The organism is Streptomyces sp. NPDC047014 (genome assembly GCF_040644195.1).
Taxonomy (GTDB): Bacteria; Actinomycetota; Actinomycetes; order Streptomycetales; family Streptomycetaceae; genus Streptomyces.
Genome location: NZ_JBEYVX010000011.1, coordinates 1 through 55397, shown reverse-complemented (window position 1 = coordinate 55397; position 55397 = coordinate 1). Strand labels below are relative to the sequence as shown.

The following is a 55397-nucleotide window of genomic DNA, read 5'->3' as shown; positions in this document are numbered from 1 at the left end:
GAAGAGCGCCGTCGCCCCGGACCACCAGAGAGCCAGGCCGGGCGGCGAGAGGGCCCCGAGCGACCGGTGGGGGCCGGACAGCTGGCCGCCGATCACGCCGGCGGTCATCCCGAGGGCGCCGACCAGCAGGGCCGCCTTGCTGTCCGCCCGGGCGACCTCGACGCGCAGGTCGGCGAGGAGCCTGGCCGCGGCCTCGTCGGCCCCGGTCACCGGAGTTCCCCGGGCGCGGCGGGCGGTTTCGGCGGTACGGCCGGCTGCCATGCGGAGACCTCCGCCGCCGGTGACGGGGCGGGCACCGACGGGGTGGCCGGCTCCGTACGGCTCCGGGGCTCCTGAGGTACCTCCGGTTCCCCGGGAACCTCGTCGCTCGGCACATGCTGGCCGAAGACGGCACGGAAGGCGTCGATCGCGAGGCGCCGGGGCCCTTCCAGCTCGAAGGGCTCGGTGCCCGCCTTCGTCAGCATCTCCTTGATCAGGTGCATCTGGGCCCGCAGGCGCTCGCGCTGATCGTCCCGGAGCGTGCTCAGCGCCTTGGCCGAGTCCTCCGGGTTCCGGACGAGGTGCATGGCCCAGGCGTCGATACCGCCGCGAGTCAGGTATTCGCGGTAGAAGTCGATCCGCAGTGCCTCGTACTCCTGGAGCTCCAGGCTCTGCTGCTGCTGGGCCTGGGCGCGCCTGGCCCGCTCCTGGTCGGCCCGGGCGCCGCCCTGCTCGGTCAGGACCTCCTCCGTGGTGGCGTGCTCGATCGCCTGGAGGCGGCGGGCATGGGCGATGCTGTCCTCGTCGCGGCGCAGCCGGATCGTCCAGTGGACGCGCAGGCCCGCTTCCTCACCCAGGGCCGGGCCCTTCTGGATCACGGCCAGGACGTCGGCCTCGGCGGCCGCGCTGGCGTCCATCGGAAATCTGCGGCTGACCGGGCGGGCCGCCTGTTCCAGTTCGCCCAGGAGCAGCCGGGGGACGTCGCGGTGCCCGCTGCGGACGAACCGGGCGGGATCGGTGACCTGCCATTCCAGTGCGACGCTTACGTCGAACTCGTGGGCGTCGTCGCTGCTGGGCAGCCGGACCTGGCTCCGTACGGGGTGCACTCCCATGTCCACCTCGTAGACCGCGGTGTAGCGCCGGGGAATCCGCCGGGGGCGGTCGGGCGGCAGGTAGGGCTCGAAGCCGCCACGCCGCGTCGTGTAGACGAGCGCGTGGTCGATGCGGGTGGGCGGGCCGCCGGGCAGGCCCAGGCGGCCCAGCTGGCGCACGGTGACGACGGGGTCCTTGAGCAGGGTGTGCCGGTCGGCACGCTGGTCGAAGTCGGTGTGGTGGTACATCGGGGTGGCCATGGCGGACCTCCGGTCAGGCGTGGGTGAGGGAGCGGGTGACGAGCGCGCGCATCCGGTCCGCGGCCGCGGGCCGGGGCCGGCCGTCCAGGCCCTGCACGGTGTCGAGCAGATGCTGGAGCCGGGCCGCGTCGCGGGGGCCCGCCGCGACCTCGGGGAGCAGTTCTTCCAGGGCGCGCGCCGTGCCGGGGCTGTCGTCGGCGGACCGGACCCAGTTCCGCAGCAGGTCCTCGGCGCGCTCGTTGGCCGTACGGTCGTTGAGCGCGGCCCGTAGCAGCTGGGCGCAGCCGGCCAGCGTGGACGGGGACCGGAGCGCCAGGTCCAGCAGGGGCGGCCGGCCGGTGGGGCCGGTCCGTTCGCCGGCGGTGAGGAAACCGTCCAGGGCGAGGGCCCGCGCGGAGTGGTGGCCGTCCAGGAAGGGCAGCAGGGCACCGAGGGCCGGTTCGCCGGCGGGGGAGATCAGCAGGAGGGCGACGGACTGGGGAAGCTCCTCGGCGATCTGCTGGTCCCCGGCCCCGGCAGTGGACCGCTCCCGCTTCTTGTCGTGCTGCTGCCGGGCCTGTGCCTGGAGGACGGCCAGGGTTTCCGCCGGCCGCTCGGGGCCGATCAGGCCCAGGGCCCGGACACCCACCCAGCAGCGCTTCGGGGTCTGGCCGTCCAGGCTCCAGGCGTCGACGATCCGCGGGATGTTCGGGGCGCCGATCCGGTGGGCCAGGGTGAGGGCGCTGACCGCCGTCAGCTGGCGCCGGGCCTCGCGCGCCCCCGCCCACCGTTCGACGATGAGCGCCATGGAGGAGGGGAGGTCGGTGTACGCCAGGACGGCCACGGTGGCTGCCGCACGGGTGCGGACGAAGGGCCGCCCGTCCGTCGAGAGCTTGTTGAGCCATGTGATCAGTGCGGGCCGGGCGGCCGGATGGCCGGTCCAGACCTCGCGGAGCACGATCGGTGCGACGCGCTCGTCGTGGAAGTGCGCCGTGACCTGGGTGACCGGCCCCCACTCGGTCATCTCCTCGGCGGTGGACCGCCGTGCGCGGGCGTTCTGCAGCCTTTTGCCGATGTGGGTCCCGAAGACCGGGATCGGCTCCTGTTCCGTGTCGCCACCCGATCTGCGCAGCTCCGCGTACAGTGCGTCGCTCAGCTCCGCGATCAGGGCGTAGGGGCCTTTGTCGAAGGCGGCCAGGGCGATCAGGAACGCCCTCTCCCGCAGCTGCACCGGGGTCTCGGCCTCTTCGAACCATTCCTGTACCTGCTGCTCCAGGGTGTTCTGCGAGTACTGGTCGATCTCCTCCTCGTCGGCCCGTGCGAGTACGTCCGCGTACTGCACGACCTCGCGGATCTGGAGCGGGTGCGAGAGGAACTCGGCGACCGCGGGCAGGGCCAGCAGCCGCAGCGCCTCGGCGGGGTCCGTCCGCCTGGGCAGCAGCTCCGCGAGGACGGCCGCCGGTTCGGGCGGTTCCCAGGCGGCGAGGCCGACGGTGTCCTCGACGTAGGGGCTGCGGCTCGTCGTGATCACCAGGTATCCGTTCAGCTCCCGCATCCTGCCGCGCAGCGCCAGGAGGTGGGCCTCCCGCAGCGGATGCCGACGGGAGATGTCCAGATCGCAGAGCACATGGCCGGCGTCGCGCTCGGCCGAGGCCAGCCGCCGGCTCAGCTCGCCCGGCCGCACGTCCCGGTCCAGGGCGTGGACCGGTGTGGCGCCCAGGTGGTGCAGCAGCATGAGGGCGGCGGTGCGGCGGCCGGTGAAGGGGGCACCGGTCAGGACGATCACGCGTTCCTCGCGCAGCCGCTCCAGCAGTTCCCCGAACGACGTGCCGTGCGCCACGAAGTCCTCGGCGAGCTTCTCCAGGACCGCTGCCGGGATCTCACCGGAGACCTGACCGCTGTCGAGGCCACCGAAGTTGTAGTGGTGGTTCTCGACCTTGCCGCCCGTGATGATGTCGCCGATGACGCGTCGTGCCGTGACACCGTGGTTGATGCCGTGGAAGGCGAGCCCCATCGAGCTCGGCGCGTGGGCGTCGAGGTCCCGGCGGGCCGCCCAGGGCTCCTGAGCGGGCAGCTCCGCCTCGGCCTGGTCCCCGCCTTCGGTGTGCGCGCCCTCGGGCGCCCCGGGAACCTTCCGCTGCTCCTGCTCGCTCACCGGCGCTCACCCGGGCCGCCGAAGGTGATGTCGCCCTGTACCTGGTTCGCGACGAGCCCGTGGTTGGTGCCCCGGAAGTCCAGACCCGCCGGAGCGGGAGGGGCGGCGGGAGCGGTCGCGCCGCCGTGGGCGGCGGGCCGCGACCGGGGCAGGGGGCCGTGGAGCCAGGCACCCATCGGACCGTTCTTGGTCGGGACGGTGATCGCGTGGAACTCGTCCTTGGGGATGCCCAGATGACCGTGGGTGACGATGCCCGTGTGCACGGATTCCGAGACGCACAGGGCGTAGTCGTCCGGCCGTTCCCGCAGGGCGGCCCGCAGCGGGTCCCCGTCGAGGAGGCGGCAGGCGTTGTTCAGGTCCGTGCCCACCCAGCCGTCGAACTCGTCGATGTGGACGAATCCCGTGGCCAGGACGGCACGCAGCCGCAGCTGCGCGGAGCTGGCGGCGAGCCGGTTCACGGCGTGCAGTTCGCCGGGTGCGTCTTTCAGCAGGGCGCGCAGCAGGTCGGTGAGGGGGACGGACGGGTCGATCAGCTCCATCACCGCGTCACCGCGGTCGGCCCGCTGGCGCAGGCTGGGGTCGGCGCCGGCCGAGAGCAGGACGCGGTCGACGATGCCGAAGAGCATGCGTCGGAGGTAGCCCTGCTGGACGTCGTCGCGGTCGCTGAACCGCTCGGTGTCGATGAGGAGCAGGGTCCGGAACAGGGGCTGTGGCTGGGTCATGCGAGCAGCGTCGGGCAGCCGCCCCCGGTGCCGTGAGGGAGGATGACGCACCGGAGTGTGACCGTGTGCACTGAAGCGGGCGGGGCCCGGACTCTCAGACGGCGGGCGGCGCGGCCTGGGCGATGCGGTGCAGGACGTCCGGCCGCATGATCACCAGCGTGCGCCGTCCCGTACTGATCACACCGCGGTCCCGCAGGCTCTTCAACTCCCGCTGGACCATCTCCCGCGAAGCGCTCACCGCGCCGGCCAGCTCCTGCTTGGTGAGCGGGACGGCGACCTCCCATCCCAGCGTGGTGCGCTTCCCGTGGATCCGGGCCAGGTCCAGCAGGAGTACGGCAAGCCGCTCCCGGACGGGCATCGACGCGAACTGCAGCGTGCGCCGGTCCGCCGCCCGCGTCCGGTCGGAGGACAGGGCCAGCAGCTGGAGCGCGGCATCCGGGAAGCGGCTGAGGAAGCCCCGGAAGCGTTCGTGCTCGATGACGACCGCGCGAACCCTTTCGAGTGCCGTCACGGTCGCGGACCGGGGGCGGTGCGTGAGGGCCGCGGACTCGCCGATGATGTCGCCGGGTCCGCGCAGGGCGAGGAGGGCCTGGTAGCCGTTCGGGTGCGCGGCCGTCACCTTGGTCCAGCCGGTCAGTACGAGGAGGGCGTGGGTGGTGGGCTCGTCCTGGTGGAGCAGGGTGCTGCGCGGCTGGTAGATCACCTCGCGGCCGAGCTCCCGTAACGCCGCGCCGTCGGCCTCTTCGAGCCGGGCGAGGAAGGGGACCAGGTCATCCAGGCCGCCGGTGGTGCCGCCGGCCCGGTCCGCGCTCTCGTTCATCCGCTGTCGCCCCCGCACCCGATGACCAGGGCGGTCAATGTACTCAACAACGGCTTGTACGGGGGCCCGAACAGCGGGATTACCCCGTGGGCGACCGGCGGCGCCGCAGGCGCCTTGACAGGGGGGCTGATACGAGGGTCAGGAGGGACAGGGCGGCGGCTGTCAGGCCCGCGTGGAGGCCGCGGGGGGTGTAGGTGCAGGTGAGGGTGGTGGTGTTCGGGGGGAGGGTGGTGGCCAGGAGGCCGTGGTGGGGGGTGGTGGGGGAGGAGCAGGTCCAGCCCGGGGTGGCCGTGGTGGCGATGACCGCGGTGCCCGTGGTGCCGGGCGGGAAGGTGGCCCGCAGGGTGTGGCCCTCCGGGGTGACGGTCGTGGCGCCCGTGGCGGTGAGGCGGGCGATGGCCGCGTCCAGGGACGGGCGGTCCAGGCAGGCGATCGGGTGGGGTCCCGGGGTGGCCTTCCCGTCGGCGCGCAGGGTTGCGGACAGGGTGCCCGACGGGGGGACCGGGCCCAGGGGGAGGACTCCCGTGCGGGCCTCCTCCAGGGGCAGTTCGGGGCCCTCGCCCGCGGTGACGGTGCCGTACACGGCGGGGGAGTACCAGTAGGCCGCGGAGCCGGGGGCGCAGCGGGCCGTGTACGTGCGCTCGGTGGCGGTGCCGCCGGGCACGGCCTCCGGGACGGCGTAGACGGTCGCGCCCAGGACGTTCTCCTGGCGGGCCCAGACGCTGTCCGCCGGGTTCGGGGAGGTGTACGGGCCGCTGCGGACGGTGACCAGCGGGGGCGCCGGGAAGGTCTCCGCCGTCCAGCTGCCCTCGGCGGCCCCCGGGCGGACCCGCGCGCCGATCGAGAAGATCGCGTCCAGCACCGGGTTGTCCGCGCCGAAGAAGGTCCGGCCGTCGTTCTTGAAGCCGTACCCCAGGGGCTCCAGGGCCTGGTAAGTGGCCTCCGGGAGGTAGCTGCTGTAGTACTGCGGGCCCTCCGCGCGCAGCGCCAGGGCGTCGTTGTACGCGGTCTGCGGCGCGCCCGAGTCGGTGCGGTGGGCGGGCCAGCCCGCGGCCCCCCGGACCGCCTCGAAGTGCTCGGTGATCGACCGGCTGGAGGTGGCGACCGGCTTCGCCCAGCGCTCCCGGGCCCGCCGGGCGTCCGCCCCGGACGCCGCCGCCGTGGACTCGGCCAGGACCACGCCGATCATCAGTACGGCCGCCACCGGCACCAGCAGCCGGCGCTTCTCCCCGAGCCGCAGCAGCACCAGCGCCAGCAGCGAGACACCGCCGCCGCCGAGCACCGCGTACCAGGTCCAGCCGCCGAAGTCGTCCGTGTGCCGCAGGGCGAAGGCGGCCGCGACCAGCGCCGCCAGCCCGGCCGCCAGGTGCACCGGGCGCGGCCGGTGGGCCAGCGCCAGCCAGGCCACGACCACCACCATCCCGCTGAACACGAACGCCTCGCGGTACGGATTGCCGTTCGGCACCGCCAGCCCGTGCCAGACGTACTGGGTGGGCGGGAACTGGAAGGAGGCCGCCACCAGCACGATCGCGCCGGCCCACACCAGCCGGGTCCGGCGGGCGATCCGGCCGTTCAGCACGAAGGCCGCGGCCAGGATCAGGCCGAGGGAGGCCACGTACAGCCGGGGGCGGCCGCCCCACAGGTGGGTGGCCGGGAGCATGCCCGCGAGGAAGACGTCGAGCCCGACGGGCTGGAAGGCCGCGGCCCGGGTCGGCTGCGCGGCCCCGCTGGAGAGGAACGAGGGCAGCAGCAGCGGCAGCGTGAGCAGGATGCCCGTCCCGGCGGCGCTCGCCGCCCGCCACAGGGCGGTGAGCCGCTCCCGGGCGGACATCTCCCGGGTGGCCATGCGGACGGCCAGCAGCACGCAGGCGGCCATCGTGGCCATCATCGCGGTGTAGAAGTTCCCGAACCAGGCGAGCGCGACGAGCAGCGCCGCGCCCGGCCAGCGCCGCCCCTCCAGGCACCACTCGACGGCGATGCCGAGCATCGGCAGGGCCACCAGGCCCCAGAGCCACATCGGGATGTACGAGGCGTCGCTGAGCGCCCAGCCGCACAGCCCGTACGTCGCCCCGAGCACGCCTCGCTGCCACCACGGGCCGGGATGCAGCTTGCCCAGGTAGACCGTCATCACGGCGGCGGCGGTGCCCATCGTCAGGGGGGTGACGGCGAACACCGCGAGGTCGACGTGGGCGCGCGGGACGAGCACGGCCAGCCAGGAGAAGGGGTTGCCGAGGTAGGTGTGGAAGTCGGACAGGAACTGCTGTCCGAAGCCGCCGCGCCAGGTGAAGAGCAGGTCGCCGGCGGCCTGCCCGTGCACCAGGTCCCACAGCGCGCGGTGGAAGGGCACGTACTGGTTGGCCTGGTCGTTGATCGCCCGGCCGGTGTTCCCGAAGGGGAAGGTGCCGCGGGCCGCCCAGGCGGCGCAGAAGGCGGCCGCGGTGAGCAGGAAGGCGAGCAGCGGGCCGCGCGGGCGGGCCGCGCGGCGGGAGACCCCGCGGGTGACGCCGCGGGCCGCTCTGCGGACGGCCGAGCCCTGGCCGGGGGCGGGGAGCCCGGGGTCGACTGTGGTCGGCTCGGGTGCCACGGTCCCCAATGTGCTGCTCCCTGCTGATCGACTCGCGGGCGCCCAGCGCCCGGGCAAGGTGTCAGTTTAGGCGGCGGGGGCGGGCCGCCCGGCCGAAGAGGCCGCGCCCCGCTTGCGCGCGGCGGGTTTTCGTGCTGGGCATTTGTTTTGACCTATCTCAGTGAGGTAGGTACGCTCTCATCTTGTGCCTGGGGTGTGCCCTGGGCTCCCGCGTGCGCTTAGACCCGCGGTGAGCCGAGAAGACCACACCGCGAACCCGCGCCTCCCTCACCTCGGTGAAGGTGCGCAGGATCCGACACACCCGACCGCGTGGGTCGGCAAAGTTCCAGGTTAGCTTCACTACACGGCACACAGAAACCGGAGAAGTAGTGCCTACGATCCAGCAGCTGGTCCGTAAGGGCCGGCAGGACAAGGTCGAGAAGACAAAGACTCCCGCGCTCGAGGCTTCGCCCCAGCGTCGTGGTGTCTGCACGCGTGTGTTCACGACCACCCCGAAGAAGCCGAACTCGGCGCTCCGTAAGGTCGCGCGTGTGCGTCTGACCTCCGGCATCGAGGTCACCGCTTACATTCCGGGTGAGGGACACAACCTGCAGGAGCACTCCATCGTGCTCGTGCGTGGTGGCCGTGTGAAGGACCTGCCGGGTGTTCGTTACAAGATCATCCGCGGTGCGCTTGACACCCAGGCTGTCAAGAACCGCAAGCAGGCCCGCAGCCGCTACGGCGCCAAGAAGGAGAAGTAAGAATGCCTCGTAAGGGCCCCGCCCCGAAGCGCCCGGTCATCATCGACCCGGTCTACGCCTCTCCTCTGGTGACCTCGCTCATCAACAAGATCCTCCTGAACGGCAAGCGCTCCACCGCCGAGCGCATCGTCTACGGCGCCATGGAGGGCCTCCGCGAGAAGACCGGCAACGACCCGGTCATCACGCTGAAGCGCGCGCTGGAGAACGTCAAGCCGTCCCTCGAGGTCAAGTCCCGCCGTGTCGGTGGCGCGACCTACCAGGTCCCCGTCGAGGTCAAGCCGGGTCGCCAGTCGACCCTGGCGCTCCGCTGGCTCGTGGGTTACTCCCGCGCCCGCCGTGAGAAGACCATGACCGAGCGCCTCATGAACGAGCTGCTCGACGCCTCCAACGGTCTTGGCGCTGCTGTCAAGAAGCGCGAGGACACCCACAAGATGGCCGAGTCCAACAAGGCCTTCGCGCACTACCGCTGGTAGTCCCAACCCACATCGAGACCGAGAGAAGACTGAGCCGACATGGCTACCACTTCGCTTGACCTGGCCAAGGTGCGCAACATCGGCATCATGGCCCACATCGACGCGGGCAAGACGACCACCACCGAGCGCATCCTGTTCTACACCGGTGTCTCTTACAAGATCGGTGAAGTCCACGACGGCGCTGCCACGATGGACTGGATGGAGCAGGAGCAGGAGCGCGGCATCACCATCACGTCCGCCGCGACGACCTGCCACTGGCCGCTCGAGGACGTCGACCACACCATCAACATCATCGACACCCCGGGTCACGTGGACTTCACGGTCGAGGTGGAGCGTTCGCTCCGCGTCCTCGACGGTGCCGTCACCGTGTTCGACGGTGTCGCCGGTGTGGAGCCGCAGTCCGAGACCGTTTGGCGTCAGGCGGACCGCTACGGCGTCCCGCGCATCTGCTTCGTCAACAAGCTCGACCGCACGGGTGCCGAGTTCCACCGCTGCGTCGACATGATCAAGGACCGCCTCGGCGCCGTCCCGATCGTCATGCAGCTCCCCATCGGTGCCGAGGCCGACTTCCAGGGTGTCGTCGACCTCGTCCGCATGAAGGCGCTCGTCTGGTCCGCCGAGGCCACCAAGGGCGAGATGTACGACGTCGTCGACATCCCGGCCACCCACACCGAGGCCGCCGAGGAATGGCGCGCCAAGCTCGTGGAGACGGTCGCCGAGAACGACGAGGCGATGATGGAGCTCTTCCTCGAGGGCGAAGAGCCCACCGAGGAGCAGCTGCACGCGGCCGTGCGCCGCATCATCCTCGGCTCCGGCAAGGGCAAGGGCGAGCCCACGATCACCGCGGTGTTCTGTGGTACGGCGTTCAAGAACAAGGGCGTCCAGCCCCTGCTCGACGCTGTCGTCCGCTACCTGCCGTCGCCCCTGGACATCGAGGCCATCGAGGGCCACGACGTCAAGGACGCGGAGATCGCCGTGAAGCGCAAGCCGTCGGACGAGGAGCCCCTCGCCGCGCTCGCGTTCAAGATCATGAGCGACCCGCACCTCGGCAAGCTCACCTTCGTCCGGGTGTACTCGGGCCGCCTGGAGGCCGGCACTGCGGTGCTGAACTCCGTCAAGGGCAAGAAGGAGCGCATCGGCAAGATCTACCGCATGCACGCGAACAAGCGTGAGGAGATCGCCTCGGTGGGCGCCGGCGACATCGTCGCCGTCATGGGCCTCAAGCAGACCACCACCGGTGAGACGCTGTGCGACGACAAGCAGCCGGTCATCCTGGAGTCCATGGACTTCCCGGCGCCGGTCATCCAGGTCGCCATCGAGCCCAAGTCCAAGGGTGACCAGGAGAAGCTGGGTGTCGCCATCCAGCGTCTCGCGGAGGAGGACCCCTCCTTCCACGTTCACTCGGACGAGGAGACGGGCCAGACCATCCTCGGCGGTATGGGCGAGCTGCACCTCGAGGTGCTGGTCGACCGTATGAAGCGCGAGTTCAAGGTCGAGGCCAACGTCGGCAAGCCGCAGGTCGCGTACCGTGAGACGATCCGCAAGGCCGTCGAGCGTCACGACTACACCCACAAGAAGCAGACCGGTGGTACCGGTCAGTTCGCCAAGGTGCAGATCGCGATCGAGCCCATCACCGAGGCCGACGGCCCGGCGTACGAGTTCGTGAACAAGGTCACCGGCGGTCGTGTGCCGAAGGAGTACATCCCTTCGGTGGACGCGGGTGCGCAGGAGGCCATGCAGTTCGGCATCCTGGCCGGCTACGAGATGACGGGCGTCCGCGTCACGCTTCTCGACGGTGGCTACCACGAGGTCGACTCCTCCGAGCTCGCCTTCAAGATCGCCGGTTCGCAGGCGTTCAAGGAGGCCGCGCGCAAGGCTTCTCCCGTGCTCCTCGAGCCGATGATGGCCGTCGAGGTCACCACGCCGGAGGAGTCCATGGGTGACGTCATCGGCGACATCAACTCCCGCCGTGGCCAGATCCAGGCCATGGAGGACCGTCACGGAGCCAAGATCGTCAAGGGCCTCGTGCCCCTTTCGGAGATGTTCGGCTACGTCGGAGACCTCCGCAGCAAGACCTCGGGTCGCGCCAGCTACTCGATGCAGTTCGACTCCTACGCCGAGGTTCCCCGGAACGTCGCCGAGGAGATCATCGCGAAGGCCAAGGGCGAGTAACTCTTCCGAGTACACGCTTTAGGCTTGTCACCGGAGCCTCTGGGGCAACGGGAGTAACCCTCCGTTGCCCCGGAGGGACCGGCTTTCCAGCAAAGATCACCTGGCGCCGATGAGTAAGGCGTACAGAACCACTCTCCAGGAGGACCCCGTGGCGAAGGCGAAGTTCGAGCGGACTAAGCCGCACGTCAACATCGGCACCATCGGTCACATTGACCACGGTAAGACGACCCTCACGGCCGCCATTACCAAGGTGCTGCACGACGCGTACCCGGACCTGAACGAGGCCTCGGCCTTCGACCAGATCGACAAGGCTCCTGAGGAGCGCCAGCGCGGTATCACCATCTCGATCGCGCACGTCGAGTACCAGACCGAGGCGCGTCACTACGCCCACGTCGACTGCCCGGGTCACGCTGACTACATCAAGAACATGATCACGGGTGCCGCGCAGATGGACGGCGCCATCCTCGTGGTCGCCGCCACCGACGGCCCGATGCCGCAGACCAAGGAGCACGTGCTCCTGGCCCGCCAGGTCGGCGTTCCCTACATCGTTGTCGCCCTGAACAAGGCCGACATGGTGGACGACGAGGAGATCCTGGAGCTCGTCGAGCTCGAGGTCCGTGAGCTGCTCTCCGAGTACGAGTTCCCGGGCGACGACCTGCCGGTCGTCCGCGTCTCCGCGCTGAAGGCCCTCGAGGGCGACAAGGAGTGGGGCGAGAAGCTTCTCGGCCTCATGTCCGCCGTCGACGAGGCCATCCCGACCCCGCCGCGTGACACCGAGAAGCCGTTCCTCATGCCCGTCGAGGACGTCTTCACGATCACCGGTCGCGGTACGGTCGTCACCGGCCGTATCGAGCGTGGTGTCCTGAAGGTCAACGAGACCGTCGACATCATCGGTATCAAGGAAGAGAAGACCACCACCACGGTCACCGGTATCGAGATGTTCCGCAAGCTGCTCGACGAGGGCCAGGCCGGTGAGAACGTCGGTCTGCTCCTCCGTGGCATCAAGCGCGAGGACGTCGAGCGCGGCCAGGTCATCATCAAGCCCGGTTCGGTCACCCCGCACACCGAGTTCGAGGCCCAGGCGTACATCCTGTCGAAGGACGAGGGTGGCCGTCACACCCCGTTCTTCAACAACTACCGCCCGCAGTTCTACTTCCGTACCACGGACGTCACGGGTGTCGTCACCCTGCCGGCCGGTACGGAGATGGTCATGCCGGGCGACAACACCGAGATGTCGGTCGCGCTGATCCAGCCGGTCGCCATGGAGGAGGGCCTCAAGTTCGCCATCCGTGAGGGTGGTCGTACCGTGGGCGCCGGCCAGGTCACCAAGATCACGAAGTAATTCGTGTTCTGACCCGGTAGCTCGTTCCGCGAGCACCTGTTTGTACCGGAGGGCCCCGGCCCATCGCTTCGGCGGTGGGGCGGGGCCCTCTCGCGTGCCCGGCGCCTCCCGGATACGCGAGAAGGGCCGCACCCCCGGGCGGGGGGTGCGGCCCTTCTCGTACGGCGGCGGGGGCGGGTCAGCTCACGCGCAGGGACTCGGTGAACTCCACGCAGGCGGCGTAGGACGGCAGCAGACCGGTCGCCAGGGCGTCGGCCAGCGAGGGCGCGGCCTCGTCGCGGGCGGACAGCTGCGGCACCTCGGCCGGCCACTCGATGCCGAGGTCGGGGTCGAGCGGGTGGACGGAGTGCTCACCGGTCGGGTTGTACGTCTCCGAGCAGAGGTACGACAGCGTCGCGTCGTCCGTCAGCGCGCAGAAGCCGTGGCCCATGCCCTCGGGGATGTAGACCGCGCGGCGGTCGACGTCGTCCAGGCGGACGCCCTCCCACCGGCCGAAGGTGGGGGAGCCGGTCCGCAGGTCGACGATGACGTCGAGGACGGCGCCGCGTACGCAGGTCACGTACTTGGCCTGGCCGCGCGGGACGTCGGCGAAGTGGATGCCGCGGACCACGCCGGCGGCGGAGACGGAGAGGTTGGCCTGCGCCAGGTTCAGCGGGTGGCCGACGACCTCGGCGAGCCGGTCGAAGCGGTACCACTCGGTGAACAGGCCGCGCGGGTCGCCGTGCAGCTGCGGGGTGACCTCGAAGACGCCCTGGAGGGAGAGCTCGCGGAACTTCACTTGGCCGCCTCCTCGTCGAGGAGGGTCATCAGGTAGGTGCCGTAGCCGCTCTTGACGAGGGGTTCGGCGAGGGCGCGCAGCTGGGCGGAGTCGATCAGGCCGGCCCGCCAGGCCGCCTCCTCGATGCAGCCGATCTTGAAGCCCTGGCGCTCCTCGATGACGCGGACGAACTCGGACGCCTGGACCATCGACACGAAGGTGCCGGTGTCGAGCCAGGCGGTGCCGCGGTCGAGGATGGTGACATTGAGCTCGCCGGCCTGGAGGTAGGCGTCGTTGACGGCGGTGATCTCCAGCTCGCCGCGGGCGCTGGGCTCAAGGCCCTTGGCTATCTCCACGACCTGGTTGTCGTAGAAGTACAGACCGGGCACCGCGTAGCGGGACTTGGGGCTGGCCGGCTTCTCCTCGATGGATATCGCCTGGCCGTTCTCGTCGAACTCCACGACGCCGTAGGCGGTCGGGTCGGCCACGGGGTACGCGAACACGCGGCCGCCCTTGGCTCCGGTGTGCTCGGCGAGACGCGTGCCGAGGCCGCTGCCGTGGAAGATGTTGTCGCCGAGGATGAGCGCGACGGACTCGTCACCGATGAAGTCGGCGCCGAGGACGAACGCCTGGGCGATGCCCTCCGGGCGCTCCTGGACGGCGTACTCCAGCCGCAGGCCGAACTGCGAGCCGTCGCCGAGCAGTCGCTCGAACTGGTCGCGGTCTTCCGGGGTGGTGATGATCAGGATCTCGCTGATACCCGCCATCACCAGGGTGGAGAGGGGGTAGTAGATCATCGGCTTGTCGAAGACGGGCAGCAGTTGCTTCGAGACTGCCCGGGTCAGCGGCCAGAGTCGGGATCCGGTGCCACCGGCCAAGAGGATTCCACGCATGGGGAGAACCCTATGCGAGAGGCCGTGGGGGAGCCGAGCGCAGGGCATGTGACGTTCGGCGGCCCGCTAGACTCTTCGTATTATGCGCATCCTCGTGACCGGCGGCGCCGGCTTCATCGGTTCAGAATTCGTCCGCCAGCAGCTCGGTGCAGATGCCACGGCGCAGATCACTGTCTTCGACAAGCTGACCTACTCGGGCGTCGAGGCGAACCTCGCGCCGGTCGCGAGCCACTCCGGATACACCTTCGTCAAGGGCGACATCTGCGACGCGGACGCCGTCGACCGGGTCATGCCCGGCCACGACGTCGTCGTGCACTTCGCCGCCGAGTCGCACGTGGACCGCTCGATCGCCGGCGCCGGCCCGTTCGTCATGACGAACGTCGTCGGTACGCAGGTGCTGCTGGACGCCGCCCGCAAGCACGGCGTCGGCCGCTTCGTGCACATCTCCACCGACGAGGTCTACGGCTCGATCACCGAGGGCTCCTGGACGGAGGAGTGGCCGCTGGTGCCGAACTCCCCCTACTCCGCCTCCAAGGCATCGTCCGACCTGCTGGCGCTGGCCTACGCCCGCACGCACGGCATGGACGTGGTGGTCACGCGCTGCTCCAACAACTACGGGCACTACCAGTTCCCGGAGAAGGTCATCCCGCTGTTCGTCTCCAACCTGATGGACGGCAGGAAGGTCCCGCTGTACGGCAACGGCGGCAACGTCCGCGACTGGCTGCACGTCTCCGACCACTGCCGCGGCATCGACCTGGCCATGCGCAAGGGCCGGGCCGGCGAGGTCTACAACATCGGCGGCGGCACCGAGCTCACCAACAAGGAGCTGACCGGCGTCCTGCTGGAGGCCGCGGGCCTCGGCTGGGACATGGTCGAGCACGTCGAGGACCGCAAGGGCCACGACCTGCGCTACTCCATCGACATCAGCAAGATCGGCTCCGAGCTGGGCTACGTCCCGCAGGTCACCTTCGAGGACGGCATCAAGGCCACCATCGACTGGTACCGCGAGAACCGCGCCTGGTGGGAGCCGCTCAAGGCGAAGGCGGCGCTGCAGAAGTGAGCACCGACCCGTCCGCCGGACGCTGGCTCGTCACCGGGGCCGCCGGGATGCTCGGCCAGGACGTCCTGGCCGTCCTGGAGCGCGCCGGGATCGAGGCCGCCGGCCTGCGCCGCGCCGACCTCGACATCACGGACCCCGAGGCCGTGCGCGCCGCGGTCGAGGGCGCGGCCGTGGTCGTCAACTGCGCCGCGTGGACCGACGTCGACGGCGCCGAGACCGCCGAGGACGCGGCCACCGCCGTCAACGGCGACGGCGTACGGGTTCTCGCCGCGGCCTGCGCCGGTGCGGGGGCCCGGCTGATCCACGTCTCCACCGACTACGTGCTCCCCGGCGACGCCACCGAGCCGTACGCCGAGGACGCCGCGACCGGCCCGGTCAACGCCTACGGGCGCTCCAAGCTGGCGGGCGAGCGCGCCGTCGCCGAACTGCTCCCGCAGGACGGCTACGTCGTACGGACCGCCTGGCTGTACGGCGAGCACGGGGCGAACTTCGTGGCCACCATGCTCAAGCTCGCCGCCCAGCGCGACACCCTCGACGTCGTCGACGACCAGCACGGCCAGCCCACCTGGTCCCTGGCCCTCGCCCGCCACCTGGTCGCGCTCGGCCTGGCCGCGCTGGCCGGCACCGCGCCCGCCGGGGTCTACCACGGCACCGCGAGCGGCCGGACCACCTGGCGGGGGCTGGCCCAGGAGACCTACCGGCTGAGCGGCCTGGACCCCGAGCGGATCCGCCCCACCACCTCCGAGGCGTTCGTCCGCCCGGCCGCCCGGCCCGCGTTCAGCGTGCTCGCGCACGGCCGCTGGGCCGCGGCGGGCCTCGCCCCGCTCGCCGACTGGCGCGAGCAGCTGGCCGAGGCCGTCGCCACCCCGGGCTTCACGGCCCTGGCCGAGCGGGCCCGGGACGGCCGAGCGGGATGAAGGCCCTGCTGAACAAGGCGAGCGCGGCGCTGCCGCCGGGTACCGTAGCGGTGGCCGGCGGCACCGTCGTGCTGGGCGCGGCCTCGTACGTGCACCTGGGCGTGGCCGGGCACAGCCTGTCCGAGGCGGGCTACGCCAGCGTCTCGGTGCTGTGGACGATCGTGATGTCCCTCGGCATCGGCATCTTCTTCCCCCTGGAGCAGGAGCTCACCCGGCTCGTCTCCGCCCGCGCGGTCCTGGGCCAGGGCGCCGCCCCGGTGCTGCGCCGGGCCACGCTGCTCACCGCGGGCGTCCTCGGCACCACCCTGCTGGTGCTGGTGGCCGCCGCCGGGCCGATCGCGGACCTGCTCTTCCAGGGCGACCGCGGCCTGGTCGCCGCGCTCGGCGGTGCCTTCACCGGCATGGCCGTCTGCTATCTCACCCGCGGGGTGCTGGCCGGCCTGGGCCGGTTCGGCGCGTACGGCACCCAGCTCGCCGTCGACGGCGGGCTGCGCATCGTGCTCGCCTTCGGCTGCGCCGTGGCCGGGCTGCACTCGGCGCTGGCGTTCAGCCTCGTCCTCGCCTTCGCGCCCGTCGTCGCGACCCTGGTCACGCTGCCCGCGCTGCTGCGCGCCGCGGGCCCCGGCGAACCGATCGCCTGGCGGGAGCTGTGCGGCGGGCTCGGCCTGCTGGTCTGCGCCACCCTGCTCTCCCAACTCGTCGTGAACGCGGCCGTGATGAGCACCAAGCTGCTGGCCCCGGCCGACAGCGCGCTGATCGCCGCGCTGATGAGCGCCCTGGTGCTGGCCCGCGTACCGCTGTTCGTCTTCGGCTCGCTCCAGGCATCGCTGCTCAGCGGGCTGACCGCCGCCTTCACCGCCGGGGACCGGGCCGCCTTCTGGGCCATGCTGCGCCGGATCGCCCTGGTCGTCGGCGCGCTCGGCCTGCTCGGCGGGGTGCCGGCCACGGCCCTCGGCCCCTGGCTGATCGAGGTGCTGTTCGGGGTGCAGGACCCGGTGCTGGGCCGCTTCGACTTCTTCCTGATGTCCGCCGGCACGGTGGCGTACATGTTCGCGATGGTCCTCGGCCAGGCGCTGATGGTGTTCGAGCGGCACCATCTGCAACTGCTCAGCTGGGCCGCCGGAACCGCCGTCCTGGTGGGCGTCACCGCGCTGCCGGGCGAGGTGTCCGTGCGTGTGATCGTCGCCTACGCGCTGGGGTCGACCGCAACCGTGCTCGCTATGCTGGCGTCCCTCAGGCTGAGCTTCCCCGGAGCCACGGCCGCGGCCGGCGGAACATCCCGGCAGCCGGCCGTGGCGAGCGGCCCGGGCGTGGGCGCCGTCGGGAAGTGAACATGCCGCCCCAAGACGTCACACCGATCACCGAGCACTCGTACGTGCCACATTCCGCTGGAGCTACCGTGTCCCAATACGACGATGTCTGGCTGGTCATACCGGCCTATAACGAGGGCCAGGTGATCGCCGAGGTGGTCGAGGGGGCCCGCAAGACGTTCCCCAACATCGTCGTCGTCGACGACGGCAGCACCGACGACTCTGCCGCCCACGTCGCGACCACGGGCGCCCACCTGGTCCGCCACCCGGTCAACCTCGGCCAGGGCGCGGCCCTCCAGACCGGTCTCAAGTACGCGCTCGCCCAGCCCGGTTCCCGCTATTTCGCCACCTTCGACGCCGACGGCCAGCACCAGACCAAGGACGTCGAGACGATGGTCGGCGTCCTGCGGCGCGACGAGGCCGACGTGGTGCTCGGCTCGCGCTTCATCGAGCAGAACGGCCAGGTGCCGTGGATCAAGCAGGTCGTGCTGCGCACGGCCGCCGCCGTCAGCCCCACCGCCCGCAAGCTCAAGCTCACCGACGCGCACAACGGTCTGCGCGTGCTGAGCCGCAAGGCCGCCGAGCAGCTGAACATCACCATGAACGGCATGGCGCACGCCTCCGAGCTCGTCGGTTTCCTGGCGGGCTCCGACCTGCGCGTCACCGAGGTCCCGGTGGACATCCTCTACACCGAATACTCGCGCTCCAAGGGCCAGTCCCTCATCAACGGCGTGAACATCATCTTTGACATTTCGCTGCGGGAGCGTGGGCGTCGATGAAGTACTTCTGGATCCAGCTCGTCCTGATCGTCGGCTCCGTGTCGATGGCGCTGGTCTTCATCCGCACGTGGAGCCAGGCGAAGAACCGCGCCTGGAAGCGCATCGCCTTCTCGCTGTTCGTCGTCGTCAACGTGTACGCGGTGCTCCGCCCGACCGACGTCACCTGGCTCGCCCACCAGCTCGGCGTGGGCCGCGGCACCGACCTCGTGCTCTACGTGATGGTCCTCGCGATGGGCTTCCTCACGCTCAACACCTTCCTGCGGTTCCGCTCGCTGGAGAAGAAGATCACCGACCTGGCCCGGACCGTGGCCATCAACGAGGGCGTCCGGCACAACGACGAGCGCCTGAACGCCGAACTCCCGGCCCCCGCCGCGGAGCCCGGGGCGACCACAGACAAGGCGGATGCCGGCTCCGGCTCCGGCTCCGGCTCCGTGAGGGCCTGACCCCCATGGTGACCTTCGACTTCATGCTCCCCTACTACGGGGACGTGCGGCTGATGCAGGACGCGGTCCGCAGCGTACTGGCGCAGACCGACCCGGACTTCCGCCTCGTCGTCATCGACGACGGCAAGGAGCCCGAGGTACCCGGCTGGTTCGAGCAGCTCGGCGACGACCGCGTGCACTACACGCGCAACGAGCGGAACCTCGGCATCACCAAGAACTTCCAGAAGTGCGTGCGGCTCTCCGAGGCCGACCACGTGGTCATCATGGGCTGCGACGACCTGCTGCACCCGCACTACCTGGAGACCGTCCGCGCCCTCGTCGCCGAGCGGCCGGGCATCGGCATGGTCCAGCCCGGGGTCGAGGTCATCGACGGCGCCGGCCAGGTCACGGCCGGCCTCGCCGACAACACCAAGAAGCGGCTCTACGCACCCCAGGTCAAGGGCCGCCGCCTGATGGGCGGGGAGGAGCTGGCCGCCAGCGTGCTGCGCGGCAACTGGCTCTACTTCCCCTCCATCGCCTGGCGCGGCGAGGCACTGCGCGCGGTGAACTTCCGCGACGACTACTCGGTGATCCAGGACCTCGCGCTCGTGGTCGACCTGCTCGAAGCGGGGGAGGAGATGGTCGTCGACAACTCCGCCACCGTCTTCCAGTACCGCCGGCACGCCGTCAGCGAGTCCTCCGTCCAGGCGTTCTCGGGCACCCGCTTCGCCGAGGCCGAGCGGTACTTCTCCGCCGTCGCCGCCCGCATGGACGCCCGCGGCTGGCCCAGGGCGGCCCGCGCGGCCCGCTTCCACAGCGCCTCCCGGCTGCACGCCCTGACGATGCTCCCCGGCGCCCTGCGCAGCGGCAACAAGGCCGGCGCGCGCACCCTGGCGAAGCACGCCTTCACCTCCGGCCAGAACTGACCGACACCGACACCGCCCCACCACGGAACGGACCGAGATGACACACCTGGCCCCCGAGGAGGTCGGCGGGGCCCGCGTCCCGGCGCGGCAGCCCTCCGAACCGGCCCCGGGCACGAACAGCCCGACCGCCGCACGGAGCCGGGGGTGGCTCTCCCGCCGGTGGGTGCGGATCCTGGCCGAGGTCCTGGTCAGCGTGGTGGCGGCCCTCGGGTTCACGCTGCTGAGCCGCCACATCGGGGTCAACCCGATGAACCGCATCGGCCAGGTCAGCGGCCTCGCCCGGCTCCAGCTCTTCGCGGCCCTCCTCGGGCTCCCGCTGCTCGGCCTGCTGCTCTACACCGCCTACCGCGGCCCGGCCCACCGCCACGAGCTGGTCAAGCGGCTGGTCTGCGCCGCCCTCGCGGGCCTGGTCACCGGTGTGGTGGCGGGCGGCGTCGTCGTCGCGCTGCGCGGCACCCCGCACCCGCTCGGCGGGCAGGAGGGCGACCCGAGCGTCCTGGTGGAGATGGCCAACTCCTTCCTGACGGGCGAGGGCGTCTCCGGTATCTACCCGCCCGCCTTCCCGGCCCTGATCGCCCTGTGGGCCAAGGTCCGCTACGACGGCCTCGGCAGCTCCGGCTTCGCCCTGCACGACCTCCAGATCATCTGCAGCGCCCTGGTCGGCCCGATGGCCTACCTGTCCTGGCGGCTGCTGCTGCGGCCCTTCTGGGCGCTGCTGATCGCCGCCCCGGCGGCCGTGCTCTTCCTCGACCCCGTCCGTCCGTACAGCCACGTCGTGATGATCGTGCTGCTGCCGCTGCTCGGGTACTGCTTCCGCGAACTGCGCCGCTCGGCCGGGCGCACCCCGAAGTCCCTGGTGCTGCGCGGGGCGGGCCTCGGCGCCGTCTTCGGCGCCCTCTTCCTCTGGTACTCGGGCTGGTTCGTCTGGGCCGCGCCCGGCGCGGCCGTGCTCTTCCTGTTCCTGTTCCCCTGGCGGGCCGGGGCCCCCGCGGTGAAGCGGGCGGCGCTCTTCGTCGGCTCCGTGCTGGTCACGGCCGGCATCATCGGCGCCCCGCTGCTCTACCAGATGGTGCGGCTCGGCGCGCAGACCCCGGACCGGTACGCCTACCTCGGCGTGTACGCGGACCCGGCCTATGTCCTGGGCTGGCTCTCCGACCGCACGGGCTACATCAAGTACTACCAGTGGCCGGTCTCCGGGGAGATGGCCGGACAGACCGGCTTCGCCCTGCTGCTGATCCTCGGCGTCGGCCTCGGCATCGGCCTCGGGCTGCGCAACCTCATGGTCCGCACCGCCGCGGCGGTCCTCGCGGGCGCCTGGCTGGCCCGCTTCTGGTTCGCCTCGCACATGGAGCACGACAAGGCCGTCCAGCTCTTCCCCCGGACCACCTGGATCATCATGTACGCCCTGATGATCCTGGCCGTCCTCGGCGTGATGATGGCGGTGCAGCGCGGCTCGGGCTGGGCCGAGCGGACCCTGCGCCCGGCCTCCGCGGAGCCCTCGGCGCGGGTCGTTCCGCGCCGGACGGTACGTCAGCTCTCGGCCGGCATGGTGTGCGCGGTCGCGCTGTTCGCGACCATGGGGGCCTCCTGGTCGGCCAACCGCTACATGCCGACGCACGAGGACACCAACCTCATGGGCCTCGACGCCTGGCGCGCCCACAACATCAAGCTGCCCAACGGCACGTGCCCCCGCTACGCGCCGAACAAGGACTGCGACGACCTCCAGGTCAAGCGCTGGAAGCAGTTCAAGGACGACGGCGAGATCTGGTGCGCCAACATCGTGGCCAAGGAATGGCCCGCGATCTGCGGCCGCAAGGCCCCCTTCAAGGACAAGTCGGTGGAATAGCCCCCGGCCCCCCTGCCGCCACGCGATCGCTGTCGTTCCCGGCCAGTAGGATCCCCCTGGCCAGTGGTCGCACCTGGCGTGATGAACACAGGGGTTGGGGAAATCTTGAAGATAGGTCGTGTGCGCGGTACGGCTCTTGCCGCCGCGCTCGGCGTCGTGGCGGTGCTCGGCATCCAGGGTGTCGCGAACGGCACCGGCGCAGCCGACGGGGGCGAGGCGTCGCCGTACAGCGCCCGCGCCCGGGAGAAGGGTCCGGTCGAGGGGGAGCTGCACAAGCTCGCCCTCAAGCCGAAGGGCAGGGGAGAGGCCGTGCTCTCCCAGCAGGGCACCGAGCCGTTCGGGCTGCTCGGCGTCTCCTGGAGCGATCCGGAGGCCGAGGTGAAGGGCCGGATCGAGGCCCGCACCCGGGACGCCGACAGCGGCAAGTGGTCGAAGTGGGTCGTGCTGGAGCAGGCCGAGCCCGGCCTCGACGGCAAGCGCCCCGGCCTGCGCGGCGCCACCGAGCCGGTGTGGGTCGGCCCGTCCGACGGCGCCGAGGTACGCGTCATCGGCGGCGGCGGTGCCGAGCTGCCCGCCGGCATGGAGCTGAACCTCGTCGACCCGGGCGCCGGGGCCGCGAAGGCGAAGAAGAAGAGCGACCTGGGCCTCGGCCCGGCCGCCGTCGCGCTGCCCGCCGCCGACCCCGTGCCGCCGACGCCGGGACCGGCCTCGACGGCCCCGCGGCCGGACGTGGTCTCCCGCGTGCAGTGGGGCGCCGACGAGTCCCTGAACGACGAGGGCCCGGTCTACCTGCCCGCCGGCAAGATCAAGGCCGTGTTCGTGCACCACACGGCGGCCACCGCCCCGTACGAGTGCTCCGAGTCCGCGGCCATCGTCCGCGGTCTGCACGTCTACCACGTGAAGACCAACGGCTGGCGTGACCTCGGCTACAACTTCCTCGTCGACAAGTGCGGCAACCTCTTCGAGGGCCGCCAGGGCGGTATGGACCAGCCCGTCATGGGCGCGCACACCTACGGCTGGAACTCCGAGTCGACCAGCGTCTCCGTCCTCGGCGACTACACCTCCGCGGGCGCCTCGGCCGCGGCCCTGGACGGCATCTCCCGTATCGCGGCGTACAAGCTGGGCCAGTACGACGGCGACCTGGCCGGCACCACCACGCTGACCGCGGGCGACAACCAGACCAACTTCATGGGCAAGAGCTTCACCAAGGGCCAGACCTACGAGTTCAAGCAGCTCTCGGGCCACCGGGACGGCTTCAACACCCAGTGCCCGGGCAACTCGCTGTACCCGCAGCTGGAAGCGCTCCGCGGCACCGGCCCCGCGGCCCAGCTGAAGATCGCCTCGGTGAACGGGGCGCCGGCCGCGCCGGGCGCCACCCTGCCGAGCGGCGCGTACCTGACGGTCGACTGGACCACCAGCACGCCCAGCAACCGGATCAGCAAGTTCGAGCTGATCGTCGACGGCGAGTCCGTGGCCGTCACCGACGGCGCGGCCCGCCGGGCCTCGGCGGCGCTGACCGACGGCGGCCACCAGGTCCAGGTCCGCGCCACCGCCGCGAACGGCAAGGTCTCCACCGCCCTCGCGGTGACCGTGGCCGCGGAGGTCAAGGGCGCGAAGTTCGTCCCGCTGACCCCGAAGCGCCTGATGGACACCCGTACCGGCCTCGGCGTCGCTGCCGGTCCGGTCGGCGCCGGCAAGGTCGTCACCCTCCCGGTGGCCGCCGCCACAGGCGGCACGCCCACCGCGGTCGTGCTGAACGTGACCGCGACCAACCCGACCGAGCCCAGCTTCGTCTCGGTGTACCCGAGCGGCACCACCCGCTCCAGCGCCTCGAACCTGAACTTCACCCCGGGCCGCACCATCCCCAACCTGGTGGTCGTGCCGGTCTTCGACGGGAAGGTCAGCTTCTACAACAACCAGGGCAACGTCGACCTGATCGCCGACATCACCGGCTACTTCACCTCCACCGGTGACGGCGCCACGCAGACCAACTTCGGCCCGAAGCGCCTGATGGACACCCGTACGGGCACCGGCGTCCCGGCCGGCGCGGTCGGTACGGGCGGCGTCGTCACCCTGCCGGTCGCCGGCGTCGACGGCATCCCGGCCACCGGGGTCAAGGCCGTGGTCCTCAACGTGACCGCGACCAACCCGACGCAGCCCAGCTTCGTCTCGGTGTACCCGAGCGGCACCACCCGCTCCAGCGCCTCGAACCTGAACTTCACCCCCGGCCAGACCGTCCCCAACCTGGTGGTCGTCCCGGTCGTGGACGGGAAGGTCAGCTTCTACAACAACCAGGGCAGCGTCGACCTGATCGCCGACATCACCGGCTACTTCTCGGACAGCCCCGAGGGCGCCCTCCAGGCGAACTTCGGCCCGAAGCGCCTGATGGACACCCGCACCGGCCTCGGCGTCCGCCAGGGCCCGGTCACCGGCGGCGGCGTGGTCACCCTGCCCGTGGCGGGCGTCGGCGGCATCCCGGCCACCGGGGTCAAGGCCGTGGTGCTCAACGTGACCGCGACCAACCCGACCGAGTCGAGCTTCGTCTCGGTCTACCCGAGCGGCACCACCCGCACGAGCGCGTCGAACCTGAACTTCACCCGCGGCCTCACGATCCCCAACCTGGTGGTCGTCCCGGTCGTGGACGGCAAGGTCAGCTTCTTCAACAACTCCGGTTCCGTGGATCTCATCGCGGACATCACGGGCTACTTCAGCTCCTGAACCGGTAGCCGTTCCCACAGCCGAGGGGCCCCGCACACGAGGAGTGCGGGGCCTCTCGCGCTCGCGGACGGCGCCTACCGCATCCCCCGCACCCACCGCACCCACGGCATCCACGGCGAACCGAAGGCGAGGACTCGCGATCATGGCGAACGACAGGGACAACAGCGGGCCGGGCATCTCCGACGAGGAGTGGGCCCGGTTCCAGGAGCAGGCCGCGGCCGGAGCCGGCGGGGCGCCGCAGGAGCCCTCCGCGCGGGCCCGGATGGTCACCGAGCGGCTGCACGCCACCCAGGGCCAGGAACCGCCGGGCTGGCGCACCGCTCCCACCGCGCGGCCGCGCCGGGGCCCGGGACGGCTCAAGGCGGTGCTGGCCGTCGCGGCCATCGCGGGGCTGGCGCTGATAGCCGTACGCCCCGAGCTGGTGATCGACCGGATCACCGGGGAGGGGGAGGCCCGCCAGGAGGCCCGGAGCGCGGCGCCGCTGCCCGCCGAGCCCGGGCGGCCGGCCGGGCCCCCGCCCTCCCTGGCCCCCGACCGGCCGACCCTGGCCGAGCCCTTCCGCGGCTCCCCGGCCCTGCAGTGGGCCGACAACGCCGCCGGCATCGAACTGCCCGCGGCGGCGCCCGTCGCCGGGATGTCCGCCGAGCAGGTCGGAGACGCCCTCCAGAAGGCCCGGCAGTACCTGGTCGCGGCCAACCTGGACCCGGCCACCCTGCGCGGGGAGCGGCCCGCGGCGGCGATCGCGCTGCTCGACCCGCGCCAGCCGGACCTGATGAAGGACGTGGACCGGCACCTGAGCACGCCCACCGCCCAGGACACCCCGGTGACCTTCTTCACCCGCTTCGACCCGGCCCGGGTCAGGCCGGTCGGCGGGATCGTCAAGGTGCGCGGCAGCATGCGCGCCGAGCCGGGGGAGGCCGGGGAGCTGCTCGTGGTCGCGGACTACACCTTCGTGCACCCGGTGACCCGGGCCCAGGGCGGCAGCGACGTACAGCGGACCATCGTGCGCCGGCAGGTCACCCTGGCCGTACTGGACCCCGCGCGCTGGGACACCACCCCGGGCCGTCTCCAGCTGCGCGCCCACCACTCCGAATGGTCGAACGTCGAGTGCGAGACGGCCGACGGCTTCCTCCACCCGCAGTTCCCCGCGGACGCCGCCGCGGGCCCGCAGCAGACGGGGCCCGCGGTGGACCCGTACGACCGGAGCCGGGACATCAGCGGCGCGAAGGGCTGCGGAACGGCGACCCGCTCCTGACCGGGGGAGGGCCCCGCCGCGCGCCGCGCGCCGCGGTTTGACCACTCAGCGTGGCGGGGTATTCTCTTCGGCCCGATTGGCCAGGTACGTGCCTCGTATGGCAGACTACTCAAGTTGCTCGGCTGAGTGCCGATGCTGCGCGCCTCCCGCCGGGAGGACCGGAAGCGAGTCCCACAGTACTCGTCGTCCTTAATCTGCCCCTCGGGGCAGCAATGGGGACGGACGTACGGGAATCTTCTGGGAAGTGTCAGCACGGTGCCCACCAGGCACTCGGTGGGTGTTTCTCCCCCGATACGCGGTCTCAGGGACCGCACCCCCTTGGACGAGGGAATTTCCGTATGGGAATTTTCTGTAGAGGGAGTGCGACACGCCCGACCGCGTGGGTCGGAGAGAAGCGGCGGGATCCGTCCCGCGGCCGACCGAGGGCCAGAGCGTTTCCACACAGACAGGACTACGGAGTAGCCATGGCGGGACAGAAGATCCGCATCCGGCTCAAGGCCTACGACCACGAGGTCATCGACTCCTCGGCGAAGAAGATCGTCGAGACGGTGACCCGCACTGGTGCGTCGGTCGCGGGCCCGGTGCCGCTGCCCACTGAGAAGAACGTGTACTGCGTCATCAAGTCGCCGCACAAGTACAAGGACTCGCGCGAGCACTTCGAGATGCGCACGCACAAGCGCCTGATCGACATCCTCGACCCGACGCCCAAGACCGTTGACTCGCTGATGCGCCTGGACCTTCCGGCCGGCGTCGACATCGAGATCAAGCTCTGAGAGGCGTCGAGAAGATGGCAAAGCAGATCAAGGGCGTCCTGGGCGAGAAGCTCGGCATGACCCAGGTCTGGGACGAGAACAACCGTGTCGTCCCGGTCACCGTGGTCAAGGCCGGACCCTGCGTCGTTACCCAGGTCCGTACGAACGACATCGACGGCTACGAGTCGGTCCAGATCGCCTTCGGCGAGATCGACCCGCGCAAGGTGAACAAGCCCCTCAAGGGCCACTTCGCCAAGGCCGACGTCACCCCCCGCCGCCACCTGGTGGAGCTCCGCACCTCCGACGCCAGCGAGTACACGCTCGGCCAGGAGATCACTGCTGAGGTGTTCGAGTCCGGCGTCAAGGTCGACGTCACGGGCAACAGCAAGGGCAAGGGCTTCGCCGGTGTCATGAAGCGGCACAACTTCCGGGGCCTCGGCGCCGGTCACGGTGTGCAGCGCAAGCACCGCTCCCCCGGTTCGATCGGTGGCTGCGCCACCCCTGGGCGTGTCTTCAAGGGCATGCGCATGGCCGGTCGCATGGGTAACGAGCGCGTCACCACCCAGAACCTGACCATCCACGCGGTAGACGCGGAGAAGGGTCTGCTCCTCATCAAGGGCGCAGTTCCCGGTCCGAACGGCGGCCTCGTCCTGGTCCGTACCGCGGCCAAGGGGGCTTGAGGTTAATGAGCACCATTGACATCCTTTCGCCGGCAGGCGACAAGGCCGGTACCGTCGAGCTCCCCGCGGAGATCTTCGACGCGAAGACCAGCGTTCCGCTGATCCACCAGGTCGTCGTCGCCCAGCTGGCCGCTGCCCGTCAGGGCACGCACAAGACCAAGACCCGTGGCGAAGTCCGTGGTGGTGGCAAGAAGCCTTACCGCCAGAAGGGCACCGGCCGCGCCCGTCAGGGTTCGACCCGCGCTCCGCAGTTCGCCGGCGGTGGCGTCGTCCACGGCCCGCAGCCGCGTGACTACTCGCAGCGGACCCCCAAGAAGATGAAGGTCGCCGCCCTCCGCGGTGCCCTCTCGGACCGTGCGCGTCACTCCCGCATCCACGTCGTCACCGGCGTGGTCGAGGGTGCCGCCTCCACGAAGGCCGCCAAGACGCTGTTCGGCAAGATCTCGGAGCGCAAGAACCTGCTCCTGGTCGTCGAGCGTGCCGACGAGGCCGCGTGGCTGTCCGCCCGCAACCTGCCCCAGGTTCACATCCTGGAGCCGGGCCAGCTGAACACGTACGACGTGATCGTCTCTGACGACGTGGTCTTCACCCAGGCCGCGCTCGAGTCCTTCGTGTCTGGCCCCAAGGCCGACGAGACCGAAGGGAGCGACGCCTGATGTCTGAGGCGACCGTTACCAGCAAGACCTTCTCCGACCCGCGCGACCTGCTGATCAAGCCGGTCGTCTCGGAGAAGAGCTACGCGCTGCTGGACGAGAACAAGTACACGTTCATCGTCGCGCCCGGCGCCAACAAGACCCAGATCAAGCAGGCCGTCGAGGCGGTCTTCTCGGTCAAGGTCACCGGGGTCAACACGATCAACCGTCAGGGTAAGCGCAAGCGCACCAAGACCGGTTTCGGCAAGCGCGCCAACACCAAGCGCGCCATCGTGACCCTTGCCGAGGGCAACCGTATCGACATCTTCGGCGGCCAGACCTCCTGACGGAGGTCTAGTCGTCCGGAATCGGACGAGGACTGAGAAATGGGTATCCGCAAGTACAAGCCGACGACCCCGGGCCGTCGCGGCTCCAGCGTCGCCGACTTTGTCGAGATCACGCGGTCCACGCCGGAGAAGTCGCTGGTCCGCCCCCTGCACAGCAAGGGCGGCCGTAACAACACCGGTCGTGTGACCGTTCGCCACCAGGGTGGTGGCCACAAGCGCGCCTACCGCGTGATCGACTTCCGTCGTCACGACAAGGACGGCGTGCCGGCCAAGGTCGCGCACATCGAGTACGACCCCAACCGCACCGCGCGTATCGCGCTGCTGCACTACGCCGACGGCGAGAAGCGCTACATCATCGCGCCGCGCGGCCTGCAGCAGGGTGACCGGATCGAGAACGGCCCCACGGCCGACATCAAGCCGGGCAACAACCTCGCGCTGCGCAACATCCCGGTCGGTACGACCATCCACGCCATCGAGCTGCGTCCCGGCGGCGGTGCGAAGTTCGCCCGCTCCGCGGGTGCCTCCGTGCAGCTGCTCGCGAAGGAGGGCGTCATGGCCCACCTCCGCATGCCGTCCGGCGAGATCCGTCTCGTCGACGCCCGCTGCCGCGCCACGGTCGGCGAGGTCGGCAACGCCGAGCAGTCGAACATCAACTGGGGCAAGGCCGGCCGCATGCGCTGGAAGGGCGTCCGCCCGACCGTCCGCGGTGTCGCGATGAACCCGGTTGACCACCCGCACGGTGGTGGTGAGGGCAAGACCAGTGGTGGTCGCCACCCGGTCTCCCCGTGGGGTCAGAAGGAGGGTCGTACTCGCTCGCCGAAGAAGGCTTCGAGCAAGTACATCGTCCGCCGCCGCAAGACGAACAAGAAGCGCTAGGAGCGGGTTTAGATGCCGCGCAGTCTCAAGAAGGGGCCCTTCGTCGACGACCACCTCGTAAAGAAGGTGGACGTCCAGAACGAAGCCGGCACCAAGAACGTCATCAAGACCTGGTCCCGTCGCTCGATGATCATCCCCAGCATGCTGGGTCACACCATCGCGGTGCACAACGGCAAGACCCACGTCCCGGTGTTCGTCACCGAGTCGATGGTCGGCCACAAGCTCGGCGAGTTCTCGCCGACTCGCACCTTCCGCGGCCACGTCAAGGACGACCGGAAGTCGAAGCGCCGCTAAAGGCGGGGTGGTTACGACTATGACTTACACCGAAGGGACAACCATGGAAGCCAGGGCCCAGGCGCGGTACATCCGCGTCACGCCCATGAAGGCCCGCCGCGTGGTGGACCTCATCCGTGGCATGGATGCCACGGAGGCTCAGGCGGTCCTGCGTTTCGCCCCGCAGGCCGCGAGCGTGCCGGTCGGCAAGGTGCTGGACAGCGCCATTGCCAACGCCGCACACAACTACAACCACCCGGACGCCTCCACGCTGGTCATCAGCGAGGCGTACGTGGACGAGGGCCCGACCCTGAAGCGGTTCCGTCCGCGTGCCCAGGGCCGTGCCTACCGGATCCGCAAGCGGACCAGCCACATCACCGTGGTCGTCAGCAGCAAGGAAGGTTCCCGGTAATGGGCCAGAAGGTAAACCCGCACGGGTTCCGACTCGGCATCACCACCGACTTCAAGTCGCGTTGGTACGCCGACAAGCTGTACAAGGACTACGTCAAGGAAGACGTCGCCATCCGTCGGATGATGACGTCCGGCATGGAGCGCGCCGGCATCTCGAAGGTGGAGATCGAGCGCACCCGTGACCGCGTGCGTGTGGACATCCACACCGCTCGTCCCGGCATCGTCATCGGCCGCCGCGGCGCCGAGGCCGACCGCATCCGCGGTGACCTGGAGAAGCTGACCGGCAAGCAGGTCCAGCTGAACATCCTCGAGGTCAAGAACCCGGAGCTCGACGCTCAGCTGGTGGCCCAGGCCGTCGCCGAGCAGCTCTCCTCCCGCGTCTCCTTCCGCCGTGCCATGCGCAAGAGCATGCAGGGCACCATGAAGGCCGGCGCCAAGGGCATCAAGATCCAGTGCGGTGGCCGTCTCGGCGGCGCCGAGATGTCCCGCTCCGAGTTCTACCGCGAAGGCCGTGTGCCGCTGCACACCCTGCGCGCGAACGTGGACTACGGCTTCTTCGAGGCCAAGACCACCTTCGGCCGGATCGGCGTGAAGGTCTGGATCTACAAGGGCGACGTCAAGAACATCGCCGAGGTTCGCGCCGAGAACGCCGCGGCCCGTGCGGGTAACCGCCCGGCCCGTGGTGCCGGCGCTGGCGACCGTCCCGCCGGCCGTGGTGGCCGTGGTGGCGAGCGCGGCGGCCGCGGTGGCCGCAAGCCGCAGCAGGCTGCTGGTGCCGAGGCCCCCAAGGCCGACGCCCCCGCCGCCGCTCCGGCCGAGAGCACCGGAACGGAGGCCTGACCGACATGCTGATCCCTCGTAGGGTCAAGCACCGCAAGCAGCACCACCCGAAGCGCAGCGGTATGGCCAAGGGCGGTACTGAGGTCTCGTTCGGCGAGTACGGCATCCAGGCGCTCACCCCCGCCTACGTGACGAACCGCCAGATCGAGGCGGCTCGTATCGCGATGACCCGCCACATCAAGCGTGGCGGCAAGGTCTGGATCAACATCTACCCGGACCGCCCGCTGACGAAGAAGCCTGCCGAGACCCGCATGGGTTCCGGTAAGGGTTCCCCGGAGTGGTGGATCGCGAACGTGCACCCGGGCCGGGTCATGTTCGAGCTGTCCTACCCGAATGAAAAGATTGCGCGTGAGGCTCTGACTCGTGCGGCCCACAAGCTGCCGATGAAGTGCCGGATCGTCAAGCGCGAGGCAGGTGAGTCGTGATGGCGACGGGAACCAAGGCGTCCGAGCTCCGCGAGCTCGGCAACGAGGAGCTCGTTGCCAAGCTGCGCGAGGCCAAGGAGGAGCTGTTCAAGCTCCGTTTCCAGGCGGCCACCGGCCAGCTGGAGAACAACGGCCGGCTCAAGTCCGTCCGTAAGGACATCGCTCGCATCTACACCCTGATGCACGAGCGTGAGCTCGGTATCGAGACGGTGGAGAGCGCCTGATGAGCGAGAACAACGTGACTGAGAAGACCGAGCGCGGCTTCCGCAAGACCCGCGAGGGTCTGGTCGTCAGCGACAAGATGGACAAGACCGTCGTCGTCGCCGTCGAGGACCGCGTGAAGCACGCCCTGTACGGCAAGGTCATCCGCCGTACGAACAAGCTCAAGGCGCACGACGAGCAGAACGCTGCCGGCGTCGGCGACCGCGTCCTCATCATGGAGACGCGTCCGCTGTCGGCGAGCAAGCGCTGGCGCATCGTCGAGATCCTCGAGAAGGCCAAGTAAGCACTTGAAGGGGTAACCCTTCAGGTTCGTTCCGCCAGGCTCGGTCGGGGCCCTCGCCCTTCGCGGTGAGGCCCCGGCCGGGAACCGGCAGACAAACAGGAGATAGACGTGATCCAGCAGGAGTCGCGACTGCGTGTCGCCGACAACACTGGTGCCAAGGAGATCCTTTGCATCCGTGTTCTCGGTGGCTCCGGTCGCCGCTACGCGGGCATCGGTGACGTCATCGTCGCCACCGTCAAGGACGCGATCCCCGGCGGCAACGTGAAGAAGGGTGACGTCGTCAAGGCGGTCATCGTTCGCACCGTCAAGGAGCGCCGCCGCCAGGACGGCTCGTACATCCGCTTCGACGAGAACGCCGCCGTCATTCTGAAGAACGACGGCGACCCTCGCGGCACCCGTATCTTCGGCCCCGTCGGCCGTGAGCTGCGCGAGAAGAAGTTCATGAAGATCATCTCGCTCGCGCCGGAGGTGCTGTAAGCATGAAGATCAAGAAGGGCGACCTGGTCCAGGTCATCACCGGTAAGGACAAGGGCAAGCAGGGCAAGGTCATCGTCGCCTTCCCCGCCGAGAACCGTGTCCTGGTCGAGGGTGTCAACCGGGTCAAGAAGCACACCAAGGCCGGCCAGAACCAGGCGGGCGGCATCGTGATCACCGAGGCCCCCGTGCACGTCTCGAACGTGCAGCTGGTCGTGGAGAAGGACGGCAAGAAGGTCGTCACCCGCGTCGGTTACCGCTTCGACGACGAAGGCAACAAGATCCGCGTTGCCAAGCGCACGGGTGAGGACATCTGATGGCTACCACTCCGCGTCTGAAGACGAAGTACCGCGAGGAGATCGCGGGCAAGCTGCGTGAGGAGTTCTCCTACGAGAACGTCATGCAGATCCCCGGCCTCGTCAAGATCGTCGTGAACATGGGTGTCGGCGACGCCGCCCGTGACTCGAAGCTGATCGACGGTGCCATCCGCGACCTGACGACGATCACCGGCCAGAAGCCGGCCGTCACGAAGGCCCGCAAGTCCATCGCGCAGTTCAAGCTGCGTGAGGGTCAGCCGATCGGCTGCCACGTCACCCTCCGCGGTGACCGCATGTGGGAGTTCCTGGACCGTACGCTGTCGCTCGCGCTGCCGCGTATCCGTGACTTCCGCGGTCTGTCGCCGAAGCAGTTCGACGGCCGTGGCAACTACACCTTCGGTCTCACGGAGCAGGTCATGTTCCACGAGATCGACCAGGACAAGATCGACCGTACCCGGGGTATGGACATCACCGTGGTCACCACGGCGACCAACGACGCTGAGGGCCGCGCGCTCCTTCGTCACCTCGGCTTCCCCTTCAAGGAGGCGTAAGCGAGATGGCGAAGAAGGCTCTCATCGCGAAGGCTGCCCGTAAGCCCAAGTTCGGTGTGCGTGCGTACACCCGCTGCCAGCGCTGCGGTCGCCCCCACTCCGTGTACCGCAAGTTCGGCCTCTGCCGCGTGTGCCTCCGTGAGATGGCTCACCGTGGCGAGCTGCCGGGCGTGACCAAGAGCTCCTGGTAGACCCCACGCCCTTTGGGTGTTGAGGTATTCCAGACGCTCTCGGTAAGCATCAGGTCGGCGGACCGCCCTGCCCGCATGCCGTAGGCTTGTGGGGTTGGGCGTCCGCCGCCCTACCGACTTACTACGCCGTAGGTCCCCGTGCCGCACCCGTCCCGCCACTGAGTGGGGAGAGGGATGGCGCATACAGGAAACCCCGGCGAGAGAGGCCGAAGGCCACTTCATGACCATGACTGACCCCATCGCAGACATGCTCACGCGTCTGCGTAACGCTAACTCGGCGTACCACGACACCGTCGTGATGCCGCACAGCAAGATCAAGTCGCACATCGCGGAGATCCTCAAGCAGGAGGGTTTCATCACCGGCTGGAAGGTCGAGGACGCCGAGGTCGGCAAGAACCTCGTCCTCGAGCTGAAGTTCGGGCCGAACCGTGAGCGCTCCATCGCGGGCATCAAGCGGATCTCGAAGCCCGGTCTGCGCGTGTACGCGAAGTCCACCAACCTGCCGAAGGTCCTCGGCGGCCTGGGCGTGGCGATCATCTCCACGTCGCACGGTCTCCTGACCGGTCAGCAGGCAGGCAAGAAGGGCGTAGGTGGGGAAGTCCTCGCCTACGTCTGGTAGTCGGGAACGGAGGAAAAGCAATGTCGCGAATCGGCAAGCTCCCCATCCAGGTTCCCGCCGGTGTGGACGTCACCATCGATGGCCAGACGGTCAACGTGAAGGGCCCCAAGGGTTCCCTCGCGCACACCGTCAAGGCGCCCATCGCAGTTGTCAAGGACGAGGACGGCGTTCTGAACGTCACCCGTCCGAATGACGAGCGTCAGAACAAGGCCCTGCACGGCCTGTCCCGCACGCTGGTGGCGAACATGATCACCGGTGTGACCACGGGATACGTCAAGGCTCTCGAGATCAGCGGTGTCGGCTACCGCGTGGCCGCGAAGGGCTCCGACCTGGAGTTCCAGCTCGGCTACAGCCACCCGATCCTGGTGGAGGCGCCCGAGGGCATCTCCTTCAAGGTCGAGTCGCCGACGAAGTTCTCGGTCGAGGGCATCGACAAGCAGAAGGTCGGCGAGGTCGCCGCCAACATCCGCAAGCTGCGGAAGCCCGACCCGTACAAGGCCAAGGGTGTCAAGTACGCCGGCGAGGTCATCCGCCGCAAGGTCGGAAAGGCTGGTAAGTAGCCATGGCATACGGTGTGAAGATCGCCAAGGGCGACGCGTACAAGCGCGCTGCCAAGGCTCGCCGCCACATCCGCATCCGCAAGAACGTCTCGGGTACGGCGGAGCGTCCGCGCCTCGTCGTGACGCGTTCCAACCGCAACATCGTTGCGCAGGTCATCGACGACCTCCAGGGCCACACCCTGGCGTCCGCGTCGACCCTGGACGCTTCGATCCGCGGTGGCGAAGGCGACAAGAGCGCCCAGGCCCAGGCTGTCGGCGCGCTCGTCGCCGAGCGTGCCAAGGCCGCGGGTGTCGAGACCGTCGTGTTCGACCGCGGTGGCAACCGATACGCCGGGCGCATTGCCGCTCTGGCTGACGCCGCCCGCGAAGCCGGGCTGAAGTTCTAAGCCCCGGTTCCGGGACTCACGGACGTAACAGAGAGAGGTAATCCAATGGCTGGACCCCAGCGCCGCGGAAGCGGTGCCGGTGGCGGCGAGCGGCGGGACCGGAAGGGTCGCGACGGTGGCGCTGCCGCCGAGAAGACCGCTTACGTTGAGCGCGTTGTCGCGATCAACCGTGTCGCCAAGGTTGTCAAGGGTGGTCGTCGCTTCAGCTTCACCGCGCTCGTCGTGGTGGGTGACGGTGACGGCACCGTAGGTGTCGGTTACGGCAAGGCCAAGGAAGTTCCCGCGGCCATCGCCAAGGGCGTCGAGGAAGCCAAGAAGAACTTCTTCAAGGTTCCCCGCATCCAGGGCACCATCCCGCACCCGATCCAGGGCGAGAAGGCGGCCGGCGTTGTCCTGCTGAAGCCTGCTTCCCCCGGTACCGGTGTGATCGCCGGTGGCCCGGTGCGCGCCGTTCTGGAGTGCGCCGGCGTTCACGACATCCTGTCGAAGTCGCTCGGCTCCGACAACGCGATCAACATCGTGCACGCGACCGTGGAGGCCCTCAAGGGCCTGCAGCGTCCCGAGGAGATCGCGGCCCGCCGCGGTCTGCCGCTCGAGGACGTCGCCCCCGCGGCTCTCCTTCGTGCACGTGCCGGGGCGGGTGTCTGATGGCCCGCCTCAAGATCACGCAGACGAAGTCGTACATCGGCAGCAAGCAGAACCACCGCGACACGCTGCGTTCGCTCGGGCTCAAGCGCCTGAACGACGTCGTCGTCAAGGAGGACCGCCCCGAGTTCCGCGGAATGGTGCACACCGTCCGCCACCTCGTGACGGTTGAGGAGGTTGACTAATCATGGCTGAGAACAGCCCGCTGAAGGCTCACAACCTCCGTCCCGCCCCCGGTGCCAAGACCGCGAAGACCCGTGTCGGTCGTGGTGAGGCGTCGAAGGGTAAGACGGCTGGTCGTGGTACCAAGGGTACGAAGGCCCGCTACCAGGTTCCGCAGCGCTTCGAGGGTGGGCAGATGCCCCTCCACATGCGCCTGCCGAAGCTGAAGGGCTTCAAGAACCCGTTCCGCACCGAGTTCCAGGTTGTCAACCTGGACAAGCTCGGTGCCCTCTACCCCGAGGGTGGAGAGGTCACGGTGGCCGACCTGGTCGCCAAGGGCGCGGTTCGCAAGAACAGCCTCGTCAAGGTCCTGGGCCAGGGCGAGATCTCCGTGGCGCTGCAGGTTTCGGTTGACGCCGTCTCCGCCTCCGCCAAGGAGAAGATTGCCGCTGCCGGCGGCTCTGTCACCGAGCTCGTCTAAGACGATTTCTGTGGCTGAATAGCTCGAAACCCGACCGGGGATGCCTCACATATGGGGCATCCCCGGTTGGTCGTTCCACGGGAGGCACACTCGCCGGTAAGGTGGCGTGCACCTTTGCTTTGTCGTATACGTCGATCCCTCAGACCGTCACCTCTGACGCAGTAGCGCGGGGGTCGCAGGAGGCACCGTGCTCACCGCGTTCGCCCGGGCGTTCAAGACGCCCGACCTGCGCAAGAAGCTGCTCTTCACGCTCGGCATCATCGTGCTGTTCCGGCTCGGGTCCCACATCCCGGTACCCGGCGTGAGCTACAAGAACGTCCAGATCTGTGTGGACCAGGCCGGAAGCAGCAATGGGCTCTTCGGTCTCGTCAACATGTTCAGCGGCGGTGCGCTGCTGCAGATCACGATCTTCGCGCTCGGCATCATGCCGTACATCACGGCGAGCATCATCCTGCAGCTGCTGACCGTGGTCATCCCGAAGCTGGAGACCCTCAAGAAAGAGGGCCAGTCCGGCACGGCGAAGATCACGCAGTACACGCGCTATCTGACGGTCGCGCTCGCGATCCTCCAGGGCACCGGCCTCGTCGCCACCGCCCGGACCGGTGCCCTCTTCCAGGGCTGCCAGGTCGCCAGCCAGATCGTCCCCGACCGGTCGATCTTCACCACGGTCGTCATGGTGATCACCATGACCGCCGGTACCTGCGTCGTCATGTGGCTCGGCGAGCTCATCACCGACCGCGGCATCGGCAACGGCATGTCGATCCTCATGTTCATCTCGATCGCCGCCGGCTTCATCGGCGCCCTCTGGCAGATCAAGCTCCAGGGCAAGATCGCGGACGGCTGGGTCGAGTTCGGCGTCGTCATGCTGGTCGGCCTCGCGATGGTGGGCCTCGTGGTCTTCGTCGAGCAGGCGCAGCGCCGCATCCCGGTCCAGTACGCGAAGCGCATGATCGGCCGCCGCGCCTACGGCGGTACGTCGACCTACATCCCGCTCAAGGTGAACCAGGCGGGCATCATCCCCGTCATCTTCGCCTCGTCGCTGCTCTACATCCCGGCGCTGGTCGTGCAGTTCAGCGGGTCCACCGCGGGCTGGGCCACCTGGATCCAGAAGCACTTCGTCAAGGGCGACCACCCGTACTACATCGCGGTCTACTTCCTCCTGATCGTCTTCTTCGCGTTCTTCTACGTGGCGATCTCGTTCAACCCCGAGGAAGTTGCAGACAACATGAAGAAGTATGGTGGGTTCATCCCGGGCATCCGCGCCGGCCGGCCCACCGCCGAGTACCTGAGCTACGTGCTCAACCGGATCACCTGGCCGGGGTCGCTGTACCTGGGTCTCATCGCTCTTGTGCCGACGATGGCGTTGGCCGGCTTCGGAGCGAACCAGAACTTCCCGTTCGGCGGGACGAGCATCCTGATCATCGTGGGTGTGGGTCTGGAAACCGTGAAGCAGATCGAGAGCCAGCTCCAGCAGCGTAATTACGAAGGGTTCCTCCGCTGATGCGAATCGTCCTCGTCGGACCGCCCGGTGCCGGCAAGGGAACGCAGGCCGCGTTCCTCGCCAAGAACCTGTCGATCCCGCACATCTCCACGGGTGACCTGTTCCGGGCCAACATCAGCCAGGGCACCGAGCTGGGCCTGCGCGCCAAGGCGTTCATGGACGCCGGCGACCTCGTCCCCGACGAGATCACCATCGGCATGGCGAAGGACCGGATGGAGCAGCCCGACGCCGCCGGCGGCTTCCTGCTCGACGGCTTCCCGCGCAACGTCTCGCAGGCCGAGGCCCTGGACGTGATGCTCCAGGAGTCGGGCATGAAGCTCGACGCCGTCCTCGACCTGGAGGTCGAGGAGGACGAGGTCGTCAAGCGCATCGCGGGCCGCCGCGTCTGCCGCAACGAGTCCGCGCACGTCTTCCACGTCGTGTACGCCGCCCCCAAGACCGAGGGTGTCTGCGACCAGTGCGGCGGCGAGCTCTACCAGCGCGGTGACGACTCCGAGGCCACGGTCCGCAACCGGCTGGAGGTCTACCACACGCAGACCGAGCCGATCATCGACTACTACAAGGCCCAGGGCCTGCTGGTGACGATCCCCGCCCTCGGCGAGGTCGCGGACGTCACCAAGCGCGCCATGGACGCCCTGCAGAAGTAGCCGGCGGACGCCGGTCCCCAGCAGTACAGGTACGGCCGCGGTGTCCCCAGGGCATCGCGGCCGTACTGTTGAGAAGACCCGCATCAGAGGTGGAAGGCAGTTCCATGGTCCAGATCAAGACCCCCGAGCAGATCGCGAAGATGCGCGAGGCGGGGCTGGTCGTCGCCGCGATCCACGCGGCCACCCGTGAGGCGGCCGTACCGGGCGCCACGACGCGGGACCTGGACATGGTGGCCCGCAAGGTCATCGCGGACGCCGGCGCCAAGTCGAACTTCCTCGGCTACGGCGGCTTCCCCGCGACGATCTGCACCTCCGTGAACGACGTCGTCGTCCACGGCATCCCGGACGACAAGACGGTCCTCAACGACGGGGACATCATCTCGATCGACGCGGGCGCGATCGTGGACGGCTGGCACGGCGACGCCGCGTACACGGCCTTCGTGGGCACCGGTCACGCCCCGGAGCTGGTCGAGCTCTCCCGGGTCACCGAGGAGTCCATGTGGGCCGGTATCGCCGCCATGAAGCTGGGCAACCGGCTGGTGGACATCTCGAAGGCGATCGAGACGTACATCAAGCGCCAGCCGCGTCCCGTGACCGGTGAGCACAGCCGCGGCAAGTTCGGCATCATCGAGGACTACGGAGGCCACGGCATCGGGTCCGAGATGCACATGGACCCGCACCTGCTGAACTACGTCTCGCGCAAGCGGGGCAAGGGGATCAAGCTCGTCCCGGGCCTGTGCCTGGCGATCGAGCCGATGGTCTCCCTGGGCACCGCCCAGACGGAGGTACTCGCGGACGACTGGACGGTCATCACGACGGACGGCACCTGGTCCTCGCACTGGGAGCACTCCATCGCGCTGACCGAGGACGGCCCGATCGTCCTGACCAGCCCGGACTGCGGCAAGGCGAAGCTGGCGGAGTACGGGGTCACGACGGCCCCGGACCCCCTCGGTTAATGATCTAGACTCGTGGGCAAACTTTCCGGATTCGTCTTTCTGGGTGCCCTGACGTAGACTGACTCGTCGGCTCTCGTGCACTTCCATGTCCGCATGGCGCGCGAGGCCGATCAAGGTAGCCGATTCGAAAGGCGAAGCGTGGCCAAGAAGCAAGGTGCCATCGAAATCGAGGGCACCGTGATCGAGTCCCTCCCGAACGCCATGTTCAAGGTGGAACTCCAGAACGGTCACAAGGTCCTCGCGCACATCAGCGGCAAGATGCGTATGCACTACATCCGCATCCTGCCCGATGACCGGGTCGTCGTGGAGCTCTCTCCCTACGACCTGACGCGTGGCCGGATCGTCTACCGATACAAGTAGATCTTGCCCCCGCACCCCGCTCCGGCGCGGGTGGTGGCACTGACCCGGAGAACCTCACCCACATGAAGGTCAAGCCGAGCGTCAAGAAGATCTGCGACAAGTGCAAGGTGATCCGCCGTCACGGCCGGGTCATGGTCATCTGCGACAACCTGCGCCACAAGCAGCGCCAGGGCTGACGCACGCCGACCGACCTGCCTTACCGCAGTTCTTCGCGCGACGTAAGAAAACGTACATACGCAGAACCCGCCCAGCCCAGCGATGGGCCGGCGGCACCTCCGGCGGGGGCCGGGGACCCGGACGTACCACCACTCCATCCGGGGTGGTCGGCGGCCGGGGACGGTTCTGTGGAAGACCCCCGAACACACAGGAGCCATTGAATGGCACGCGTTTCCGGTGTTGACATCCCGCGCGAAAAGCGTGTGGAGATCGCACTCACCTACGTCTTCGGTATCGGGCGCACCCGGTCCAAGGAGATCCTCGCCTCCACCGGCGTGAACCCGAACACCCGCGTTCGTGACCTGGCCGAAGAGGACCTCGTCAAGATCCGCGAGTACGTGGACGCCAACCTCCGTACCGAGGGTGACCTCCGCCGCGAGATCCAGGGCGACATCCGCCGCAAGATCGAGATCCAGTGCTACCAGGGCATCCGCCACCGTCGTGGCCTGCCGGTGCACGGTCAGCGCACCAGCACGAACGCGCGTACCCGCAAGGGCCCGCGTCGCGCGATCGCCGGTAAGAAGAAGCCGGGCAAGAAGTAGTCCTGTTCAGCGGTCTTGCGCTGTAGGACCGACCACCTCCCGTAGGAGTAAGAGATGCCCCCCAAGGGTCGTCAGGGCGCTGCCAAGAAGGTGCGCCGCAAGGAAAAGAAGAACGTCGCTCACGGGCACGCCCACATCAAGAGCACGTTCAACAACACGATCGTCTCGATCACCGACCCCTCGGGCAACGTGATCTCCTGGGCCTCCGCCGGCCACGTCGGCTTCAAGGGCTCGCGCAAGTCCACCCCCTTCGCCGCGCAGATGGCCGCCGAGTCGGCCGCCCGCCGCGCGCAGGAGCACGGCATGCGCAAGGTCGACGTCTTCGTCAAGGGTCCCGGCTCCGGCCGTGAGACCGCGATCCGCTCCCTGCAGGCCACGGGCCTGGAGGTCGGTTCGATCCAGGACGTCACCCCCACCCCGCACAACGGCTGCCGCCCCCCCAAGCGTCGTCGCGTCTGACGCAGCGGGCGCACCTGTGCGTCTCTGAGTGTCCGGGCGGTACGACCCCTCCGGGGGGCGTGCCGCCCGTACCCTTGCAGTACCCAGCAGTGTCCGTCGGGCGTCAAATAGTGGGCGTCCACGACTGAAGGAACACAGACATGCTTATCGCTCAGCGTCCTTCGCTGACCGAAGAGGTCGTCGACGAGTACCGCTCGCGGTTCGTGATCGAGCCGCTGGAGCCGGGCTTCGGTTACACCCTCGGCAACTCCCTGCGCCGTACCCTCCTGTCCTCCATCCCGGGTGCCGCTGTCACCAGCATCCGCGTGGACGGCGTCCTGCACGAGTTCACCACCGTGCCGGGCGTCAAGGAAGACGTCACGGACATCATCCTCAACATCAAGCAGCTGGTCGTCTCCTCGGAGCACGACGAGCCGGTCGTGATGTACCTGCGCAAGCAGGGTCCCGGCCTGGTCACCGCTGCTGACATCGCGCCCCCGGCCGGTGTCGAGGTGCACAACCCGGACCTGGTCCTCGCCACGCTCAACGGCAAGGGCAAGCTGGAGATGGAGCTGACCGTCGAGCGCGGTCGCGGCTACGTCTCCGCCGTCCAGAACAAGCAGCTGGGCCAGGAGATCGGCCGTATCCCGGTCGACTCCATCTACAGCCCGGTCCTCAAGGTCACCTACAAGGTCGAGGCGACCCGAGTCGAGCAGCGCACCGACTTCGACAAGCTGATCGTCGACGTCGAGACCAAGCAGGCCATGCGCCCGCGTGACGCCATGGCGTCCGCCGGCAAGACCCTGGTCGAGCTGTTCGGTCTGGCGCGCGAGCTCAACATCGACGCCGAGGGCATCGACATGGGCCCGTCCCCGACGGACGCCGCCCTGGCCGCCGACCTGGCGCTGCCGATCGAGGAGCTGGAGCTCACCGTTCGGTCGTACAACTGCCTCAAGCGCGAGGGCATCCACTCCGTGGGTGAGCTCGTCGCCCGCTCCGAGGCCGACCTGCTCGACATCCGCAACTTCGGTGCGAAGTCGATCGACGAGGTCAAGGCGAAGCTGGCCGGCATGGGCCTGGCCCTCAAGGACAGCCCGCCCGGATTCGACCCGACCGCCGCTGCCGACGCCTTCGGCGCCGACGACGACGCGGACGCCGGTTTCGTCGAGACCGAGCAGTACTAGCAAGACTTTCCCGGGGCGGCCGCCCCGGGGGAACTGACACCGGTACCTGACACGGCCGGTGCAGATATGAAGGAGTAACACCATGCCGCGTCCCGCAAAGGGTGCCCGTCTGGGCGGCTCCGCCGCGCACGAGAAGCACCTTCTCGCGAACCTCGCGAAGGCGCTCTTCGAGCACGGCCGCATCACCACCACCGAGGCCAAGGCCCGCCGCCTGCGTCCCTACGCCGAGCGTCTGGTCACCAAGGCCAAGAAGGGCGACATCCACAACCGTCGCCTGGTGCTGCAGACGATCACGGACAAGAGCATCGTGCACACGCTGTTCACCGAGATCGCCCCGCGCTACGAGAACCGCCCCGGTGGTTACACGCGCATCACCAAGATCGGCAACCGTCGTGGCGACAACGCCCCGATGGCCGTGATCGAGCTGGTCGAGGCCCTGACCGTGGCCCAGCAGGCCACCGGTGAGGCCGAGGCCGCCACGAAGCGCGCCGCCAAGGACGCCGAGGCCAAGACCGAGGCTCCCGCCGAGACCGAGGCCACCGAGGCGCCCGCCGCCGAGGAGACCAAGGAAGCCTGATCCCGGCGGCCCGGTTCCCCGGGTCACGGATCGAGCTGAACGGCTCTGAACGGGCCCGCCCCTTCCCGGGGGCGGGCCCGTTCCGCATGTGCGACCTTCTGAGAGGATCGGTCACGTGAGTGACGAGGTGGAGCCCGGCCGTGTCCGGGTGCGGCTGGACCTGAGCTACGACGGCAAGGACTTCTCCGGCTGGGCGAAGCAGCGCACGCTGCGCACCGTCCAGGGCGAGCTGGAGAGCGCCCTGCAGACCGTCATGCGGCTCAAGGAGCCCGTCGAGCTGACCGTGGCCGGTCGCACCGACGCCGGCGTGCACGCCCGCGGGCAGGTCGCGCAGTTCGACCTGGCCGAGGAGGTCTGGGCCGAGCACCACGACAAGCTGCTGCGCCGCCTCGCGGGCCGGCTGCCGCACGACGTACGGGTCTGGAAGGTCGCCGAGGCTCCCGAGGGCTTCAACGCGCGCTTCTCCGCGATCTGGCGCCGCTACGCCTACCGCGTCGGCGACCACCAGGGCGGGGTGGACCCGCTGCGCCGCGGGCACGTGCTGTGGCACCAGTGGCCGCTGGACGTGGACGCCATGAACGAAGCCTCGGCCGCGCTGCTCGGCGAGCACGACTTCGCCGCGTACTGCAAGAAGCGCGAGGGCGCCACGACGATCCGTACGCTCCAGCAGCTCAGCTGGCAGCGGGCGGAGGACGGGATCATCACCGCGACCGTCCGCGCCGACGCCTTCTGCCACAACATGGTCCGCTCCCTGGTCGGCGCCCTGCTGCACGTCGGTGACGGACACCGCCCCACCGACTGGCCCGGCACGGTGCTCGCCGCGGCCGTACGGGACTCCTCCGTGCACGTGGTCAAGCCGCACGGGCTGACCCTGGAGGAGGTCGGCTACCCGGCCGACGAGCTGCTGGCCGCCCGCAGCAAGGAGGCGCGCAACCTGCGGACCCTCCCGGCGGCCGGCTGCTGCTGAGCCCGCGCCCGGGAATCCGTTTGGGCGGAACGCGGGCGGGCCGGGACAATGCCCCGCATGGGACATCTCGAAGCCAGCCACCTGGAGTACTACCTTCCCGACGGGCGGGTCCTGCTCCCCGACGTCTCCTTCCGCGTGGGGGAGGGGGCGGTGGTCGCCCTGGTGGGGGCGAACGGGGCCGGCAAGACCACCCTGCTCAAGCTGATCTCCGGCGAGTACCAGCCGCACGGCGGCGCCGTCACCCACAGCGGCGGGCTCGGCGTGATGTCGCAGTTCGTGGGCTCCGTGCGGGACGAGACGACCGTACGGGACCTGCTCGTCTCGGTGGCCCAGCCGCGGATCCGGGCGGCCGCCGCGGCCGTGGACCGCGCCGAGAAGCTGATCATGACGGTGGACGACGAGGCCGCGCAGATGGACTACGCGCAGGCGCTCAGCGACTGGGCCGATGTCCAGGGCTACGAGGCGGAGACCCTGTGGGACGTCTGCACCATGGCCGCGCTGGACATCCCGTACGACCGGGCGCAGTTCCGCGAGGTGCGCACGCTGTCGGGCGGTGAGCAGAAGCGGCTGGTGCTGGAGGCGCTGCTGCGCGGGCCGGACGAGGTGCTGCTGCTCGACGAGCCGGACAACTACCTCGACGTCCCCGGCAAGCGGTGGCTGGAGGAGCAGCTGAAGGCCACCCGCAAGACGGTGCTCTTCGTCTCGCACGACCGGGAGCTGCTGTCCCGGGCCGCCGAGAAGATCATCAGCCTGGAGCCGAGCCCGACGGGTACGGACGTCTGGGTGCACGGCGCCGGCTTCGGCACCTACCACGAGGCCCGCAAGGAGCGCTTCGCCCGCTTCGAGGAGCTGAAACGGCGCTGGGACGAGGAGCACGCCCGCCTCAAGGCCCTGGTGCTGCGGCTGCGCAACCAGGCCGCGAGCAGCCCCGACATGGCCTCCCGCTACCGGGCGATGCAGACCCGCTTCCAGAAGTTCGAGGAGGCCGGCCCGCCGCCGGAGCCGCCGCGCGAGCAGGAGATCCGGATGCGGCTCAAGGGCGGCCGTACGGGGGTGCGCGCGCTCACCGTGGAGAACCTGGAGCTGACGGGGCTGATGAAGCCCTTCTCGCTGGAGGTGTTCTACGGGGAGCGGGTCGCGGTCCTGGGCTCGAACGGCTCCGGCAAGTCGCACTTCCTGCGGCTGCTGGCCGGCGAGGACGTCGGGCACACCGGCACGTGGAAGCTCGGCGCCCGTGTGGTGCCCGGCCACTTCGCGCAGACCCACGCCCACCCGGAGCTGTTCGGCCGCACCCTCGTCGACATCCTGTGGACGGAGGCGGCCAAGCCGCTGGGCGCGGCCATGGCCGTACTGCGCCGCTACGAGCTGGAGCGCCAGGGGGAGCAGAAGTTCGAGAAGCTCTCCGGCGGCCAGCAGGCGCGGTTCCAGATCCTGCTGCTGGAGCTGGCGGGCACCACGGCGCTGCTGCTGGACGAGCCGACGGACAACCTGGACCTGGAGTCGGCGGAAGCCCTCCAGGACGGCCTGGAGACCTACGAGGGCACGGTGCTGTGCGTCACGCACGACCGGTGGTTCGCGCGCACATTTGACCGCTTCCTGGTCTTCGGTTCGGACGGTGTGGTGCGGGAGACTCAGGAGCCCGTCTGGGACGAACGCAGGGTCGAGCGCAAGCGCTGAGGGTTGGGGGAGAGGCACGTGGGCCTGTGGCCTGGCATCTGGCTCGTGAAGCGGCAGGCGTGGCAGGAGCGGGCCCCGGCCGGCGCGGTGGCCGCGTGGCTGCTGCGGCCGGCCTCCCGGCCCTGGCAGGTGCTCTCCCTCGCCGTGCTCCTCGGGATCTGCGTCTCCGCGAGCCTGCGGGAGAACTGGGGCTCCGACAACGCCTTCGTGGTGAAGGCGGCCGACACGCTGCTGGCGGGCGGGTCCCCGTACGAGGACAAGCGGTTCCTCTACCTGCCCAGCGCGGTGCTGATGGCGGTGCCGGAGGCGCTGGTGCCGCGCGGGGTGCTGCGCTGGATCCTGCCGGTGGGGACGGCGGGGCTGCTGGGGGCCGGCTGGCTGGCCGCGCTGCGGCTGTTCTCGGTGCCGGCCCGCTCGCGGTTCGCGGTGGGCGGGATCGCGGTGTTCGCGCTGGCCCACAAGCCCTTCGAGAACCTGGTGCTGATCGGCAACTGGACGGCGATCTCCGCCGCCGCGCTGCCGCTGGCGCTGCTGCTCGCGCACCGCAGGGCGTGGGGGGCGGCCGGGCTGGTGGTGGGGCTGGCCATCGCCTGCAAGCCGATGCTGGTGCCGCTCGGGCTGCTCTTCCTGCTGGCCCGGCGCTGGCGGGCGCTGGCCGCGGCGGTGCTGGTACCGCTGGGGCTCTCGCTGGCGGGGGCGCTGCTGATGCCGAGCCCGACGCTGTTCTTCACCAAGACCCTGCCCTTCCTGCTCCAGGGCCAGGACGCGTACGCCCTGCCCTGGGACGCCTCGCCGATCGCGGTGCTGCCGCGGCTGGGGGTGCCGCAGCCGCTGGCGGTGCTGGTGGCGTTCGCGGGGGCCGGGGCCGGGCTGTGGGCGGCCCTGGTGCGCTGGCGGCGGCCGGATCCGGAGGGCGAGGACGGGGCGCTGCGGCTGGCGGAGACCGCCTGCATGGTGATGCTCGCCGCATTCCTGGTCTCCCGGCCCTCCTTCGACCACTACCTGCTGGTGGTGCTCCCGCTGCTGCTGGCCTCGGCGGTGCGGCCGGGCTCGATGCCCCGTTCCCCCTGGTTCTGGCTGGCCCTGGTGCCGCAGACGGCGCTGGTCCCGTGGCCCTCGGAGCTGGCTCACAAGCGGCGCGCCTTCCGGGACTGCGCCACCCTCTGCGGGCTGGCGTTCCTGCTGGCGCGTCGTGTGCTCCTCTCCGGCCGGGTTACCCTGGAGCCCGTAACAACTGCGGGGTCCCCACCCAGGACCGAACCGGAGTGCGCCGCGACGCCAGCAGAACCGGCATCGCGGACCGCGTTTTGACCCGTACGGGTCTGCTTGGGTATCCTGCTGGTTTGTTATGCGTATTGGCTTTCTCATTCTCACGTGAAAGGGCCTTACGCCGGTCCACCGGACCGATGACCAGCGGTTCACACGGGTTGCGTCCCCGATGTGGACGAGGGCTGTCGTGATCGTCCGTGGTGACCCTGTCAGGACCCTTCCCGAGGGGCTAGCGCCCTCTGGGATGACCCACCACTGAAGAAGCGAAGGCATACGCGTGCGTACGTACAGCCCCAAGCCCGGCGACATCTCGCGCCAGTGGCTCGTCATCGACGCCCAGGACGTCGTCCTCGGCCGTCTGGCGACCCAGGCCGCTGCCCTCCTCCGGGGCAAGCACAAGCCGACCTATGCCCCCCACATGGACATGGGCGACTTCGTCGTCATCATCAACGCCGACAAGGTGCACCTGTCCGGCAACAAGGCTTCCCAGAAGATGGCCTACCGCCACTCCGGTTTCCCGGGCGGTCTGCGCTCCGTGCGTTACGACGACCTCCTGGCGAACAACCCGGAGAAGGCCGTCGAGAAGGCCGTCAAGGGCATGCTCCCCAAGAACACCCTGGGCCGTCAGATGCTCTCGAAGCTGAAGGTCTACTCGGGCGACCAGCACCCCCACGCTGCCCAGCAGCCGGTGCCGTTCGAGATCACCCAGGTCGCGCAGTAGTTCCGGCCACCCCCTAAGACACAGAGAATTCTGAGGAGCATCGTGGCCGAGACCACCGCCGAGACCCCCGTCGACGAGTTCGAGGGCGTCGAGGAGTACACCACCGAGTCCGAGGTCGTCGCCGAGGGCGACTACACCTCCGAGTCCCTTGCCGGTCGCTTCGGTGACCCCCAGCCGGCCGCCGGCCTGGGCCGTCGCAAGAACGCCATCGCCCGCGTCCGGATCGTCCCGGGCACCGGCAAGTGGAAGATCAACGGTCGCACCCTTGAGGACTACTTCCCCAACAAGGTGCACCAGCAGGAAGTCAACGAGCCCTTCAAGCTCCTGGAGCTCGACGGCCGCTACGACGTCATCGCCCGCATCTCGGGTGGCGGCGTCTCCGGTCAGGCCGGCGCCCTGCGCCTCGGTGTGGCCCGCGCGCTGAACGAGGCGGACGTGGACAACAACCGCCCGGCGCTCAAGAAGGCCGGCTTCCTCTCCCGCGACGACCGTGCGGTCGAGCGCAAGAAGGCCGGTCTCAAGAAGGCCCGTAAGGCTCCGCAGTACAGCAAGCGTTAATCTGCGCCTGCTGTTCTGCAACGAAACCGCCCCGGCAGCACTCTCTGTGCTGCCGGGGCGGTTCGTTTACCGCCACAAGCGGCACATACCTCACACAAGCGGTCACACGCGAAGCGCACACTCGGGAGGACAACAGTGGGACGACTCTTCGGGACGGACGGTGTACGCGGCGTCGCCAACGCGGATCTGACGGCGGAGCTCGCGCTCGGCCTCTCCGTGGCGGCTGCCCACGTACTGGCCGAGGCGGGCACCTTCGAGGGCCACCGGCCGACCGCCGTGGTCGGGCGCGATCCCCGCGCCTCCGGCGAATTCCTGGAGGCCGCGGTCGTCGCCGGCCTCGCGAGCGCGGGCGTGGACGTCCTGCGCGTCGGTGTGCTGCCCACCCCGGCGGTGGCGTATCTCACCGGTGCGCTGGGTGCCGACCTCGGTGTGATGCTCTCGGCCAGCCACAACGCCATGCCCGACAACGGCATCAAGTTCTTCGCCCGCGGCGGCCACAAGCTCGCCGACGAGCTGGAGGACCGCATCGAGTCCGTCTACGAGGAGCACCGCACGGGTGCCCCCTGGGACCGGCCCACCGGCTCCGGCGTCGGCCGCGTCTCCGACTACACCGAGGGCTTCGACAAGTACGTCGCCCACCTCATCGGCGTCCTGCCCAACCGCCTCGACGGGCTCAGGATCGTCCTCGACGAGGCCCACGGCGCGGCCGCCTTCGTCTCGCCCGAGGCGTTCGCCCGTGCGGGCGCGGAGGTCGTCACCATCGGCGCCGAGCCGGACGGCCTGAACATCAACGACGGCTGCGGCTCCACCCACCTCGGCCTGCTCAAGGCGGCCGTGGTCGAGCACGGCGCCGCCCTCGGCATCGCGCACGACGGCGACGCGGACCGCTGCCTGGCCGTGGACCACACCGGCGCCGAGATCGACGGCGACCAGATCCTCGCGGTGCTGGCGCTGGCCATGCGCGAGGCGGGGCAGCTGCGCGAGAACACCGTGGTCGGCACGGTCATGTCGAACCTGGGCTTCAAGCTGGCCATGGAGGGCGAGGGCATCCGGGTCGTGCAGACCGGGGTCGGCGACCGGTATGTGCTGGAGGCCATGAAGGAGCACGGCTTCGCGCTCGGCGGCGAGCAGTCCGGGCATGTGATCGTCCTGGACCACGCGACCACCGGCGACGGCACGCTGACCGGCCTGCTGCTCGCGGCCCGCGTCGCGGCTACCGGCCGGTCCCTGGCCGAGCTGGCGGGGGTCATGGCGCGGCTGCCGCAGGTGCTGATCAACGTCCCCGACGTGGACAAGTCCCGCGTGGCCACCTCCGCCGAGCTGGCGACGGCCGTGATCGACGCCGAGCGCGAGCTGGGCACCACCGGCCGCGTGCTGCTCCGTCCGTCCGGTACCGAGCCGCTCGTCCGGGTGATGGTCGAGGCCGCGGACATCGAGCAGGCCCGCGCGGTGGCCGGGCGGCTGGCCGACGCGGTGAAGTCCGCCCTCGGATAGCGGTCCGTACGCAACTCCGCCCGCCCGCGTCCCGGATCAGGTCCGGGGCGCGGGCGGTGTGCGCTTCCACCGGCCGCGCTGGGTGGCCCAGAACAGCTTCCAGCCGTACAGCGTGAGCGTTCCGGCGACCATGATCCCGCCGAGGTTCAGCAGCAGCTGCTCCATCGAGCCCCACATCTGGGCGTACTGCCCGTAGCTGAGGGCCACGGCGGCGTTGGCGGCGGCCGGGACGGTGGTCACCGAGATGGCCACGCCCACCAGTGCCCCGGACTTGGCCGAGGTCAGCGACAGCATCCCGACGATCCCGGCGAGCACGGCCACCACCAGGGAGAACGGGTCCGGGTTCCAGATGAAGGCCGTGTTCGGCCGCGGCCCCTCCAGCATCGTCGCGTCGAACAGCCCGACCGCGGTCATCGCCAGGCTGAACACCGTGGTCACCGCGATCGCCGCCCCGAAGCCGATCAGCAGGGCCGCCAGCGAGCGCCCGGCCAGCCGGGGCCGGCGCTGCACCACCCCGGTGCACACCCCCGCCAGCGGGCCGAACTCGGGGCCGACCGCCATCGCGCCCACGATCAGGATCGCGTTGTCGAGCACCACACCGCAGGCCGCGATCATCGTCGCGACGATCATGAACGCGGCGTAGGTGATGGTGAGGGAGGACTCCTCGTGGGTGGCCTCCGCCAGCTGCTCCCAGATCACCGCGTCCGCTGGCTCCCCGGGCGCCTCCTTCTCGGCCGCGTCGGCGCGCCGGGACAGGGACAGGTCGATGTTTTCGACCGCGATCGAGCCGTCCCGGTCGAGGTGCAGCTCGCGGAGCCCGTGCAGCAGCTGGTCCCCGGCCTCCCGCGCGACATCGCACAGCACCAGATCGCCCCGCGGGTCCCGGGCGGCGCCCGGCAGCACCACCAGATGGGTGGTGCCCACGGTCGACCCGATCAGCTCGACCACCGCCTCCGTCCGGCCGGGCGGGACGATCAGCCTCAGATGCAGCATGTGCGCACGATACGCACCGCGGCGGTCAGAGCTTGCGCAGACTCAGCTTCTGCACCTTGTGGTCGGGGCCCTTGCGGACGACGAGGGTGGCCCGGCCGCGGGTCGGGGCCACGTTCTCCAGCAGGTTGGGCCGGTTGATCGTGCGCCACATCGTCTGCGCGTACTCCAGGGCCTCCTCCTCGGAGACCTGGGTGTACTTGCGGAAGTAGGAGAAGGGGTTCTGGAAGGCGGTCGCGCGCAGCTTCCGGAAGCGGTTGAGGTACCAGCGCTCGATGTCCTCGGGGCGCGCGTCCACGTACACGCTGAAATCGAAGTAGTCGGCGAGCGCCACCCGGGTGCGGCCGTCCGTGCCGGGCAGGGCCGGCTGGAGCACGTTCAGCCCCTCGACGATGAGGATGTCCGGACGGCGTACGACCAGCTCCTCGCCCGGCACGATGTCGTAGATCAGGTGCGAGTAGACGGGCGCGCGCACCTCGTCCTTGCCCGCCTTGATGTCGGCGACGAAGCGGGTCAGCGCGCGGCGGTCGTAGGACTCCGGGAAGCCCTTGCGGGAGGTGAGCCCGCGCCGCTGGAGCTCCTTCATCGGGTACAGGAACCCGTCGGTGGTGACCAGCTCCACGCGCGGGTGCTCGGGCCAGCGGGCCAGCAGGGCCTGGAGCAGGCGGGCCACGGTGGACTTGCCGACGGCGACGGAGCCGGCGACGCCTATGACGAAGGGGGTGCCGGACTGGGCGCCGTGGCCGTTGCCCGCGTCGCCGAGGAAGGTGTTGAGGGTGCCGCGCAGGTTGCTGGTGGCGCCGACGTACAGGTTGAGGAGGCGGGAGAGCGGCAGGTAGACGTCGCGGACCTCGTCGAGGTCGATGACGTCACCGAGGCCGCGCAGCCGCTCCACCTCGTCGGCGGTGAGCGGCAGCGGGGTCCGCTCGCGCAGGGCGCTCCACTCGGCGCGGGTGAGGTCGACGTACGGGGAAGCCTCGGGGCCCCGGCGGTGCGCGGGGCGTGGTGGCTGCCCCTCCCGGCCGGTGTGCTCCGTTGCACCCTCGGGCGTGCTGCTTCGTGGCGGCGAAGTGATCACACCGCCATTGTCGTGGCTGGGGGCCGCTTGTGGGTGGTGGGGTCGGTCACGTGGCCGGGGGGACGGGCCTCCGTACGGTCTCGCGCCGGTCACGATATGGCGCGGGTGTGCGAAATTCGCCCGTCGGTGATCGTTTGCTTCTGTAGATTGCGCGTACGCAGTGTCGAGCCGCGCCCGCCTCTGGGGGCGCCGCTCCTGCGTGCCGTTTCTTTCGTTGCTTGTGGGGGAGTCCTTCCGTGCGTACCGCTTTCGTCCGCCGTTCCGTCATGACCGCTTCCGCGGTCTCCCTGGCCGTCCTGGCCACCGCCTGCGGCTCGTCGGACACGTCCGACGCCAAGCCGGACGCCCAGGCCCCGGCCGCCTCCTCCTCGGCCCCGGCCGCCAAGGGCAAGACGGCCGCCGAGCTGGCATCCCTCCTGCTGACGCAGGCGGACGCGCCCAAGGACACGCTGGTGAAGGCGCCCTCCGAGGCGCAGGTCGCCGCTCTCGCGGCCACTTCCGACAAGGCCGAGTGCAAGCCGATCGTCCAGGCCGCCTCCATGGCGCCGCAGGGCACCTCCACCGGGGTGGCCCGTACCAACGTCGGCGGCACCTCGGGCAAGCCCGCGGACCCCAACGCCTCGGAGGCGGACAAGCTCAAGGCCGGCCTGGAGATGCTCAGCGGCGTCACCGGCACCTCCGTGACCCTGACCTCCTACGACGGCAAGGGCGCCGAGGAGGCGTTCGCCGCCTTCAAGACGGCGGGCACCGCCTGCGCGGGCGGGTACACGATGACGCAGGACGGCGACGCCGTGAAGGTCAACAAGGTGACGCCGGGCGACGCCGTCACCGCCGGCGACGAGGCGGTCTCCCTCGTCGCGGACTTCAGCGACGCCGAGACGTCGATGGCCGCCCAGGTGATCGTGGTACGCAAGGGCAACACCCTCGCCACGTTCTCCGTGCAGAACCTCAGCGGCAAGCCCGCGCTGCCGAAGGACATCATCGAGGCGCAGGCCAAGAAGCTCGGCTGACGCCCCGTCGGCCCCGCTCCGACACGCCGAAGGCCCCGCTCCGACACGCCCGTCGGAGCGGGGTTTTCGGCGTGTTCAAGTACGGGGCAGACGCCCGGCCGGGGCGTACGCTGCGCCCTATGTGCGGAATTGTGGGTTACGTGGGAGCGCAGTCTGCGCTCGATGTGGTCATCGCCGGACTGAAGCGGCTGGAGTACCGCGGCTACGACTCGGCGGGAGTCGCCGTCCTCGCCGACGGCGGTCTGGCCACCGCCAAGAAGGCCGGAAAACTCGTCAATCTGGAGAAGGAACTGGTCGGGCACCCGCTGCCGCCCGGTTCCACAGGGCTCGGGCACACCCGGTGGGCGACCCACGGGGGGCCCACCGACGTCAACGCACACCCGCACCTGGACAACGCCGGGCGCGTGGCCGTCGTACACAACGGCATCATCGAGAACTTCGCCGCGCTGCGCGCCGAACTCGCCGAGCGCGGGCACCGGCTGGAGTCCGAGACCGACACCGAGGTCGTCGCCCACCTGCTGGCCGAGCGGTTCTCCGCCACCGGGGACCTCGCGGAGGCCATGCGGCAGGTGTGCCGGCGCCTCGACGGGGCCTTCACCCTGGTGGCCGCGCACGCCGACGCGCCGGACGTGGTGGTCGGCGCGCGCCGCAACTCCCCGCTGGTGGTGGGCGTCGGGGAGGGCGAGAACTTCCTCGCCTCCGACGTGGCCGCGTTCATCGCGCACACCCGCTCCGCGATCGAGCTGGGCCAGGACCAGGTCGTCGAGCTGCGCCGCGAGGGCGTCACCGTCACCGACTTCCACGGGGCGCCCGCCGAGGTGCGGGCCTACCACGTGGACTGGGACGCCTCCGCCGCCGAGAAGGGCGGCTACGACTACTTCATGCTCAAGGAGATCGCGGAGCAGCCGAAGGCCGTCGCGGACACCCTCCTCGGCCGGATCGACGGCAGCGGCACCCTCAGCCTGGACGAGGTGCGCATCCCCGCCTCGGTGCTCCGGGAGATCGACAAGGTCGTCATCGTCGCCTGCGGTACGGCCTACCACGCGGGCATGATCGCGAAGCTGGCCATCGAGCACTGGACCCGCGTCCCCTGCGAGACGGAGCTGGCCAGCGAGTTCCGCTACCGCGACCCGATCCTGGACCAGCGGACGCTGGTGATCGCGATCTCGCAGTCCGGCGAGACCATGGACACCCTGATGGCGCTGCGGCACGCCCGCGAGCAGGGCGCCCGGGTGCTGGCCATCTGCAACACCAACGGCTCCACGATCCCGCGCGAGTCGGACGCCGTGCTCTACACGCACGCCGGCCCCGAGGTCGCCGTCGCCTCCACCAAGGCGTTCCTGACCCAGCTGGTCGCCTGCTACCTCGTGGCCCTCTACCTCGGCCAGGTGCGCGGCACCAAGTGGGGCGACGAGATCCGCGCCGTGGTCCGCGAGCTGTCGGACATCGCGGCCGCCGTGGACACCGTCCTGGAGACCATGGAGCCGGTACGGGCCCTCGCGCGCTCCCTCGCCGACAAGGACACGGTGCTCTTCCTCGGCCGGCACGTCGGCTACCCGGTGGCGCTGGAGGGCGCGCTCAAGCTCAAGGAGCTGGCGTACATGCACGCCGAGGGCTTCGCGGCGGGCGAGCTCAAGCACGGGCCGATCGCGCTCATCGAGAAGGACCTCCCCGTGGTCGTGGTGGTGCCCTCGCCGCGCGGCCGCTCCGTGCTCCACGACAAGATCGTGTCGAACATCCAGGAGATCCGGGCGCGCGGGGCACGGACCATCGTGATCGCGGAGGAGGGCGACGAGGCGGTCGTCCCGTACGCCGACCACCTGATCCGCATCCCGGCCACGCCCACGCTGCTCCAGCCGCTGGTGGCGACGGTCCCGCTCCAGGTGTTCGCCTGCGAGCTGGCGACGGCGCGGGGCAACGAGGTGGACCAGCCGCGTAATCTCGCGAAGTCGGTGACGGTGGAGTAGTCGGGCAGTGGGGTAGTCGTTGTGATTGTCGGCGTCGGGATCGATGTGGCGGAGATCGAGCGGTTCGGCGCGGCGCTGGAGCGCACGCCGAACCTCGCCGGGCGGTTGTTCGTCGAGGCCGAGCTGATGCTGCCGAGCGGCGAGCGGCGCGGGGTCGCCTCGCTCGCCGCCCGGTTCGCGGCGAAGGAGGCGCTGGCCAAGGCGCTCGGCGCACCCGCCGGGCTGCTGTGGACCGACGCCGAGGTGTACGTGGAGGACAGCGGACGGCCGCGGCTGCGCGTGTCGGGGACGGTGGAGGCCAGGGCCCGGGCCCTGGGCGTGACCTCCTGGCACATCTCGCTCAGCCATGACGCGGGAGTGGCGTCCGCGGTGGTGATCGCAGAAGGGTAGGGGGCAGGCCATGCGCACTGCTTACGGCGTGGAGACCGTACGGACCGCGGAGCGGGAGCTGATGGCCCGGCTGCCGGAGGGCGCGCTGATGCGGCGGGCCGCGGCCGGGCTGGCCGCCGTCTGCGCGGGCCTGCTGGCGCGCGGCGGCCGGGTGTACGGGGCGCGGGTCGTGCTGCTCGTCGGCCCCGGTGACAACGGCGGCGACGCGCTGTACGCGGGGGCGCGGCTGGCGCGGCGCGGAGCCGGGGTGACGGCGGTGCCGATGGACCCGGAGCGCATGCATCCGGGCGGGCTGGCCGCGCTGCGGGCGGCGGGCGGGCGCGTGGAGCGGGAGGTGCCGCGGCGGGCCGACCTGGTGCTGGACGGGCTGCTCGGGATCGGCGGGCGGGGCGGGCTGCGGCCGGCGGCCGCAGCGCTGGTGGAGCGGATCCCGGCGGGGGTGCCGGTGGTCGCGGTGGACCTGCCGAGCGGGGTGGACGCGGACACCGGGGAGCTGGCGGGGCCGGCCGTCACGGCGGAGGTGACGGTGACCTTCGGGGCGTACAAGCCCGGCCTGCTCATCGACCCGGGCGCCTCGCACGCGGGCGCGGTGCACCTGGTGGACATCGGGCTGGAGCTGCCGGAGCCGGAGCTGGAGGCGCTGCAGCACGCGGATGTGGCGCGGCTGCTGCCGGAGCCGGGCGCGGCCAGCGACAAGTACCGGCGCGGGGTCGTCGGGATCGTCGCCGGGTCGGCGCAGTACCCCGGCGCGGCGGTGCTCGCGGTGGCGGGGGCGCTGCGCGGGGGCGCGGGCGCGGTGCGGTACGTCGGGCCCGCGGCGGAGGCCGTGCTCGCACGCTACCCGGAGACCCTGATCGGGCCCGGCCGGGTCCAGGCGTGGGTGGTCGGCCCCGGACTGGGCGAGGGGCGCGCCGGGGAGGTCGCGGACCTGCTCGCGGGGGACGCGGCGGTCCTGGTCGACGCCGACGGGCTGCGCGGTCTGGACCCGGAGGTGCTGCGCGCGCGGACGGCCCCGACCCTGCTGACCCCGCACGCGGGCGAGGCGGCGGCGCTGCTCGGGGTGGACCGGGAGTCGGTGGAGGCGGGGCGCCTGGACGCCGTACGGAGGCTCGCGGAGCGGTACGGGGCGACCGTGCTGCTCAAGGGCTCCACCACGCTGGTGGCGACGGCCGGAGCCCGCACGGTCCGGGTCAACCCGACGGGCACGCCGTGGCTGGCCACGGCGGGCAGCGGGGACGTGCTGTCCGGGCTGGCCGGCTCCCTTCTGGCGGCCGGCCTGTCCGGTCCGGACGCCGGCGCGGTGGGCGCGTACCTCCACGGCCTGGCGGCCCGCCGCACAGGAGGCCCCCTCACGGCCCACACCCTGGCCGAAGCCCTGCCCGCGGCGTGGCGGGACGCGACGGCAGTCTGACGCCCGCGCCGCCGTTGCGGGGGCGCCCGGACTTCTTCGGGACCGTCCCGGAGAAGACGTAGTCGCCGTTCTGCATGCCCGGGTCGGTGACCTTGGCGAAGGGGGCGGCCTCCAGG

The 55397-nt window shown here is 70.1% G+C and carries 62 protein-coding genes and 2 pseudogenes (1 of these 64 running past the window's edge); 53 read left to right on the top strand and 11 right to left on the bottom strand.

Annotated elements, in window-relative coordinates; genetic code table 11:
• From ABZ873_RS10110 to ABZ873_RS10085, 6 genes are all read right to left on the bottom strand, one after another.
• Positions 1–210, bottom strand: the 5' portion of a protein-coding gene (locus ABZ873_RS10110; RefSeq protein WP_360868041.1) for a Pycsar system effector family protein. 285 nt of this gene lie to the left of the window's left edge; only the first 210 of its 495 coding nucleotides appear in the window; its start codon is at positions 208–210; its stop codon lies off the left edge, out of view.
• The gene (locus tag ABZ873_RS10105; protein ID WP_360868039.1) at positions 207–1331 is read right to left on the bottom strand and encodes a hypothetical protein; all 1125 of its coding nucleotides are present in this window, start codon (positions 1329–1331) and stop codon (positions 207–209) included. Before ABZ873_RS10105 ends, ABZ873_RS10110 begins: the two co-directional genes overlap by 4 nt.
• Before the next feature lie 13 nt (positions 1332–1344).
• Positions 1345–3465: a hypothetical protein gene (locus tag ABZ873_RS10100; protein ID WP_360868036.1), complete on the bottom strand. Its 2121-nt coding sequence runs from the start codon at positions 3463–3465 to the stop codon at positions 1345–1347.
• A complete protein-coding gene (locus ABZ873_RS10095) occupies positions 3462–4187 on the bottom strand; it encodes a hypothetical protein (protein WP_360868033.1) in 726 nt (241 codons plus the stop codon). Before ABZ873_RS10095 ends, ABZ873_RS10100 begins: the two co-directional genes overlap by 4 nt.
• Positions 4188–4281: 94 nt before the next feature.
• Positions 4282–5007: a Crp/Fnr family transcriptional regulator gene (locus tag ABZ873_RS10090; RefSeq protein ID WP_360868031.1), complete on the bottom strand. Its 726-nt coding sequence runs from the start codon at positions 5005–5007 to the stop codon at positions 4282–4284.
• A gap of 79 nt (positions 5008–5086) precedes the next feature.
• A complete protein-coding gene (locus tag ABZ873_RS10085) occupies positions 5087–7591 on the bottom strand; it encodes a YfhO family protein (RefSeq protein WP_360868028.1) in 2505 nt (834 codons plus the stop codon).
• A gap of 368 nt (positions 7592–7959) precedes the next feature.
• On the opposite strand from ABZ873_RS10085, the gene rpsL reads away from it, so the two are divergent.
• The 4 genes from rpsL (at position 7960) to tuf (ending at position 12318) form a co-directional block, all read left to right on the top strand.
• The gene (gene rpsL, locus ABZ873_RS10080; protein WP_007265893.1) at positions 7960–8331 is read left to right on the top strand and encodes a 30S ribosomal protein S12; all 372 of its coding nucleotides are present in this window, start codon (positions 7960–7962) and stop codon (positions 8329–8331) included.
• Positions 8332–8333: 2 nt separating this feature from the next.
• Positions 8334–8804: a 30S ribosomal protein S7 gene (gene rpsG / locus ABZ873_RS10075; protein ID WP_007265894.1), complete on the top strand. Its 471-nt coding sequence runs from the start codon at positions 8334–8336 to the stop codon at positions 8802–8804.
• 39 nt (positions 8805–8843) lie between these two features.
• Positions 8844–10976: an elongation factor G gene (gene fusA / locus ABZ873_RS10070; protein WP_360868023.1), complete on the top strand. Its 2133-nt coding sequence runs from the start codon at positions 8844–8846 to the stop codon at positions 10974–10976.
• Positions 10977–11124: 148 nt separating this feature from the next.
• Positions 11125–12318 (top strand): elongation factor Tu, encoded by a 1194-nt coding sequence (gene tuf / locus ABZ873_RS10065; protein ID WP_030653602.1) that lies wholly within the window; start codon positions 11125–11127, stop codon positions 12316–12318.
• 178 nt (positions 12319–12496) lie between these two features.
• Here the strand turns inward: tuf and rfbC are convergent, their stop codons facing one another.
• Positions 12497–13096, bottom strand: a complete 600-nt coding sequence (gene rfbC / locus ABZ873_RS10060; protein ID WP_360868019.1) for a dTDP-4-dehydrorhamnose 3,5-epimerase — start codon at positions 13094–13096, stop codon at positions 12497–12499.
• The gene (gene rfbA, locus ABZ873_RS10055; protein ID WP_360868016.1) at positions 13093–13968 is read right to left on the bottom strand and encodes a glucose-1-phosphate thymidylyltransferase RfbA; all 876 of its coding nucleotides are present in this window, start codon (positions 13966–13968) and stop codon (positions 13093–13095) included. The genes rfbC and rfbA overlap by 4 nt, the downstream gene beginning before the upstream one ends.
• An 82-nt stretch (positions 13969–14050) precedes the next feature.
• Here rfbA and rfbB point away from each other — a divergent pair, with 82 nt between their 5' ends.
• From rfbB to glmM, 45 genes and pseudogenes are all read left to right on the top strand, one after another.
• Positions 14051–15028, top strand: coding sequence for a dTDP-glucose 4,6-dehydratase (gene rfbB, locus ABZ873_RS10050; protein ID WP_360868013.1), 978 nt, complete (start codon positions 14051–14053; stop codon positions 15026–15028).
• Complete coding sequence (gene rfbD, locus ABZ873_RS10045) at positions 15025–15945, top strand: dTDP-4-dehydrorhamnose reductase (protein WP_360868010.1); 921 nt, start codon at positions 15025–15027, stop codon at positions 15943–15945. Before rfbB ends, rfbD begins: the two co-directional genes overlap by 4 nt.
• Positions 15942–17276, top strand: coding sequence for a hypothetical protein (locus ABZ873_RS10040; RefSeq protein ID WP_360868007.1), 1335 nt, complete (start codon positions 15942–15944; stop codon positions 17274–17276). The genes rfbD and ABZ873_RS10040 overlap by 4 nt, the downstream gene beginning before the upstream one ends.
• A gap of 68 nt (positions 17277–17344) precedes the next feature.
• Entirely contained in the window at positions 17345–18034 is a 690-nt protein-coding gene (locus ABZ873_RS10035; RefSeq protein WP_360868004.1) for a glycosyltransferase family 2 protein, read from the top strand.
• Positions 18031–18477 (top strand): DUF2304 domain-containing protein, encoded by a 447-nt coding sequence (locus ABZ873_RS10030; protein ID WP_360867999.1) that lies wholly within the window; start codon positions 18031–18033, stop codon positions 18475–18477. Before ABZ873_RS10035 ends, ABZ873_RS10030 begins: the two co-directional genes overlap by 4 nt.
• Positions 18478–18482: 5 nt before the next feature.
• A complete protein-coding gene (locus tag ABZ873_RS10025; RefSeq protein WP_360867997.1) occupies positions 18483–19382 on the top strand; it encodes a glycosyltransferase in 900 nt (299 codons plus the stop codon).
• A gap of 37 nt (positions 19383–19419) precedes the next feature.
• A complete protein-coding gene (locus ABZ873_RS10020; protein ID WP_360867994.1) occupies positions 19420–21228 on the top strand; it encodes a hypothetical protein in 1809 nt (602 codons plus the stop codon).
• 105 nt (positions 21229–21333) lie between these two features.
• The gene (locus tag ABZ873_RS10015) at positions 21334–23946 is read left to right on the top strand and encodes a peptidoglycan recognition protein (protein WP_360867990.1); all 2613 of its coding nucleotides are present in this window, start codon (positions 21334–21336) and stop codon (positions 23944–23946) included.
• 142 nt (positions 23947–24088) lie between these two features.
• Positions 24089–25201, top strand: coding sequence for a hypothetical protein (locus ABZ873_RS10010; protein ID WP_360867987.1), 1113 nt, complete (start codon positions 24089–24091; stop codon positions 25199–25201).
• Positions 25202–25665: 464 nt separating this feature from the next.
• Entirely contained in the window at positions 25666–25974 is a 309-nt protein-coding gene (gene rpsJ, locus ABZ873_RS10005; RefSeq protein WP_003948644.1) for a 30S ribosomal protein S10, read from the top strand.
• A 14-nt stretch (positions 25975–25988) separates the two neighbouring features.
• The gene (gene rplC, locus ABZ873_RS10000; RefSeq protein WP_007265899.1) at positions 25989–26633 is read left to right on the top strand and encodes a 50S ribosomal protein L3; all 645 of its coding nucleotides are present in this window, start codon (positions 25989–25991) and stop codon (positions 26631–26633) included.
• A gap of 5 nt (positions 26634–26638) precedes the next feature.
• Positions 26639–27289 (top strand): 50S ribosomal protein L4, encoded by a 651-nt coding sequence (gene rplD, locus ABZ873_RS09995; protein WP_030026322.1) that lies wholly within the window; start codon positions 26639–26641, stop codon positions 27287–27289.
• Between the two features lie 20 nt (positions 27290–27309).
• Positions 27310–27612 (top strand): annotated as a pseudogene (gene rplW, locus ABZ873_RS09990) (50S ribosomal protein L23); the annotation flags it as partial.
• A 39-nt stretch (positions 27613–27651) separates the two neighbouring features.
• Positions 27652–28488 carry a 50S ribosomal protein L2 gene (gene rplB, locus ABZ873_RS09985; RefSeq protein ID WP_007265902.1) on the top strand — a complete coding sequence of 279 codons (837 nt, stop codon included), beginning with the start codon at positions 27652–27654 and terminating at the stop codon, positions 28486–28488.
• Between the two features lie 12 nt (positions 28489–28500).
• Entirely contained in the window at positions 28501–28782 is a 282-nt protein-coding gene (gene rpsS, locus ABZ873_RS09980; RefSeq protein WP_008739713.1) for a 30S ribosomal protein S19, read from the top strand.
• Between the two features lie 43 nt (positions 28783–28825).
• Positions 28826–29173: a 50S ribosomal protein L22 gene (gene rplV / locus ABZ873_RS09975; protein ID WP_007265904.1), complete on the top strand. Its 348-nt coding sequence runs from the start codon at positions 28826–28828 to the stop codon at positions 29171–29173.
• Complete coding sequence (rpsC, locus tag ABZ873_RS09970; protein WP_007265905.1) at positions 29173–30012, top strand: 30S ribosomal protein S3; 840 nt, start codon at positions 29173–29175, stop codon at positions 30010–30012. Before rplV ends, rpsC begins: the two co-directional genes overlap by 1 nt.
• A gap of 5 nt (positions 30013–30017) precedes the next feature.
• Entirely contained in the window at positions 30018–30437 is a 420-nt protein-coding gene (gene rplP, locus ABZ873_RS09965) for a 50S ribosomal protein L16 (protein WP_007265906.1), read from the top strand.
• Positions 30437–30661 carry a 50S ribosomal protein L29 gene (rpmC, locus tag ABZ873_RS09960; RefSeq protein ID WP_079429299.1) on the top strand — a complete coding sequence of 75 codons (225 nt, stop codon included), beginning with the start codon at positions 30437–30439 and terminating at the stop codon, positions 30659–30661. Before rplP ends, rpmC begins: the two co-directional genes overlap by 1 nt.
• Complete coding sequence (gene rpsQ / locus ABZ873_RS09955) at positions 30661–30942, top strand: 30S ribosomal protein S17 (RefSeq protein WP_030008467.1); 282 nt, start codon at positions 30661–30663, stop codon at positions 30940–30942. The genes rpmC and rpsQ overlap by 1 nt, the downstream gene beginning before the upstream one ends.
• A 108-nt stretch (positions 30943–31050) precedes the next feature.
• Positions 31051–31419 carry a 50S ribosomal protein L14 gene (gene rplN / locus ABZ873_RS09950; RefSeq protein WP_003956455.1) on the top strand — a complete coding sequence of 123 codons (369 nt, stop codon included), beginning with the start codon at positions 31051–31053 and terminating at the stop codon, positions 31417–31419.
• 2 nt (positions 31420–31421) lie between these two features.
• Entirely contained in the window at positions 31422–31733 is a 312-nt protein-coding gene (rplX, locus tag ABZ873_RS09945; protein ID WP_030026329.1) for a 50S ribosomal protein L24, read from the top strand.
• Entirely contained in the window at positions 31733–32284 is a 552-nt protein-coding gene (gene rplE, locus ABZ873_RS09940) for a 50S ribosomal protein L5 (RefSeq protein ID WP_030026331.1), read from the top strand. The genes rplX and rplE overlap by 1 nt, the downstream gene beginning before the upstream one ends.
• Positions 32285–32289: 5 nt before the next feature.
• Entirely contained in the window at positions 32290–32475 is a 186-nt protein-coding gene (locus ABZ873_RS09935; protein WP_003956452.1) for a type Z 30S ribosomal protein S14, read from the top strand.
• Between the two features lie 220 nt (positions 32476–32695).
• Positions 32696–33094, top strand: coding sequence for a 30S ribosomal protein S8 (gene rpsH, locus ABZ873_RS09930; RefSeq protein WP_007265911.1), 399 nt, complete (start codon positions 32696–32698; stop codon positions 33092–33094).
• Positions 33095–33114: 20 nt separating this feature from the next.
• Positions 33115–33654, top strand: coding sequence for a 50S ribosomal protein L6 (gene rplF, locus ABZ873_RS09925; RefSeq protein ID WP_030773832.1), 540 nt, complete (start codon positions 33115–33117; stop codon positions 33652–33654).
• A gap of 2 nt (positions 33655–33656) precedes the next feature.
• The gene (rplR, locus tag ABZ873_RS09920; RefSeq protein WP_030026334.1) at positions 33657–34040 is read left to right on the top strand and encodes a 50S ribosomal protein L18; all 384 of its coding nucleotides are present in this window, start codon (positions 33657–33659) and stop codon (positions 34038–34040) included.
• Between the two features lie 45 nt (positions 34041–34085).
• The gene (gene rpsE / locus ABZ873_RS09915; protein ID WP_007265914.1) at positions 34086–34688 is read left to right on the top strand and encodes a 30S ribosomal protein S5; all 603 of its coding nucleotides are present in this window, start codon (positions 34086–34088) and stop codon (positions 34686–34688) included.
• Positions 34688–34870, top strand: a complete 183-nt coding sequence (gene rpmD / locus ABZ873_RS09910) for a 50S ribosomal protein L30 (RefSeq protein ID WP_005313525.1) — start codon at positions 34688–34690, stop codon at positions 34868–34870. The genes rpsE and rpmD overlap by 1 nt, the downstream gene beginning before the upstream one ends.
• 2 nt (positions 34871–34872) lie before the next feature.
• The gene (gene rplO, locus ABZ873_RS09905; protein WP_360867974.1) at positions 34873–35328 is read left to right on the top strand and encodes a 50S ribosomal protein L15; all 456 of its coding nucleotides are present in this window, start codon (positions 34873–34875) and stop codon (positions 35326–35328) included.
• Positions 35329–35515: 187 nt separating this feature from the next.
• The gene (gene secY, locus ABZ873_RS09900) at positions 35516–36829 is read left to right on the top strand and encodes a preprotein translocase subunit SecY (protein WP_360867971.1); all 1314 of its coding nucleotides are present in this window, start codon (positions 35516–35518) and stop codon (positions 36827–36829) included.
• Complete coding sequence (locus ABZ873_RS09895) at positions 36829–37476, top strand: adenylate kinase (protein ID WP_031152742.1); 648 nt, start codon at positions 36829–36831, stop codon at positions 37474–37476. The genes secY and ABZ873_RS09895 overlap by 1 nt, the downstream gene beginning before the upstream one ends.
• 104 nt (positions 37477–37580) lie before the next feature.
• On the top strand, positions 37581–38432 hold the full coding sequence (gene map / locus ABZ873_RS09890; protein ID WP_360867967.1) for a type I methionyl aminopeptidase: 852 nt from the start codon (positions 37581–37583) through the stop codon (positions 38430–38432).
• Between the two features lie 138 nt (positions 38433–38570).
• Positions 38571–38792, top strand: coding sequence for a translation initiation factor IF-1 (gene infA, locus ABZ873_RS09885; protein WP_003956442.1), 222 nt, complete (start codon positions 38571–38573; stop codon positions 38790–38792).
• A 62-nt stretch (positions 38793–38854) separates the two neighbouring features.
• A complete protein-coding gene (gene rpmJ / locus ABZ873_RS09880) occupies positions 38855–38968 on the top strand; it encodes a 50S ribosomal protein L36 (RefSeq protein ID WP_003956441.1) in 114 nt (37 codons plus the stop codon).
• Between the two features lie 201 nt (positions 38969–39169).
• A complete protein-coding gene (gene rpsM / locus ABZ873_RS09875) occupies positions 39170–39550 on the top strand; it encodes a 30S ribosomal protein S13 (protein WP_007265919.1) in 381 nt (126 codons plus the stop codon).
• Positions 39551–39604: 54 nt separating this feature from the next.
• Complete coding sequence (gene rpsK, locus ABZ873_RS09870; protein ID WP_003956432.1) at positions 39605–40009, top strand: 30S ribosomal protein S11; 405 nt, start codon at positions 39605–39607, stop codon at positions 40007–40009.
• A 140-nt stretch (positions 40010–40149) separates the two neighbouring features.
• Positions 40150–41172 carry a DNA-directed RNA polymerase subunit alpha gene (locus tag ABZ873_RS09865; protein ID WP_007265920.1) on the top strand — a complete coding sequence of 341 codons (1023 nt, stop codon included), beginning with the start codon at positions 40150–40152 and terminating at the stop codon, positions 41170–41172.
• 82 nt (positions 41173–41254) lie between these two features.
• Positions 41255–41749 carry a 50S ribosomal protein L17 gene (rplQ, locus tag ABZ873_RS09860; protein ID WP_360867963.1) on the top strand — a complete coding sequence of 165 codons (495 nt, stop codon included), beginning with the start codon at positions 41255–41257 and terminating at the stop codon, positions 41747–41749.
• A gap of 115 nt (positions 41750–41864) precedes the next feature.
• A complete protein-coding gene (gene truA, locus ABZ873_RS09855; RefSeq protein WP_360867960.1) occupies positions 41865–42716 on the top strand; it encodes a tRNA pseudouridine(38-40) synthase TruA in 852 nt (283 codons plus the stop codon).
• A 48-nt stretch (positions 42717–42764) separates the two neighbouring features.
• Complete coding sequence (locus ABZ873_RS09850) at positions 42765–44393, top strand: ATP-binding cassette domain-containing protein (protein ID WP_360867957.1); 1629 nt, start codon at positions 42765–42767, stop codon at positions 44391–44393.
• Positions 44394–44411: 18 nt separating this feature from the next.
• Complete coding sequence (locus tag ABZ873_RS09845; protein ID WP_360867954.1) at positions 44412–45704, top strand: glycosyltransferase 87 family protein; 1293 nt, start codon at positions 44412–44414, stop codon at positions 45702–45704.
• Between the two features lie 235 nt (positions 45705–45939).
• Positions 45940–46383 (top strand): 50S ribosomal protein L13, encoded by a 444-nt coding sequence (gene rplM / locus ABZ873_RS09840; protein ID WP_356851278.1) that lies wholly within the window; start codon positions 45940–45942, stop codon positions 46381–46383.
• Between the two features lie 42 nt (positions 46384–46425).
• Complete coding sequence (rpsI, locus tag ABZ873_RS09835) at positions 46426–46941, top strand: 30S ribosomal protein S9 (RefSeq protein ID WP_360867950.1); 516 nt, start codon at positions 46426–46428, stop codon at positions 46939–46941.
• 135 nt (positions 46942–47076) lie between these two features.
• A complete protein-coding gene (gene glmM / locus ABZ873_RS09830; protein ID WP_360867948.1) occupies positions 47077–48435 on the top strand; it encodes a phosphoglucosamine mutase in 1359 nt (452 codons plus the stop codon).
• Between the two features lie 36 nt (positions 48436–48471).
• On the opposite strand, the gene ABZ873_RS09825 is transcribed toward glmM, so the two are convergent.
• Together ABZ873_RS09825 and coaA are read right to left on the bottom strand one after the other, a co-directional pair.
• Complete coding sequence (locus ABZ873_RS09825) at positions 48472–49428, bottom strand: DUF389 domain-containing protein (RefSeq protein ID WP_360867944.1); 957 nt, start codon at positions 49426–49428, stop codon at positions 48472–48474.
• A gap of 25 nt (positions 49429–49453) precedes the next feature.
• Entirely contained in the window at positions 49454–50503 is a 1050-nt protein-coding gene (gene coaA, locus ABZ873_RS09820; protein ID WP_360867942.1) for a type I pantothenate kinase, read from the bottom strand.
• A gap of 266 nt (positions 50504–50769) precedes the next feature.
• Here coaA and ABZ873_RS09815 point away from each other — a divergent pair, with 266 nt between their 5' ends.
• The 4 genes from ABZ873_RS09815 (at position 50770) to ABZ873_RS09800 (ending at position 55281) form a co-directional block, all read left to right on the top strand.
• Positions 50770–51513: a hypothetical protein gene (locus tag ABZ873_RS09815; protein WP_360867939.1), complete on the top strand. Its 744-nt coding sequence runs from the start codon at positions 50770–50772 to the stop codon at positions 51511–51513.
• 119 nt (positions 51514–51632) lie between these two features.
• Entirely contained in the window at positions 51633–53480 is a 1848-nt protein-coding gene (gene glmS / locus ABZ873_RS09810) for a glutamine--fructose-6-phosphate transaminase (isomerizing) (protein WP_360867937.1), read from the top strand.
• 21 nt (positions 53481–53501) lie between these two features.
• A complete protein-coding gene (locus ABZ873_RS09805) occupies positions 53502–53870 on the top strand; it encodes a holo-ACP synthase (RefSeq protein WP_360867934.1) in 369 nt (122 codons plus the stop codon).
• A gap of 10 nt (positions 53871–53880) precedes the next feature.
• Positions 53881–55281 (top strand): NAD(P)H-hydrate dehydratase, encoded by a 1401-nt coding sequence (locus tag ABZ873_RS09800; protein ID WP_360867931.1) that lies wholly within the window; start codon positions 53881–53883, stop codon positions 55279–55281.
• A 22-nt stretch (positions 55282–55303) separates the two neighbouring features.
• On the opposite strand, the pseudogene ABZ873_RS09795 reads toward ABZ873_RS09800, so the two are convergent.
• A pseudogene (locus ABZ873_RS09795) lies at positions 55304–55397 on the bottom strand (chitin-binding protein); the annotation flags it as partial.

Excerpts from the sequence above, each read along its gene's own strand:
- rpmC (WP_079429299.1), top strand. The coding sequence starts at position 30,437 with ATGGCGACGGGAACCAAGGCGTCCGAGCTCCGCGAGCTCGGCAACGAG.
- rplR (WP_030026334.1), top strand. The coding sequence starts at position 33,657 with ATGGCATACGGTGTGAAGATCGCCAAGGGCGACGCGTACAAGCGCGCT.
- ABZ873_RS10090 (WP_360868031.1), bottom strand. The coding sequence starts at position 5,007 with ATGAACGAGAGCGCGGACCGGGCCGGCGGCACCACCGGCGGCCTGGAT.
- ABZ873_RS10030 (WP_360867999.1), top strand. The coding sequence starts at position 18,031 with ATGAAGTACTTCTGGATCCAGCTCGTCCTGATCGTCGGCTCCGTGTCG.
- rpsK (WP_003956432.1), top strand. The coding sequence starts at position 39,605 with ATGCCCCCCAAGGGTCGTCAGGGCGCTGCCAAGAAGGTGCGCCGCAAG.
- rplQ (WP_360867963.1), top strand. The coding sequence starts at position 41,255 with ATGCCGCGTCCCGCAAAGGGTGCCCGTCTGGGCGGCTCCGCCGCGCAC.
- ABZ873_RS09865 (WP_007265920.1), top strand. The coding sequence starts at position 40,150 with ATGCTTATCGCTCAGCGTCCTTCGCTGACCGAAGAGGTCGTCGACGAG.
- rpsS (WP_008739713.1), top strand. The coding sequence starts at position 28,501 with ATGCCGCGCAGTCTCAAGAAGGGGCCCTTCGTCGACGACCACCTCGTA.
- ABZ873_RS10040 (WP_360868007.1), top strand. The coding sequence starts at position 15,942 with ATGAAGGCCCTGCTGAACAAGGCGAGCGCGGCGCTGCCGCCGGGTACC.
- rplX (WP_030026329.1), top strand. The coding sequence starts at position 31,422 with ATGAAGATCAAGAAGGGCGACCTGGTCCAGGTCATCACCGGTAAGGAC.
- rpsE (WP_007265914.1), top strand. The coding sequence starts at position 34,086 with ATGGCTGGACCCCAGCGCCGCGGAAGCGGTGCCGGTGGCGGCGAGCGG.
- ABZ873_RS09800 (WP_360867931.1), top strand. The coding sequence starts at position 53,881 with ATGCGCACTGCTTACGGCGTGGAGACCGTACGGACCGCGGAGCGGGAG.
- rfbB (WP_360868013.1), top strand. The coding sequence starts at position 14,051 with ATGCGCATCCTCGTGACCGGCGGCGCCGGCTTCATCGGTTCAGAATTC.
- rplB (WP_007265902.1), top strand. The coding sequence starts at position 27,652 with ATGGGTATCCGCAAGTACAAGCCGACGACCCCGGGCCGTCGCGGCTCC.
- ABZ873_RS10095 (WP_360868033.1), bottom strand. The coding sequence starts at position 4,187 with ATGACCCAGCCACAGCCCCTGTTCCGGACCCTGCTCCTCATCGACACC.
- rplE (WP_030026331.1), top strand. The coding sequence starts at position 31,733 with ATGGCTACCACTCCGCGTCTGAAGACGAAGTACCGCGAGGAGATCGCG.
- fusA (WP_360868023.1), top strand. The coding sequence starts at position 8,844 with ATGGCTACCACTTCGCTTGACCTGGCCAAGGTGCGCAACATCGGCATC.
- rplV (WP_007265904.1), top strand. The coding sequence starts at position 28,826 with ATGGAAGCCAGGGCCCAGGCGCGGTACATCCGCGTCACGCCCATGAAG.
- ABZ873_RS09895 (WP_031152742.1), top strand. The coding sequence starts at position 36,829 with ATGCGAATCGTCCTCGTCGGACCGCCCGGTGCCGGCAAGGGAACGCAG.
- rpmJ (WP_003956441.1), top strand. The coding sequence starts at position 38,855 with ATGAAGGTCAAGCCGAGCGTCAAGAAGATCTGCGACAAGTGCAAGGTG.
- rpsC (WP_007265905.1), top strand. The coding sequence starts at position 29,173 with ATGGGCCAGAAGGTAAACCCGCACGGGTTCCGACTCGGCATCACCACC.
- ABZ873_RS09815 (WP_360867939.1), top strand. The coding sequence starts at position 50,770 with ATGACCGCTTCCGCGGTCTCCCTGGCCGTCCTGGCCACCGCCTGCGGC.
- rplF (WP_030773832.1), top strand. The coding sequence starts at position 33,115 with ATGTCGCGAATCGGCAAGCTCCCCATCCAGGTTCCCGCCGGTGTGGAC.
- ABZ873_RS10105 (WP_360868039.1), bottom strand. The coding sequence starts at position 1,331 with ATGGCCACCCCGATGTACCACCACACCGACTTCGACCAGCGTGCCGAC.
- ABZ873_RS10010 (WP_360867987.1), top strand. The coding sequence starts at position 24,089 with ATGGCGAACGACAGGGACAACAGCGGGCCGGGCATCTCCGACGAGGAG.
- rpsH (WP_007265911.1), top strand. The coding sequence starts at position 32,696 with ATGACCATGACTGACCCCATCGCAGACATGCTCACGCGTCTGCGTAAC.
- rpmD (WP_005313525.1), top strand. The coding sequence starts at position 34,688 with ATGGCCCGCCTCAAGATCACGCAGACGAAGTCGTACATCGGCAGCAAG.
- ABZ873_RS09850 (WP_360867957.1), top strand. The coding sequence starts at position 42,765 with ATGCCCCGCATGGGACATCTCGAAGCCAGCCACCTGGAGTACTACCTT.
- map (WP_360867967.1), top strand. The coding sequence starts at position 37,581 with ATGGTCCAGATCAAGACCCCCGAGCAGATCGCGAAGATGCGCGAGGCG.
- ABZ873_RS09825 (WP_360867944.1), bottom strand. The coding sequence starts at position 49,428 with ATGCTGCATCTGAGGCTGATCGTCCCGCCCGGCCGGACGGAGGCGGTG.
- rplC (WP_007265899.1), top strand. The coding sequence starts at position 25,989 with ATGGCAAAGCAGATCAAGGGCGTCCTGGGCGAGAAGCTCGGCATGACC.
- rplO (WP_360867974.1), top strand. The coding sequence starts at position 34,873 with ATGGCTGAGAACAGCCCGCTGAAGGCTCACAACCTCCGTCCCGCCCCC.
- ABZ873_RS09935 (WP_003956452.1), top strand. The coding sequence starts at position 32,290 with ATGGCGAAGAAGGCTCTCATCGCGAAGGCTGCCCGTAAGCCCAAGTTC.
- rpsM (WP_007265919.1), top strand. The coding sequence starts at position 39,170 with ATGGCACGCGTTTCCGGTGTTGACATCCCGCGCGAAAAGCGTGTGGAG.
- ABZ873_RS10025 (WP_360867997.1), top strand. The coding sequence starts at position 18,483 with ATGGTGACCTTCGACTTCATGCTCCCCTACTACGGGGACGTGCGGCTG.
- rpsQ (WP_030008467.1), top strand. The coding sequence starts at position 30,661 with ATGAGCGAGAACAACGTGACTGAGAAGACCGAGCGCGGCTTCCGCAAG.
- rplP (WP_007265906.1), top strand. The coding sequence starts at position 30,018 with ATGCTGATCCCTCGTAGGGTCAAGCACCGCAAGCAGCACCACCCGAAG.
- rpsG (WP_007265894.1), top strand. The coding sequence starts at position 8,334 with ATGCCTCGTAAGGGCCCCGCCCCGAAGCGCCCGGTCATCATCGACCCG.
- glmS (WP_360867937.1), top strand. The coding sequence starts at position 51,633 with ATGTGCGGAATTGTGGGTTACGTGGGAGCGCAGTCTGCGCTCGATGTG.
- ABZ873_RS10020 (WP_360867994.1), top strand. The coding sequence starts at position 19,420 with ATGACACACCTGGCCCCCGAGGAGGTCGGCGGGGCCCGCGTCCCGGCG.
- rfbA (WP_360868016.1), bottom strand. The coding sequence starts at position 13,968 with ATGCGTGGAATCCTCTTGGCCGGTGGCACCGGATCCCGACTCTGGCCG.
- rplD (WP_030026322.1), top strand. The coding sequence starts at position 26,639 with ATGAGCACCATTGACATCCTTTCGCCGGCAGGCGACAAGGCCGGTACC.
- rpsJ (WP_003948644.1), top strand. The coding sequence starts at position 25,666 with ATGGCGGGACAGAAGATCCGCATCCGGCTCAAGGCCTACGACCACGAG.